Source organism: Hadarchaeum sp. (SeqCode) (assembly GCF_038871235.1).
Taxonomy (GTDB): domain Archaea; phylum Hadarchaeota; class Hadarchaeia; order Hadarchaeales; family Hadarchaeaceae; genus Hadarchaeum.
Window position 1 is genome coordinate 1 of sequence record NZ_JAVZIN010000006.1, and the last position, 57,191, is coordinate 57,191.

At 51.2% G+C, this 57,191-nt stretch carries 53 protein-coding genes, 3 tRNA genes and 2 pseudogenes (1 of these 58 running past the window's edge); 21 read left to right on the top strand and 37 right to left on the bottom strand.

Translation table 11 applies throughout. From position 1 onward, the window contains the following. The 3 genes from QXT02_RS03585 to QXT02_RS03595 form a co-directional block, all read right to left on the bottom strand. On the bottom strand, positions 1–1,011 hold a 1,011-nt coding region (locus QXT02_RS03585), incomplete at its 3' end, for an MEDS domain-containing protein (protein ID WP_342811983.1). 15 nt (positions 1,012–1,026) lie between these two features. After that, positions 1,027–1,173 carry a hypothetical protein gene (locus QXT02_RS03590; protein ID WP_342811984.1) on the bottom strand — a complete coding sequence of 49 codons (147 nt, stop codon included), beginning with the start codon at positions 1,171–1,173 and terminating at the stop codon, positions 1,027–1,029. A 296-nt stretch (positions 1,174–1,469) separates the two neighbouring features. Next, positions 1,470–1,559, bottom strand: a tRNA-Cys gene (locus QXT02_RS03595). Between the two features lie 45 nt (positions 1,560–1,604). Between QXT02_RS03595 and QXT02_RS03600 the strand changes: the two genes are divergently transcribed. Further along, entirely contained in the window at positions 1,605–2,270 is a 666-nt protein-coding gene (locus QXT02_RS03600) for a hypothetical protein (protein WP_342811985.1), read from the top strand. 99 nt (positions 2,271–2,369) lie between these two features. On the opposite strand, the gene QXT02_RS03605 is transcribed toward QXT02_RS03600, so the two are convergent. Genes QXT02_RS03605 through larE form a run of 3 tightly spaced genes read right to left on the bottom strand, consistent with a single transcriptional unit; the run spans position 2,370 to position 4,779 of the window. Then, the gene (locus tag QXT02_RS03605; RefSeq protein WP_342811986.1) at positions 2,370–3,194 is read right to left on the bottom strand and encodes a DUF6775 family putative metallopeptidase; all 825 of its coding nucleotides are present in this window, start codon (positions 3,192–3,194) and stop codon (positions 2,370–2,372) included. Further along, positions 3,169–3,957 carry a sulfide-dependent adenosine diphosphate thiazole synthase gene (locus QXT02_RS03610; RefSeq protein WP_342811987.1) on the bottom strand — a complete coding sequence of 263 codons (789 nt, stop codon included), beginning with the start codon at positions 3,955–3,957 and terminating at the stop codon, positions 3,169–3,171. Before QXT02_RS03610 ends, QXT02_RS03605 begins: the two co-directional genes overlap by 26 nt. Positions 3,958–3,987: 30 nt before the next feature. Then, entirely contained in the window at positions 3,988–4,779 is a 792-nt protein-coding gene (gene larE / locus QXT02_RS03615) for an ATP-dependent sacrificial sulfur transferase LarE (RefSeq protein ID WP_342811988.1), read from the bottom strand. A 28-nt stretch (positions 4,780–4,807) separates the two neighbouring features. Between larE and QXT02_RS03620 the strand changes: the two genes are divergently transcribed. From QXT02_RS03620 to QXT02_RS03630, 3 genes and pseudogenes are all read left to right on the top strand, one after another. Next, positions 4,808–6,262, top strand: a complete 1,455-nt coding sequence (locus QXT02_RS03620; RefSeq protein WP_342811989.1) for a methyltransferase MtaB domain-containing protein — start codon at positions 4,808–4,810, stop codon at positions 6,260–6,262. A gap of 9 nt (positions 6,263–6,271) precedes the next feature. Beyond that, entirely contained in the window at positions 6,272–8,029 is a 1,758-nt protein-coding gene (locus QXT02_RS03625; protein ID WP_342811990.1) for an MtaA/CmuA family methyltransferase, read from the top strand. A gap of 318 nt (positions 8,030–8,347) precedes the next feature. Continuing rightward, positions 8,348–8,686: pseudogene (locus QXT02_RS03630) on the top strand (ATP-binding cassette domain-containing protein); the annotation flags it as partial. Between the two features lie 219 nt (positions 8,687–8,905). Here the strand turns inward: QXT02_RS03630 and QXT02_RS03635 are convergent. From QXT02_RS03635 to QXT02_RS03685, 11 genes are all read right to left on the bottom strand, one after another. After that, a complete protein-coding gene (locus QXT02_RS03635) occupies positions 8,906–9,607 on the bottom strand; it encodes an ABC transporter ATP-binding protein (RefSeq protein WP_342811991.1) in 702 nt (233 codons plus the stop codon). Next, the gene (locus QXT02_RS03640; protein ID WP_342811992.1) at positions 9,608–10,309 is read right to left on the bottom strand and encodes an ABC transporter ATP-binding protein; all 702 of its coding nucleotides are present in this window, start codon (positions 10,307–10,309) and stop codon (positions 9,608–9,610) included. Next, a complete protein-coding gene (locus tag QXT02_RS03645; protein ID WP_342812092.1) occupies positions 10,306–11,250 on the bottom strand; it encodes a branched-chain amino acid ABC transporter permease in 945 nt (314 codons plus the stop codon). The genes QXT02_RS03640 and QXT02_RS03645 overlap by 4 nt, the downstream gene beginning before the upstream one ends. Continuing rightward, positions 11,243–12,133, bottom strand: coding sequence for a branched-chain amino acid ABC transporter permease (locus QXT02_RS03650; RefSeq protein WP_342811993.1), 891 nt, complete (start codon positions 12,131–12,133; stop codon positions 11,243–11,245). Before QXT02_RS03650 ends, QXT02_RS03645 begins: the two co-directional genes overlap by 8 nt. Beyond that, positions 12,130–13,392, bottom strand: coding sequence for an ABC transporter substrate-binding protein (locus QXT02_RS03655; RefSeq protein ID WP_342812093.1), 1,263 nt, complete (start codon positions 13,390–13,392; stop codon positions 12,130–12,132). Before QXT02_RS03655 ends, QXT02_RS03650 begins: the two co-directional genes overlap by 4 nt. A 152-nt stretch (positions 13,393–13,544) precedes the next feature. Beyond that, positions 13,545–14,804 carry an ArgE/DapE family deacylase gene (locus QXT02_RS03660; protein WP_342811994.1) on the bottom strand — a complete coding sequence of 420 codons (1,260 nt, stop codon included), beginning with the start codon at positions 14,802–14,804 and terminating at the stop codon, positions 13,545–13,547. 15 nt (positions 14,805–14,819) lie between these two features. Further along, positions 14,820–15,971 carry a 4Fe-4S binding protein gene (locus QXT02_RS03665; protein WP_342811996.1) on the bottom strand — a complete coding sequence of 384 codons (1,152 nt, stop codon included), beginning with the start codon at positions 15,969–15,971 and terminating at the stop codon, positions 14,820–14,822. A gap of 5 nt (positions 15,972–15,976) precedes the next feature. Beyond that, positions 15,977–16,261, bottom strand: coding sequence for a MoaD family protein (locus tag QXT02_RS03670; RefSeq protein WP_342811997.1), 285 nt, complete (start codon positions 16,259–16,261; stop codon positions 15,977–15,979). Between the two features lie 9 nt (positions 16,262–16,270). After that, a complete protein-coding gene (locus QXT02_RS03675; RefSeq protein ID WP_342811998.1) occupies positions 16,271–16,576 on the bottom strand; it encodes a MoaD/ThiS family protein in 306 nt (101 codons plus the stop codon). Positions 16,577–16,586: 10 nt separating this feature from the next. Further along, the gene (locus QXT02_RS03680; protein ID WP_342811999.1) at positions 16,587–18,482 is read right to left on the bottom strand and encodes an aldehyde ferredoxin oxidoreductase family protein; all 1,896 of its coding nucleotides are present in this window, start codon (positions 18,480–18,482) and stop codon (positions 16,587–16,589) included. Beyond that, positions 18,479–18,976 carry a 4Fe-4S dicluster domain-containing protein gene (locus QXT02_RS03685; protein WP_342812000.1) on the bottom strand — a complete coding sequence of 166 codons (498 nt, stop codon included), beginning with the start codon at positions 18,974–18,976 and terminating at the stop codon, positions 18,479–18,481. The genes QXT02_RS03680 and QXT02_RS03685 overlap by 4 nt, the downstream gene beginning before the upstream one ends. 74 nt (positions 18,977–19,050) lie before the next feature. On the opposite strand from QXT02_RS03685, the gene QXT02_RS03690 reads away from it, so the two are divergent. Further along, positions 19,051–19,737, top strand: coding sequence for a helix-turn-helix domain-containing protein (locus QXT02_RS03690; RefSeq protein WP_342812001.1), 687 nt, complete (start codon positions 19,051–19,053; stop codon positions 19,735–19,737). Positions 19,738–19,959: 222 nt separating this feature from the next. On the opposite strand, the gene QXT02_RS03695 is transcribed toward QXT02_RS03690, so the two are convergent. Continuing rightward, positions 19,960–20,037, bottom strand: a tRNA-Ile gene (locus QXT02_RS03695). A gap of 235 nt (positions 20,038–20,272) precedes the next feature. On the opposite strand from QXT02_RS03695, the gene QXT02_RS03700 reads away from it, so the two are divergent. Further along, on the top strand, positions 20,273–21,802 hold the full coding sequence (locus QXT02_RS03700) for a carboxypeptidase regulatory-like domain-containing protein (RefSeq protein ID WP_342812002.1): 1,530 nt from the start codon (positions 20,273–20,275) through the stop codon (positions 21,800–21,802). An 18-nt stretch (positions 21,803–21,820) separates the two neighbouring features. Here the strand turns inward: QXT02_RS03700 and QXT02_RS03705 are convergent, their stop codons facing one another. Continuing rightward, complete coding sequence (locus QXT02_RS03705) at positions 21,821–22,666, bottom strand: hypothetical protein (RefSeq protein WP_342812003.1); 846 nt, start codon at positions 22,664–22,666, stop codon at positions 21,821–21,823. 116 nt (positions 22,667–22,782) lie between these two features. Between QXT02_RS03705 and QXT02_RS03710 the strand changes: the two genes are divergently transcribed. Beyond that, on the top strand, positions 22,783–23,352 hold the full coding sequence (locus QXT02_RS03710; RefSeq protein WP_342812004.1) for an RNA 2'-phosphotransferase: 570 nt from the start codon (positions 22,783–22,785) through the stop codon (positions 23,350–23,352). 59 nt (positions 23,353–23,411) lie between these two features. On the opposite strand, the gene QXT02_RS03715 is transcribed toward QXT02_RS03710, so the two are convergent. Both QXT02_RS03715 and QXT02_RS03720 read right to left on the bottom strand, forming a co-directional pair. Continuing rightward, positions 23,412–24,527 carry a DNA methyltransferase gene (locus tag QXT02_RS03715; protein ID WP_342812005.1) on the bottom strand — a complete coding sequence of 372 codons (1,116 nt, stop codon included), beginning with the start codon at positions 24,525–24,527 and terminating at the stop codon, positions 23,412–23,414. Beyond that, the gene (locus QXT02_RS03720; RefSeq protein ID WP_342812006.1) at positions 24,524–26,203 is read right to left on the bottom strand and encodes a helicase C-terminal domain-containing protein; all 1,680 of its coding nucleotides are present in this window, start codon (positions 26,201–26,203) and stop codon (positions 24,524–24,526) included. The genes QXT02_RS03715 and QXT02_RS03720 overlap by 4 nt, the downstream gene beginning before the upstream one ends. Positions 26,204–26,400: 197 nt before the next feature. Between QXT02_RS03720 and QXT02_RS03725 the strand changes: the two genes are divergently transcribed. Next, positions 26,401–28,359 carry a zinc ribbon domain-containing protein gene (locus QXT02_RS03725; RefSeq protein ID WP_342812007.1) on the top strand — a complete coding sequence of 653 codons (1,959 nt, stop codon included), beginning with the start codon at positions 26,401–26,403 and terminating at the stop codon, positions 28,357–28,359. 67 nt (positions 28,360–28,426) lie between these two features. Next, positions 28,427–29,251, top strand: coding sequence for a bifunctional DNA-formamidopyrimidine glycosylase/DNA-(apurinic or apyrimidinic site) lyase (gene mutM / locus QXT02_RS03730; protein ID WP_342812008.1), 825 nt, complete (start codon positions 28,427–28,429; stop codon positions 29,249–29,251). Here mutM and QXT02_RS03735 read toward each other — a convergent pair. Further along, a complete protein-coding gene (locus QXT02_RS03735) occupies positions 29,244–30,458 on the bottom strand; it encodes a replication factor C large subunit (protein WP_342812009.1) in 1,215 nt (404 codons plus the stop codon). The genes mutM and QXT02_RS03735 overlap by 8 nt on opposite strands. 385 nt (positions 30,459–30,843) lie before the next feature. Here QXT02_RS03735 and QXT02_RS03740 point away from each other — a divergent pair, with 385 nt between their 5' ends. Together QXT02_RS03740 and QXT02_RS03745 are read left to right on the top strand one after the other, a co-directional pair. Further along, positions 30,844–32,151 (top strand): DNA repair exonuclease, encoded by a 1,308-nt coding sequence (locus tag QXT02_RS03740; protein WP_342812010.1) that lies wholly within the window; start codon positions 30,844–30,846, stop codon positions 32,149–32,151. Then, positions 32,129–34,528, top strand: coding sequence for an SMC family ATPase (locus QXT02_RS03745; protein ID WP_342812011.1), 2,400 nt, complete (start codon positions 32,129–32,131; stop codon positions 34,526–34,528). Before QXT02_RS03740 ends, QXT02_RS03745 begins: the two co-directional genes overlap by 23 nt. Here QXT02_RS03745 and purB read toward each other — a convergent pair. The 7 genes from purB to QXT02_RS03780 all read right to left on the bottom strand — a co-directional run bounded on the left by purB (position 34,519) and on the right by QXT02_RS03780 (position 40,516). Then, positions 34,519–35,874 carry an adenylosuccinate lyase gene (purB, locus tag QXT02_RS03750; protein ID WP_342812012.1) on the bottom strand — a complete coding sequence of 452 codons (1,356 nt, stop codon included), beginning with the start codon at positions 35,872–35,874 and terminating at the stop codon, positions 34,519–34,521. The two genes, QXT02_RS03745 and purB, sit on opposite strands and share 10 nt — an antisense overlap. Positions 35,875–35,933: 59 nt before the next feature. Beyond that, positions 35,934–36,641 (bottom strand): HAD-IIIA family hydrolase, encoded by a 708-nt coding sequence (locus QXT02_RS03755; protein ID WP_342812013.1) that lies wholly within the window; start codon positions 36,639–36,641, stop codon positions 35,934–35,936. Continuing rightward, positions 36,642–37,304 (bottom strand): B3/4 domain-containing protein, encoded by a 663-nt coding sequence (locus QXT02_RS03760; RefSeq protein WP_342812014.1) that lies wholly within the window; start codon positions 37,302–37,304, stop codon positions 36,642–36,644. It lies immediately after the preceding gene. Positions 37,305–37,312: 8 nt separating this feature from the next. Beyond that, positions 37,313–38,068, bottom strand: coding sequence for an ABC transporter permease (locus QXT02_RS03765; protein WP_342812015.1), 756 nt, complete (start codon positions 38,066–38,068; stop codon positions 37,313–37,315). A 1-nt stretch (position 38,069) separates the two neighbouring features. Then, on the bottom strand, positions 38,070–39,062 hold the full coding sequence (locus QXT02_RS03770) for an ATP-binding cassette domain-containing protein (protein ID WP_342812016.1): 993 nt from the start codon (positions 39,060–39,062) through the stop codon (positions 38,070–38,072). After that, a complete protein-coding gene (locus tag QXT02_RS03775) occupies positions 39,063–39,452 on the bottom strand; it encodes a PadR family transcriptional regulator (protein ID WP_342812017.1) in 390 nt (129 codons plus the stop codon). It lies immediately after the preceding gene. Between the two features lie 65 nt (positions 39,453–39,517). Beyond that, positions 39,518–40,516 (bottom strand): cysteine synthase family protein, encoded by a 999-nt coding sequence (locus QXT02_RS03780; protein WP_342812019.1) that lies wholly within the window; start codon positions 40,514–40,516, stop codon positions 39,518–39,520. A 100-nt stretch (positions 40,517–40,616) separates the two neighbouring features. Here QXT02_RS03780 and QXT02_RS03785 point away from each other — a divergent pair, with 100 nt between their 5' ends. Beyond that, complete coding sequence (locus QXT02_RS03785; RefSeq protein ID WP_342812020.1) at positions 40,617–41,393, top strand: sugar phosphate isomerase/epimerase; 777 nt, start codon at positions 40,617–40,619, stop codon at positions 41,391–41,393. Here QXT02_RS03785 and QXT02_RS03790 read toward each other — a convergent pair. Both QXT02_RS03790 and QXT02_RS03795 read right to left on the bottom strand, forming a co-directional pair. Then, the gene (locus tag QXT02_RS03790) at positions 41,374–42,399 is read right to left on the bottom strand and encodes a zinc-dependent dehydrogenase (protein ID WP_342812021.1); all 1,026 of its coding nucleotides are present in this window, start codon (positions 42,397–42,399) and stop codon (positions 41,374–41,376) included. The genes QXT02_RS03785 and QXT02_RS03790 overlap by 20 nt on opposite strands. 49 nt (positions 42,400–42,448) lie before the next feature. Continuing rightward, positions 42,449–43,345 (bottom strand): rhomboid family intramembrane serine protease, encoded by an 897-nt coding sequence (locus QXT02_RS03795; protein WP_342812022.1) that lies wholly within the window; start codon positions 43,343–43,345, stop codon positions 42,449–42,451. Positions 43,346–43,457: 112 nt separating this feature from the next. On the opposite strand from QXT02_RS03795, the gene QXT02_RS03800 reads away from it, so the two are divergent. After that, complete coding sequence (locus QXT02_RS03800) at positions 43,458–44,339, top strand: cation diffusion facilitator family transporter (protein ID WP_342812023.1); 882 nt, start codon at positions 43,458–43,460, stop codon at positions 44,337–44,339. A 70-nt stretch (positions 44,340–44,409) separates the two neighbouring features. On the opposite strand, the pseudogene lsrF reads toward QXT02_RS03800, so the two are convergent. After that, positions 44,410–45,216: pseudogene (gene lsrF, locus QXT02_RS03805) on the bottom strand (3-hydroxy-5-phosphonooxypentane-2,4-dione thiolase); the annotation flags it as partial. A 248-nt stretch (positions 45,217–45,464) separates the two neighbouring features. On the opposite strand from lsrF, the gene QXT02_RS03810 reads away from it, so the two are divergent. Further along, positions 45,465–45,561: transfer RNA gene (locus QXT02_RS03810), tRNA-Gly, on the top strand. Positions 45,562–45,721: 160 nt separating this feature from the next. Here the strand turns inward: QXT02_RS03810 and QXT02_RS03815 are convergent. Both QXT02_RS03815 and QXT02_RS03820 read right to left on the bottom strand, forming a co-directional pair. Then, complete coding sequence (locus tag QXT02_RS03815) at positions 45,722–45,946, bottom strand: DUF1858 domain-containing protein (RefSeq protein WP_342812025.1); 225 nt, start codon at positions 45,944–45,946, stop codon at positions 45,722–45,724. Beyond that, positions 45,933–47,156, bottom strand: a complete 1,224-nt coding sequence (locus QXT02_RS03820; RefSeq protein ID WP_342812026.1) for a DUF438 domain-containing protein — start codon at positions 47,154–47,156, stop codon at positions 45,933–45,935. Before QXT02_RS03820 ends, QXT02_RS03815 begins: the two co-directional genes overlap by 14 nt. Before the next feature lie 393 nt (positions 47,157–47,549). Here QXT02_RS03820 and QXT02_RS03825 point away from each other — a divergent pair, with 393 nt between their 5' ends. The 5 genes from QXT02_RS03825 (at position 47,550) to QXT02_RS03845 (ending at position 52,821) form a co-directional block, all read left to right on the top strand. Next, positions 47,550–49,112, top strand: a complete 1,563-nt coding sequence (locus QXT02_RS03825; RefSeq protein ID WP_342812027.1) for a PINc/VapC family ATPase — start codon at positions 47,550–47,552, stop codon at positions 49,110–49,112. 93 nt (positions 49,113–49,205) lie between these two features. After that, on the top strand, positions 49,206–50,594 hold the full coding sequence (locus QXT02_RS03830) for an amidohydrolase (protein ID WP_342812028.1): 1,389 nt from the start codon (positions 49,206–49,208) through the stop codon (positions 50,592–50,594). 112 nt (positions 50,595–50,706) lie between these two features. Next, positions 50,707–51,867, top strand: a complete 1,161-nt coding sequence (locus QXT02_RS03835; RefSeq protein ID WP_342812029.1) for a thiolase domain-containing protein — start codon at positions 50,707–50,709, stop codon at positions 51,865–51,867. After that, positions 51,867–52,211, top strand: coding sequence for a Zn-ribbon domain-containing OB-fold protein (locus QXT02_RS03840; RefSeq protein ID WP_342812030.1), 345 nt, complete (start codon positions 51,867–51,869; stop codon positions 52,209–52,211). Before QXT02_RS03835 ends, QXT02_RS03840 begins: the two co-directional genes overlap by 1 nt. Before the next feature lie 22 nt (positions 52,212–52,233). After that, a complete protein-coding gene (locus QXT02_RS03845; protein WP_342812031.1) occupies positions 52,234–52,821 on the top strand; it encodes a hypothetical protein in 588 nt (195 codons plus the stop codon). Positions 52,822–52,929: 108 nt separating this feature from the next. On the opposite strand, the gene QXT02_RS03850 is transcribed toward QXT02_RS03845, so the two are convergent. Beyond that, complete coding sequence (locus QXT02_RS03850) at positions 52,930–53,529, bottom strand: molybdenum cofactor guanylyltransferase (RefSeq protein ID WP_342812032.1); 600 nt, start codon at positions 53,527–53,529, stop codon at positions 52,930–52,932. 161 nt (positions 53,530–53,690) lie between these two features. On the opposite strand from QXT02_RS03850, the gene QXT02_RS03855 reads away from it, so the two are divergent. Both QXT02_RS03855 and QXT02_RS03860 read left to right on the top strand, forming a co-directional pair. After that, positions 53,691–54,959: a DUF1116 domain-containing protein gene (locus QXT02_RS03855; protein WP_342812034.1), complete on the top strand. Its 1,269-nt coding sequence runs from the start codon at positions 53,691–53,693 to the stop codon at positions 54,957–54,959. Between the two features lie 77 nt (positions 54,960–55,036). Then, the gene (locus tag QXT02_RS03860) at positions 55,037–55,801 is read left to right on the top strand and encodes a cyclase family protein (RefSeq protein ID WP_342812035.1); all 765 of its coding nucleotides are present in this window, start codon (positions 55,037–55,039) and stop codon (positions 55,799–55,801) included. A gap of 44 nt (positions 55,802–55,845) precedes the next feature. On the opposite strand, the gene QXT02_RS03865 is transcribed toward QXT02_RS03860, so the two are convergent. After that, positions 55,846–56,226 (bottom strand): RidA family protein, encoded by a 381-nt coding sequence (locus tag QXT02_RS03865; protein ID WP_342812036.1) that lies wholly within the window; start codon positions 56,224–56,226, stop codon positions 55,846–55,848. A 36-nt stretch (positions 56,227–56,262) separates the two neighbouring features. Continuing rightward, positions 56,263–57,191, bottom strand: the 3' portion of a protein-coding gene (locus tag QXT02_RS03870) for an amidohydrolase family protein (protein ID WP_342812037.1). Its footprint extends 550 nt past the window's final position; only the last 929 of its 1,479 coding nucleotides appear in the window; its start codon lies off the right edge, out of view — the gene reads right to left on this strand; the stop codon is at positions 56,263–56,265.

Here is a 57,191-nt window from a genome sequence, read left to right on the forward strand (position 1 = left end):
TCTGAGCCTCACGAGCTCGTAAACGCACCTCTCCCCCCTCAGCGCCTTTTTGAAGTTTTCTTCAAAGATCTTTCTATTTTCATCGTCGAGAAAGTCGGTCACGCGCCGGCCAATTACCTCCTCCCTTGAAACACCCATCATCTCACAGTACTTCTGGTTGACATACTGGATGACGCCGTTTTCGTCCACGTAAGCCAACCCATCGTTCATCGTCTCGACCAGCGTCCGGTAGCGCTCTTCGCTTCTTTTTAGTTCCAGTTCTGCCAATTCGCGCTTTCTTCTCTGCTCTGCCATCCTGATTATGTTCATCTTGACGTTTTCGACAAGTTCCCTAGTGATGTTGCCGCTCCTCATCGGCAGAAAATCAGCTGGAGGTATATAAATGTGATTTTCATAAATGGAGCCCTGCATGATAATCTTGGGATGTGTGTAAATAATCTCGAGCAATGTTTTTTGGTCGAATTTTTTCTCATTATATAGACAGATCGCCGAGACCTTGCTTTTTGGAAAGTAGTAGTTCAGCTTCGCCTCATACTCAACGAGCCTTTCGGCACCGGTAGGCTTTTTCAGGGCCCAAGTCATTTCCCCGGAAATCCTCAGCCCATGATAGCCTTCTTTGATGGCTTTGTTTTCGTTCTGTTTTAGCAGCTCTACCATTCGGTCAGGATCAAAATAACCCCCATGAAGATAGGTTTCCTCGCTCGAGAGCAATTCGAATTGTTTTGACCTGAGGTGCTTCTTGAGGTCGACGCCCGCTTTGTTGAATGCTTGAATGACTTCCTCCTTGCTGCTTTCATCTAGGATATAGATACATTTCTCGTGGTTTTGAAGGCCGGCGCGGAAGAATTGGGTGAGGATGGAGAATTTTTCGTCAGCGTCTTGATAAAATCCGCATAAGTGTTCACCGGGCTCGATTCTATCAAACCCACTCCCGGCAACCCGTTCAGGAATAACCTTGGGTTCTGTCTTTATTTTTCTCCTTTTTTGTTCCTTGTTTTTCAGCTTCGGCACAAAAGTACTCTTTCTTCAGCAATTTAAAATTTTCTTTTTTTGAACCCAAGGGGACTCGTTTTTTGCTCTTGAAACGTGTGGCTTGAGCAGTATCATTATCAGAATAGTTACTGCTCCCATTTCCAAAATTGCGATCATCATTCCGGCAGTCTCCTCACCCAAGGCCTCAACCGGTGGAAAAGTTTTCGATACGTGGTCTCCGAGCAAAATTCTCTTTTCTGTAGTTGTGCCCACCACTACAAAATCTCCCCAAGTTGTTGATACAGTGGAGGACGTAAACCTCTTCGATATTGTGTATCCTTAGCCACTTCGCTAACCAAAATGAAAATTAAGCGCAGGATTAAATTCTGGGAATACTGAGGGATAGAGGATGTGATTTACTTTACGCGTGTTGAAAACCTGAGGTTTGAAAGATTTTCGGCCGTTAACTAGTTTGTCGGATTATCTTTCTCATTTGGTGGAGCCGGGGGCCGGATTTGAACCGACGAATAGCGGGTTTCAGCGGATTTCACTGCAGCCCACCGCCTTAACCGCTTGGCTACCCCGGCACGCAAGATAATATAACGATGTTTATTTAATAAGTTTCGAGGTCCATGCCTAGGGAAAAAGTGGTCTGTCTGGTCTCCGGTGGCATCGACTCGCCGGTGGCGATGGCGCTGGCCGCGAGGAGGTATGAAGTCCTGCCGCTTCATTTCTGCCTTTATCCCTATACCTGCGAGGACACATTCATGGTCGCGATGAGGGTGCTTGAGGATCTGAAGAGAAAGGTCGATTTTGAGAAGCTCATCGTCTATCCTTGGGCGAAGATCCTGCGAAGGATAATGGGCGGTCAGGAGAGGAGCTACGCTTGCCTAGAGTGTCGGCGCGGCATGTTTCGGGTGGCCGAGATGGTTTGCCAGAAGGAGGGTGCCTCGGGAATTGTCACGGGGGAGGTGCTGGGTCAGAAGGCCTCGCAGACGCTGTCCAACCTCTGGGCCACCACGGCTGGGCTGAAGTTCCCGGTGCTACGCCCGCTGCTCGGCATGGACAAGGTCGAGATTGAACAGATCTCGAAGAGGCTCGGTATCTGGCACGAGGTCCACGCCGGCTGCTGCTATGCGACTCCAAAGCACCCGCGTACCCAAGCACAGCCCGCGAAGGTGGACTCCCTGTGGAAAATCCTGAAATTGGAGGAACTCATCAGGGAGCAGATGAACAACGTGTTAGAGGTGAGAACCTTCCAAGAGGACTTTAGGGCGTATTTGGAAAAGCTGGTTTAGTCGACGAGACTGTCAACTCCCCGATTGACAGCGGATCCTTTGGAAGCTTGAAAAAGACAATTCCCCACTCGACATTATTTGTGTATCCGATAGAAAAAATCAAACCGATCTCAATTCCCTCAGCATTTTAGAGTGGGTTTCGCAGAACTCGCTTTCCTTTGGCCCCAGCTGCGCCAAGATGACCTCCTCCTGCCAATGGGCGTTGTAGAGGCGGCAGGTCTTGATCTCGCAGAAGGGGTTGGAGGTCAGGTGGTAGAACAGCGCCTGCATAACGTAGCCCTTCATCACCTCGGTGAGCCTCTCATCATCGTAGTCGATGAAGCGGCCGCGGAACCTCTCCTTCAGCTCCTCGTAGGCGATGGCTCCCAGAGCTAGGTAATGTTGCCTCAGCGCGTAGAATTCCCTAGGCTTGGCCGGCGCCTCCACGATTCCGGTCGTCGATATCAGGCAGGGAAAGCTGTAGAGGCTCACCCGGGCGTGGTATCTCGCGTCGGCATCTTCCCAAGTTCCGAAGAGCCGGTTGGTGAAGATGAGGTGCAGGTGGTTTTGGGTCCTCTCCTCCTCGGGGATCAGCCTCAGAGCTAGGCTCTTGAGGGCAACACCGTCGTAGAGGAGCCCGAGGAGTCGCTGCTCCGGGTTCTGCAACAGCTTCAGCTCCAGGTTGATTTCTCCGGGAAGTGGTTCAAGGAAAGATTCTTTTTTCATCGGGTCGCGAATTCTTGCCCGCGCCATGGCTCGAGCTAGCTCTCTGAGGGCAACACCATCGCGTTGGAAAAAGAGCGGTTCCCTTATATCCACCGAGACATGACCCAACTTCTCGGCCAAGTACTCAGAGATCTCCCCAAGATTGAGGGTTTTCGAAGACCTGTCCTCATAGAGATGGATTCTGGGCAGAATTTTAGCCGCTTTCTCTGAGCTTCTCATAGGCGACATCGGCGGCCCGCTTTCCGCTCATCAGCATCGCACCGAAAGTTGGTCCCATTCTGGGCAGCCCGTAGGCGGTCGATACTGCCATCCCAGTGACAATCAGCCCCGGATAAACCTCGCCCGTGTGCTCGACAACAAGGTCCTCGGAGCGTTCGACCCACATGGCCCCGTAGCCCGGGACCTTGAGCAGCCCGCGCTTCTCCAGCATCCTCACCACAGCCGCGTCGTGACCAGTGGCGTCGATGACCAGCTTGCTCTCCAGCCCCACGGGATCGACGCAGGTTATCTCCCGGGGCAGCGCCGAGACTGGGGTCCAGTTGACGACCACACCACCGACGCGTCCCTTCTCCTTCAGGATGACGTCATCGATCAGCGTCATGTTCAGAATTTTGACCCCGGCGTCACAGGCGGCAGCGATGAGTCTGGAGCAGGCGTGGGGGCCGTCAGCCACATAGAGTCCCTTGGAAGATTCAGTGAAGGGCACTCCCAGCTCCTCGAGGATTTTCTGGGCCGGTGCCCGCACGGTGACCTTGTTCATCAAATAACCGCCAATCCAGAAACCGCCGCCGAGGTAGTTGTTGCGCTCAATCACCAACGTGGCCACACCGCGCCGCGCCAGTTCTCTGGCCGCCATGAGCCCGCTCGGTCCTCCGCCTACCACAATAATATCGCTCTCGGCATAGCGATGGAAGTCCCTCATGAAGCCCTCAACTATGGCTCGGGTGACTTCCTTTTCCCCAGATGGTTCAAAGGTCGGCATTTTCTCCCACCAAATAACGTCGTTCCTTACTTAAAGGTTTGCTCCACCCATTCTATAGCCGCCTCTGTCGATGGCAACGGTTGGATAGCCCATTGCCTTCAGAGCGGAGATTATCCTCTCCTCAAGCTCTTTGGCACGGTCCAGCTCCTCCTTACCCACCTCCACCCTCGCCCAGTTTCCGTGATCCCTGACCCTGACCACGCGGAAGCCCAGCGAGCGGAGGAACTCCTCGCCACGGGCTATTCGTTTAAGTTTTTCCGCGGTGATTTCTTGGCCGAAAGGTATTCTGGAGGCTAAGCAGGGGCTGGCTGGCTTTTCCGCGTTGGGCAGCCCATATCTCAAGGCCAGCTTTCGGACCTCATTTTTCGTTAGCCCGGCTTCCGCGAGCGGGCTGATCACTCCGAATTCCCTTAACGCACGTAATCCCGGTCGATAATCTCGGTGGTCATCGCGGTTGGTGCCGTCGAAGATATGTTTGAAACCGAGCTTCTTCCTGATTTTCTCCAGCCTTTCGAGGAGCTCCCGCTTGCAGTGGTAACAACGCTCGGGGGGGTTCCTGCAGAATTCAGGATTTTTCAGTTCATTTGTCTTGATCACCAGCAGCCTGATACCGATCCACTTCGCCACGGATCTGGCGCTCTCCAGCTCCCCAGGAGGATAGGTGGGTGAAATGGCCGTGATAGCCACTGCTCGGTCCCCCAAGACCTCGTGTGAAACCGCGCACACCAGAGAAGAGTCAACTCCTCCGGAGAAGGCGATGACCGCGCTCTCGCAGGCTTTGATGCATGACTTTAGCCGTTGTTCTTTATTTTCTATTGACATCGGTGCCGCCCCATTAACCATTGTTCGCATGCAGGTTAAACTGGTTTGTGCGGGCACCTGCTGCGAAAGACATATAAATGACTTTTATAACACTGTTATGGGTGTTCACATAAAAACCTTTACCCGAATGGAGCTGGGGTCTCCGCAGGAGCTCGTCTTCGGCCGGGCTAAGTATCCTTTGAGATATGGCTTGGGGTTGGAGGTGGGCAGTGGTTCAGTGATCCCAGAGCTGAAGTATTCTCCGCGACCAGGCAAAGAACAGAGCCTAACTTCGCTGAAAAAAGAGTACGAAACGATAACTAAGGATATCCTCGACCGGGCCATTGACGTCGGGCTACCTGCCGTGCAACTTGAGACGGAGCATGTGGTTCAGATGACGAGCAATCCGAAATGGGGCGCTGAGATAACCGCACTGCAGAAGGAACTGTTGGAGAAATATCATGAGGAGCACGGCATAAGGTGCGCACTGAGGCAGACCATTGCCGACATTAGGAAGACGGAGCTCGATATGAGGGAAGGAGCGGAGTTCAATAAGGTTATTGAGTCCTTCGAGCTTTGTGCCGAGTCAGGAGCAGATGTTCTGGCAATTGAATCGCTGGGCGGGAAGGAGGTTTTCGATTATGCGATAGCGAGACAAGATGTGAGGGGCATCCTTTTCTCGCTGGGGGTTCTCGCTTGCCAGGATATGCAGTTCCTCTGGGAAAATATTGTCGGCATAGCCAGAAAGAACAACGTCATACCCGGCGGCGACACCGACTGCGCGCGCTCCAACACGGCCATGTTCTTAGCCGGGGGCTACAGGAGCAATGAGTTACCCCACACCATCGCCGCGATCGTTAGGGCTGCCGGGGCATCTAGGTCGTTAGTGGCCTTCGAGTCGGGCGCAACCGGACCGGATAAGGATTGCGGTTATGAGGGAGTGATAATAAAAGCTGTTACCGGCCGGCCGATTTCCCAAGAAGGAAAGAGCTCGGCCTGCGCGCATTCGAGCCTCTTGGGCAACATCGCCGCTGTGGCTTGCGACCTTTGGTCCAACGAGGCCGTCCAATATGGTGATATGTTCGGCGGAAGCACACCCCAAGTCTTCACGGAGATACTGGGTTATGATGTTGCCCTCTTTAACGCCGCGTTGGCCACCGGCAACGAGTTGAAGCTCAGAGATCTGCTTGCCCTTTCGGACAGGTACCGTGATCCGCAGGCGCTCATTTTGGCCCCGGAAAATGCCTACCGCATAGGCAAAACCATCGTGGAAAATTCTAAGGACAGTTATCTGAGGACAAAGTCAGCCATGTTGGAGGCGACGAGAATAATCGAGGAAAATAAGGAGAAGCTCCAGCTTTCTGATCTGGAGCGCAGGTCTCTGGAAAAAGCAATTGTGGCGCTTTCCGAGTTTCCCGATGATGGGGATAAGTTTACCTCCGCTTGTCTTGATATTTACCGTAAACTGGTTCCGGGCTTCAATCCGAAGAATTATGGTCTTTGAGGTGATGTTATGAGCTTTACACCAAAGAAGCGGGTAATTTCGGCACTTCTGGGCGGAAGGGTTGACAGAATTCCGGCCACGGCGGTCTGTCAGACGGCCACGCACGACCAGATGCAGGCGATAGGTGTGGGCTGGCCGGAGGCCCACCTAGACGCGGATAAAATGGCGAAGCTCGCCAGCGCGGCATACACACTGACGGGTCTGGAGACGGCAAGGGTCCCGTTTGATCAAGCTGTTGAAGCCGAGGCCCTTGGCGGGAGGATGGAGATCAAGGCGGAGATCCCAGCCATCGTGGGGCACTTGAATGATTTCTCGGAGTTGAAGATACCTGAAAATTTCCTAGAACTGGGACGAGTGCCGGTGGTACTCGGAGCTGTCGAAAAGCTCTCTGAAAAATTTGGCGATGTCCTGCCGGTGATGGCAGGGATAATCGGTCCGTTTTCAATTGCGACACAGATCTTCGACCCCAGCGACATGTTGAAGTGGACCATCACCCGGCAGAGAGAGAGTTCGGAAGTCCTGTCGGCGCTGGTTGATCCGCTGGTCGAGTACGCGAACGAATTGACAAAGAGAGGGGCTGATATCATAATCATCGAGGACATGTTTTCCTCCCAGCTTGGCAGCAAGGCGTTCCGCGCCGTAGCCATGGAGCCGCTTAAAAAACTGGTGGAGAGGATCAAAAACATCGTGGTCATTCACATGTGCGGGAATATAACCAAAATGGTTTCCGATGTGGTCGAGGTCGGTGCCGATGGTCTGAGCATAGCTAAGGAGACGGATCTCGCTACTGCCATCCGCAGCGCCCGCGGTAAAACAGCAATCATTGGCAACATTGACCCTGTCAGCGATCTGATGTTAAAAGGAAGTTCGGCGGTGGAGGCGGCGGTGAGGGCAGCGATCGATGGCGGCGTGGATTTGGTTGCTCCCGGATGCAGTTTGGCGCCGGCAACGCCGATGGAAAATATAAAGCAGATGGTTCTTCAGGTGCAGCGCTACGGTGGAAGGGTGGAAGCAGTGGCGCCAAGGGAAGTTGATTTGGGAAAGATCTTCACTAAGTACGGGGTAGTGAGAGCAGGCCCACCGATATATGAGTCCTTGTTGCCAGTAGTTGCTGAGCTGGCCGATGTTGCCAAAGCGGTAGTTAGGGGCGATTCCGCAGCGGTTGAAGCCGCGGTCCGTGCTGCCTTGGAAAAGCTGGAGCCGCTGAGGGTCATTTCCGATGGATTGACCGCGGGGATGACCATCGTGAGCAAGATGTGGGAGGATGGTGTTTACTTCCTTCCTGAGGTGGTAAATGCCGCTGATGCCATGCAGGCAGGTATCTCGCTGTGCGAGAAAAAGATGGGACGGGCCGCGACTAGGAAGGCCAAGATCATCACCCACGTGGCGGAGGGTGATATCCATGACATCGGTAAGAATATTGTTTCGGCTCTTCTGAACGCGAACGGGTTTGAGGTCATTGACTTGGGGAGGGATGTCCCGGTGGAAAGGGTTGTCGAGGAGACCAAGAAAAATAAACCGCTTTTGGTGATGGGAACGGCTTTGATGACCACTACGATGACGGCCTTCCCGAAGCTGGTGGAAAGATTGAAGCAGGAAGGATTGAGCACAACGCTCGCCTGCGGCGGTGGAGCAGTTAACCAAGAATATGTGGAGACCTTTGAAAACAGCGTCTTCGGCGACAAAGCAGTAGACGCGGTGAAAATAGCCGAGCTGGCGCTAAAAGGGCTTTCTTGGCGCGAGATAAGGGGGAGAGTGCATAAGTAGGAATTGCTCCTCAGTTTTTGTGGCTTAAAATTCTTTTGATTTTAAAAACATAAGGTTCGAATTTCGGACTATCAAGTTATAAGCCGAATGCGCTTACTATTTTTACCCTATGGTAGTTAATTTTTGAAAAAGCCCGGATATTTTCTATCGAATTCCTAATTTTTTGGTTCGTTAACTAAAATATTTAAAAGAAAGTGGACGAGAATTTAAGCGAGGGTCGTTAGCTTGGCTAAGAAAAAGAAAACCAAGATTTTTGGTAAAAAGACCCCAGCAAGAAGACAGACACGTTCGGAGAGAAAGAATGAGATTGTCGTAGAGATGAAGGACATCGTGAAGAAATTTCCTGGCGTGGTTGCTAACGATCATGTGAATTTTGAGGTCAGGGCTGGAGAAATTCACGCCTTGCTAGGGGAAAATGGCGCTGGGAAAACGACATTGATGAATGTTTTATATGGTCTATATCAGCCAGATGAAGGGGAAATATACGTTCGTGGGAAAAAAGTGAACGTAACGTCTCCGAAGGACGCGATCGATTTAGGAATAGGGATGGTTCACCAGCACTTTATGCTCGTGCCTCCCATGAGCGTTGCTGAAAACATAATTTTGTGTTTGAAATCCTCGAAGGAACCATTTTTGGACCTAGAAACTGCGGAGAAAAAATAACCGAGCTGTACCGGTTCTGGCGGCAGGATCAAGAATTATATTCAATTAGGATTTTGTAACTTTTTGTCTCCCAATAGGCTTTAGCTATTTCCATAGCCTTATGGTTTATCTCACCACACGCCTTGTTTTCATCAAGACATTCAATAGCAAAAGCAACTTTAAGATCATACTCCTCCTTTGGAGTTGCGCAAATTCTTATTCCTTTTTTTGGCGTCAACCAAAGAATAAGGAGGCCAACTTGTCTGGTCTGTTTAAAATACTGTTATCGCCTCGATATTTTATCTCGCCTGCTGAAAGCACATAAACTCGATCACTTAACTTTGCTATGTCTCCTAAAACTTGCTCAACTGCAAGAAAACTATAGCCCTTTTTTTTCAACTGCTTTAATTCCTCTGCTATTAGACTTCGTTTACCTATATCCAGACCTAAGGAAGGTTCATCTAGTAAAATCAATTTAGCACCGGAAACAACAGCTCTGGCTATGTTCAGCATTTGTCTTTCTCCTCCGCTTAGAAAACCAGCTTTTTGTTTTTCTCTATCTTTTAATATTGGGAAAATTTCGTGAACTTTTTGAATATTCTGTTTAAATTCGGCTTTATTTTTCAAATAACGCCCAGCAATTTCCAAATTTTCCCTTACAGTCATGTCAGGAAATACCATAGCGCCTTGGGGGACGTAGAAAATTCCTGATTTTATTATATTACTCGGACTTAGCTTTTTTAAACTTTTTCCTTCAAAAATTATTTCACCTTCGTAAGGTTTTAATATGTTCATGATAGTTCTGAGAAGGGTAGTCTTACCCGCGCCGTTAGGGCCAATTACAAGCGTAAATTTGCCTCTTTCTGCTTTTAGGTTTATTCCATGAAGAACCTCGGAGCCTCCGTATCCGCTTCTGATGTTAGTAACTTCGAGCACCTAAAACCCCCTAAAGTAAACATCATGCAAAATTTTACTTGATTTTATCTCTCTTGGAGTTCCTTCTTCTACTTTCTTCCCTCCGTGAAGCACATACACATAGTCCGCTATAGAGAAGAGCTGATCTAGGTTATGTTCCACTACCAAAATAACTTTTCCGTACTGTTCATTAATATCCTTTATACAATTTAGCATCTTTTCTATACTTTTTGAATCCAAACCGCCCAAAGGCTCATCTAACAAAAGTATCCAAGCATCCGTTGCCATGGCTCTCGCTAATTCCAACATTTTCTTTTGCCCATAACCTAAATCTGAAGCTAATCTGTTCTTCACTGCCATTAGGTCGAACATTTGCAACAATTCGTTAAGTTTCTTAGTGTTTTCTAGCGAAGGATTGCTAACTAAGATATTGCTTTCTACAGATAATTTAGAAAACACTCTTGGAAACTGGAAAGTCCTGCCAACTCCCATCCGCGCGATCTCATGCGGTTTTAGCCCAATCGTGTTTTTACCTTTTATTTTGACTTGGCCTTCCTCTGGTTTAAGGAAACCGTTTATAACATTTAATAAGGTAGTTTTGCCAGACCCGTTCGGCCCTATTAAGCCAAATATTTTATTTTCTTTTATATCAATAGAAACTTTCGAAAGCGCGGTCACCCCAATGAATTTCTTTGTCACTGACTCTACATTTATAATACTCATCCCCCCATTCGTTGTTTACCTAATGCTTTCTTAATGGCCCCGAGCATGCCAGCAGGATAAATTTTTAAAACCAATATTACTAGAACCCCGTAAATAATGTATGTCCAAGGCAAACCAATCTTTATTGGCAAATACCTCATCAAAATACTTATTATGACCGAGCCAAGGATGCACCCAGCCAATTCATTGCTCCCCCCAACGACAACCATTGCTATCGGCAGGAATGAATTAGGAATTGAAAATATTGTGTAGTCTGCATGAGAGGTATAGAGCGCAAAACAAGTTCCTCCCAATCCTGCAAAAAATGAACTCACAAAGAAAATTAACACTTTAAAGTAAGTAACGTTTATCCCAAGCGATTCTGAAGCTAACCCGTCTTCTTTAATTGCCTTCAGTTTTATACCAATTCTGGAATTCTCCACGAAGAATATTGTCAACGTGCAAATCAAAAATATTACAAACACGATTGCATAAACCTGACCTACAGCTAAAATCTGTGTGCCGATGGAGATGCCTTCTTCACCGACTTGTAACAACGATATCCAAAAAGCAACTTGAGAGGCAATCAAAATAGCAATCCCTTGATATGCCGGCCTCAATCTGATAGTTGTTAAGCCAACTGTTCCGCCTATCACGGCCGCTAATATGGGAGCTAAAATTAATGCAACTATAGGAGGAAAATTGAACTTGGATAAAAAGATCATAAGACTAAAGGCACCTATTCCGAAAGGCAGGGCATGGCCCAAACTCAATTGCCCCGAATAGGTGTATAGGATGTACCAGCTTACACTAAGCACCAAGTAGGAAATTAAATACATAAAGGTATAACACAAATAGCTAAAACCTGTGAAAAAAGAGAATACAAAGATTATAGCCAACCCAAGAATTACGGATAAACTTAATTTCCCCTTATTTACATATGGTTTTAGCTTTTCAAACACGTTCAACCAGACCACCAAGTAATCCAGTAGGTTTGATTAGCAAAATACAATACATCACTAATAACACTATCACAATTGCATATGCTTGAATAAAAAACAATCCAACAGAGTAAACGAGTCCAAATATTAGCCCTCCGATTAGACTCCCAAATATATTTCCTATACCTCCCAAGGTAACTATCACAAAAGCTAACGGAAGCACGCTCCAACCGGCAGCCGAATTTACGCTGAAAACAGAAGCTAACAGTGCTCCACTAGCTGATGCAAGTGTGCAACCTATACCGAAAGTTATGCAAGCCAATAATCCGCCGCTAAGACCCAACGCCTCAGCTAGCTCCTGATTCTGAGCGAATGCATAAATTCCCTTTCCAAGCTTTGTGTATTTAAGAAATAGATAAAGTAAAAGGTAAATGAACAACGATACGATGGACACGAGAAGTAATTGATTAATTATAAATACGCCTGGGATCACTTCTAGCGAACCTAGTACTATGCTTGGAACTGCTACGGAGCTACCCCCAAATACAAAGAGCAGTAAATATTCTGTTATCGTCGCAAGAGCTAAAAAAGTTATCATTACCGTGTTTTGTCCATCTGGGTCTGTGGTCACCCTCAAATTAGTGGGGAGAACGTAATAAACTACCCCCGCCGCTATTGCAAAGGTCACTATGACCGTAAGCAATATAGAAATGAATAAGGGAAGATTAAAAAAATAAATAAAAGAAAAACAAAAAAAGCCACCTAGAATGTAGAATGCGCCGTGAGAAGTGTTTACTATTTTCATCACACCATAGATCAGAGAAAGCCCTGCCGCGATTAGACTTAATGTTAATCCGTAAGCTATGCCTGCAAGCAGAGACGAAATTAGTTCTGCAGAAATCATTTTGCAAACACCGTCTCAGTGGCTGGATTAATTGGGCTAGTTTCAGCAATTGCTGGTGGCCAAACCACTTTATATTTAATAGCTCCTCCCTCAACAAACACTTGGTAAATCGTGCCGCAGATATACTCTAATCCAACTTTTGGATTGTGATTGGATTCAAAAGCTCTTCTTCCTCCTACTCCAGACCAATCAGTTTTCATTAACGCAGCAGCTACAGCGTCTGGGTCCAGCGATCCAGCACTTTTTATGGCCTGAGCTAGCACCATCACTCCATCATATGCATCAGCAGAATAGTGGTTGTAGTCTATCCCATACTTGCTCTTTAATTTATCCCCAAATGATCTCACAGCCGCCCTGTTAGTCATTGTTGACGTCACGCCCACGAAAACATAATTCATGCCTCCAGGCATTGCGGCCTCAACTGAGGATGCTTGCCTCGAATCAATCAGCAACGTTTCAAAGTGAAGAACAGGAATTTTTGAAGCTTCCTTATTCATCGAATACTGTTTCTGAAAGTCTATTCCATTGACACCCTCCATTATGACAACAGTTGCATCAGGTTTAACGGCCACTACTTGATTGATAGGGACTGTATAATCTGTAGCGGTGCCAGGATAGTAACCCTCGAACACGCATTGAATGCCTGTTTGGGATGCAAATTCTTTAGCGAAATTCCCCACCTCATGAGCATATTTATAATCTTCTGCTAAGTACGAGTATGTTTTGGCACCTATTAGTTTTAACCATTCCACTATAGCTCTCGCGTAACCGCTGTCAGGTAGAGTTACTCTGAATAGATACGCGTTCTGCGGTGATACCATCAGCGCATCCATACTGGAAACTGTCAATATTTGGATAATCTTATTAGCACTTGTCAAAGGAAGTACAGCTGCAACGTCACCGCTCCAATAAGGCCCTATCAAAAATTTAACTTCTTCCTGTTGTACAAGCATTTGGGTAGCAGAAATAGCCGTATCTGTACTTTGTCCTTCATCTTGGACTATTAGGCGTAATTGTTTTCCTAACACCCCGCCGCTCGCATTTAACTCTTCCACAGCTAATTGGGCACCATTGACAGCCCATTTGCCAGCTTCGGCAAATGTCCCACTAATAGGGGCAACCATCCCAATAGGAATCTCACCTCTACTGGTAGTAATGAAGTAAAATCCGATTGAAATCAGTGCAACGACAATGATAACTACTGTAATAACAACTTTGGTTTTCCCTTTCGTTTTTAACCACCTCCAGATTTGTTTTATTAAGAATAACTTAAAATAGTAGAGGTAAACATATTAAGGTCTTGCAACAACCCCTTAATAGTTAATATCTGTGGCACTTTTGGTCTACGAAACGATAAAAAAGAAAGAAATAGGAAATTTAAATATAAACTGCCAGCTCATGGTATTTTTGCTTAACAACACCAATCCGCCATTGTTAAAGCAATAGTTTTAACCGCGGTGATGACGTCTTCTATGCTAACCCATTCGTCGGTCGCGTGCATTTGCGCGGTTTTGCCCGGGCCGAAGATCACGGTCGGCGTCATCCCGTATTTGATGAGAAAGCGCGTGTCTGCAGCCCCCTCTCTCCCGCTCACCATCGCCTCTTTGCCGGTTACGTCTTTAAACGCGGTAGCCAAGGTTCTGCAGATGGGATGATCGGCCGGAATTTCAGCCGGCTCAGCAAAATATCCCTTAAACCTCACCTCAGGGGGATTATTTCTTAGCCAGGGGTCTGTTTTAGCCATATTTTGAACCTGTTCGACAAGCTGCTTTTTCGCCTCCTCAGAGTCTTCACCAGGCAGGGTTGCCATGCTTCCCCTGAGCACGCACCTATCGGCCAAAGAGCTGGGAAATTCACCCGCGTCAAAGACCCCAACCGAGCATGGTAGCGCCCCGCGATTGTCGGGATATAAAGGATGTTTCAGCTCGTTTATTCTTATTTTTTCAAGGTCAAGTATCGCCTGAGTAACTTTGTAGCCTTTTTCAATGGCATCTACTCCCTCCCATCTCCTAGCTATTCCTGCCGGCTTACCCTTAACTATGATTTCAAACCAAATCCTGCCAATACATGCCGGCTGAATATTTAAATCACTACTCTCGCAGCAGATGCCGGCGTCGGCCCTATAGCCCTTCAGTACACATGCCAAAGTGCCGTGCCCGCTCCTCTCCTCGTCAACCACGTACTCCAGAATGATGTCGCCTTTAGGTCTTATCCCCGCTTTAAGCAGGCAATCTAAGGCCATTGTCATCGCAGCCAGACCGCTTTTCATGTCGGAGGCCCCCCTGCCGTAAAGCCTGTCTCCCACTATCTCGCCACGCCACGGGTCGTGCTTCCATGCGCTTGGATTAGCAGGGATGACGTCGACATGTCCGTTCAAAAGGAGAGATCTGCCACCGCGCCCTTTCAATACACCAACAACGTTAGGTCTGCCTTCATAACCTTGATCGACCTGCACGTAACCGGGATGTTTTTTCAGCTGCTCCCAATCAGGTTCCCAGACATCTATCTCTAGTCCCATTTCGCTGAGTCTACTCGCGATGAACTCCTGTATCCACTTTTCTTCACCAGTGACGCTTGGGAAAGAGATTAATTCCTGCAGAAAGGCAACTATTTCTTCCCTTCCCTGATCTATGGTGTCAAGGATTGCTTTTTTCATTTCTTCCTTAACCAAACAATACACCAAGATCTAAATAAGATCGATTGCCTCCACCGGACACCAAGCTTTGCAGAGGCCGCAGCCATCGCATAGCTCTTGGTTCGCTTTGGCGTTTCCTTCTACTACCTTAATTGCGTCATAGGAACAGACCCTCTCGCAGACACCACACCCAGTACACAGATCCTCATTCACGCTTGCATGCACGGGTTTTCTTTGCGCCAACTCTTCTACTGTAGTTAAATCTTTAAGCGCTATCCCTCTGAAGTCTTCAATTCTTTCGTAGCCCTTCCTCTCCATGAAAGATTTAAGACCGTCAGCGAGTTCCTTAAAAACTCCCAGCCCTCTCCACATAACAGCGGTACAAACTTGCACAGTCGTGGCCCCAACCATGATGTATTCTACAACATCCCTCCAGCTTGAGATGCCACCTATACCGCAAACCGGTATCTTGGTAGCCCTAGCCGCTTGGGCAACACATCTAAGCGTTATGGGTCGAATAGCTGGTCCCGAGTATCCACCGAACGCGGGTAAAACAAGTTTTCCTGTTTCAACGTCAACGCCGTAGAGTCCTTGAACGGAGTTCGTGGCAGTTATTGCGTCAGCACCCGCTTGTTCCGCCGCTTTGGCTAGTTCAGGTATGTAAGCGAAGTTTGGCGAAAGTTTGATGCTCACTGGCAAACTTATAGCTTCTTTGACTGCTTTTATCTGCTCGGCTACAAGTTTTGGATCTCTGCCAATGTGCATCCCGACCTTTTCAACCGGCATCGGGCATGAAACGTTCACCTCTATCATCGATGCATAGCCGGTGTCGACAACTTGTTTAGCAACCTTTGCTGTATTTGCGGGCTCAGGATCCGCCACTACACTCGCAATTATCGGAGCCCCGCCCTCAGCAGCTATCCTCAGCTCTTTTTCGATCCATTGCTCCAATGGTAGGGTTGAAAACAGCTCAAGGTTTATCATGCCTATCACTGTTTTGCCTACTTTTACAAGGGCCATCCTTCCCGTGCGGGGATGTTGCAGCCACCTCGCTGGCGGACCTATGGACTTTGGCACTAATCCACCTGCACCTGCCTTTGCGCACCTTTTAAGGTGCTCTCCATCCCATCCTGGCCCGCCCGAAGCCAGAATTATCGGGTTCGCAAGTTTCACCCCGGCAAAATCCACGCTTATGTCTGCCATGCAGTTCACTTACCTTTTCCTCCTGATGGTGGAAAGAGTATATAAACCACGTCATTTTCCTCAAGTTTTGCTTTGGGACCGGCTTCTTTTTCGTTTACAAGTATCTTTAGGTACGGGCTCAGTTGTTCTTTTTCATCGAGAATTGAGCGTTCAAATTTTTTTCCGTATTTTTTAATTAAGAGCTTTAAAAGCTCGTCTACGGTTCCCTCGCCATCTAGAACTATTTCCTCTTCCATCTTGCCTGTGATGTCTTTGAATGTTAGAAAATATTTTACCCTGACCTTCGGCATGTTCACCATCTACCCGAATAATTGGACGATGTCTCCGTCCTTTAGCTCCGTGTCCAAGCCCTTGAGCCACCAGCTCATCCTTCCGTTGACCAGAATTCTGACCGCCTTTTTACCCTCTGCCAGATCAGGTTCGTACCTTACATCGCCTGTCTTTGGATCTATGAGGGCGTCTATTATCTTTTGCCCGTATCGCTTTCTCAGTTCCTCGATGAAGTCCCTAACGGTTGGCCTTTCTTTTTCTATCTCAATTATCTCCTTCCACTTGTTGGTGTACCTGTAGAACATAAGCAGATATCTCGCTTCTATTTTCACCATATTTATCCCCTCACTCCGCAAGTTTACCCATTTTTTTCAGTTCTCCAGCGACATCGGACAATCCCAGTTCCTCAAGTTTTCCTCTCGTGGGGAAGCCCGTTTCTAAATCCCAGCCCCTCAATCTGTAGTAGTCGTCAAGCATTGGCTTCAAATTCACCACATGGCCGGCCGAGGGCCCGCTTTTGAATGGCTCTTTGAGGAACCTTTCTGGCTGCGTGTCATCTTTCCTCGTGAGCCCTTCTCTGACGTTAAATGCCCTTTCCAAGTTGACTATCCTCTCACCGATCTTCAAGACACCAGCTCTGTCAATTCCCCAGCCCGTGAGCACGTTTATGAGCTTGGCCATAATCTCCGGAAGAAGCAGCGCAGTTCTGGTGATGTACTTACAAATGTCCAAGGAATCAACAATTGCTCTCATCTCCTCGTGGAACTTTACCACTGGGGCCGCATACTTAATGGAAAACCTGTCCGCAGCTTCCTCACTGCCGAACAGCTCCTTCGCCTTGCCCGGTAAAGAGTAACCAAGTGCTGCAAGTGCCCTTAAGTGGTCTCCTCCTCTGCTCGCAACGGCATATCCCAGACCACCGTAGGTCATCATGCCTCTTGGATCCACTGCAGGGGTATCAAGACCTTTTATATGAATGGCGAACTTCTCTGATCCAGGGATTTTCTCCGACATTCTTTTTGTGCCTTCGGCGAGCAAATTTCCGAATTTCCCCTTTCTATAAGCCATTCGCCACAATGCTTCGATTATTGCATCTGCGTTCCCCCACTCGAGGATTAGCCCCTCGGTGCTTTTTTCATCCAGAAGTCCCTTCTCCCAGCACTCCATAGCAAAACCAATCGTCGCACCAGATGAAATGGTGTCCATCCCTAGCTTATCGGCAAGTGTGGAAGCATAAACAACTGACTCCAAGTTGTAATTGCCGCACCTTGAGCCATAGGCTGTAAGATTTTCATACTCGCAGCTTTCGCCCACGCATTTGTACGGACCGGAACCCACAGAATAAATCGCGCTGCAATGCAATGGACATGAAAAGCATGCGGAAACGTGTTTGACAACCTTTTCTAGGTAGACCTCTCCGTAAAGGGTGTTTTCAGTTTTTTGCACGTAGCCTTCTTTGCTGTTGTAGTGTGTCTGCGCCCCGAACTCATTGTAAATGGTCATTAGCCCAGGTGTTCCGTATTTTGCGTAGAGTTCGTAGAAAAGATCAGTTGAAATCAGGGCGTTCGCTTCTTTCCTAAATTCGAAGAGCCCCTCGGGATCCGCCACCTTGACGCCTTTGGTGCCTCTCACGGCTATCGCTTTTAGGTTTTTCGAGCCCATCACCGCACCCATACCAGTCCTGCCCGCCGCTCTAGTTTTTTCATTCATCACGCAGGCGCATCTGACTAGGTTCTCACCAGCTGGACCGATGCAGGCGACTTTTATTTCAGGATCACCAAGATCCTCAATTATCATGTCCTCGGTTTCCCAGGTGTCTTTCCCCCACAGCCGAGTCGCATCCCTAAATTCGACATCGTCATCGTCTATCCAGAGATAAACTGGCTTTTCCGCCCTGCCGTAGAAAACGAGGTTGCCGTAACCAGCGTACCTCAGATCAGCGGCCCAGTGACCGCCTGAGTTCGCGTCCCCGAAAAATCCGGTCAGTGGAGATTTCGCCGAGACATTGTACCTACCGGAGGCAGGCGCCAAGGTACCGTTTGCTGGGCCAATGCCAAAGACGAGTATATTTTCCGGGCTGAGCGGATCCACCCCGGCTTTTAGTTCGTCCCATAAGATTTTGGCATTTGCCCCTCTTCCTCCCAAGTAATTTCTGGCGAGTTCATCAGGCAAGTGTTGCTTAACAACCTTCTTTCTTGTTAGGTCGACTCTTAGAATGTTTTCCGGGACAGCATACCTCAAATAATCCCCTCCACCTCTTTTTCCTTCAGATAAGAGCATGCTACCTTTTCCGCGTGGGCAAGTCTCTTATGTCCCTCAACCTTTTCAAATGGCAATAACTGAATCGCCTTGTCTATGCAGTACTCAACGCACTTTGGATTGCCTCCGCACAGATCGCATTTTATAACCTGCTTTGTATCAGGGTCGCGCGTTATGGCCCCAAACGGGCACGCTCGGGCACATTCGCCGCATCCGATGCATTTTTCGTAATCTATGAGCACCGCCCAGGTCTTCTCGTCCCTGTAAATAGCATCAACAGGACATACCTTTGCGCAGGGCATGTTGGTACACTGCAAGCAGTGGACCGGAACAAAAACCCCCTCCATCTTCCTCCTTACTACCTTTATTCTGGATTTGAGGGGGTTGAACTCACCCGCGTGAGCAAGGGAGCACGCCATCTCACAAGTTCTGCATCCGCTACATTTGTCAAGGTCGACTCGTAGTAGTCCTTTCATTTTATCAATATGTAGTGCTTCAGATAATACAAAAAACTTTAAATTAACATGTTAACATAATAAAAGCGAAAAAAATGATAAAAGTGGCCATCCTTAGAATAAGGCACCGCGGCTGTCCCTTTTCAGATGTAACTGAGAAGTTTCCAAAAATAGAAGCATACACATTTTCCCAGTTAAGATTTCCCGATGAAAAAAACAAGTTTCTTTGTAAGATCGTTGGGGATGAAAAAGAAAGAAATAAGTATTTTCATGCTTTTAAAAGCCATCCCTTAACTCGCAAGTTAGAGATGATATCTAAAACCAAGGACACTACGGTCATGTCTGCGGTCGTCAACTATTCGAGAAAACTTAAGAGCGTGAAATCGATTATTGAGAATTTAGGTTGTCATCACGCAGATATAGTGCTCTTTAAAGAGGGATATGAGGAGTGGGTGGTATACAATAAGGAGGAAGCGGTGATCAAAGCTGTTATCGATAGACTGAACAATGAGGGATATGAAGTTAAGCTATTGAAGACCTATCCAGTTGAATCGTGGGAAGATAGTATCATGCAAATCAGTCTTAAAGAGGCAATAAACTCGCTGAGCGCGAAACAAAAGTATATTTTCAAGATCGCGTATTCGATGGGTTACTATGATGCAAAAAGGAAAGTTTCACTTGACCACATTGCGGATCAGTTAAATATAAGCAAACCTGCAGTCTGGAGACATCTCCACAGATTAGAAGAAAAAATAATGAAAGCTGTTTCAGAATTAATTTGATGGTGATTGGGCAAACCGTGTGGTAAATTACGCCTTCTTTTAACAGTATGTTAACCTTCCAATTTAAAAAAGTCCCGATTTCTAGTTACATACCCGGCACATTTCCGAATCTCGACGGAAATTGGGCTGACATCAAAAGATGATTTTTATCCGCTCAGGCAAAATATCGGCAGGCCTTTTACATCTTAATGGACATTTGTCTGTGAATCAGCAAATCAAATATGGTGGGCCCGGAGGGATTCGAACCCTCGACCTTCCGGTTATCAGCCGAACGCGCTAGCCATGCTGCGCCACGGGCCCCTTTTCACCTCTCGGAAATCCACTATTTTAGTCTGCCGTATAACGCTTGCTGTCTGGCCTCTGTTGTTCGATTTTTCCATTATATAAGCAACCGCGCCACAAAATCTCAGCGGGAAACACACGTTTTCGCTATCTCAAACTTTGAAACTTCGAGTTCTTAAATCGTGGCGAGCAGATAAAAAAGGAGGCTGATCGCCTGAGGGATCCGAGCGGGCTTCGGATCTTTTTAGCTACCATGATTTGTTTAGCTTTCACGCTGACGCTGATAGCTCCGGCAGCCGCTGAAGGCCTGAATCGCCGGGAGATTCAGTTCACCATCGAGAGAAATTTGACGGTCATTTGGGGCGAGGTTGTCGATGCCGACACAGGACGGCCGGTGGTGGGAGCTATTGTCGCCGCTGAGATGGACACTGGCTCAAAGTACCAAGCTAGAACCGATGCCAACGGTCAATTTATGATCATGGTGGCTGAGGACGGCGATCATAATTATACGTTAAATATAGCCGCTACCGGTTATGATCCGAAGGCCGTCAGCGGTTCTGTAAAATTTGGGGAGAACAAGCACCTGACCATTGAGCTAAAATACAACCCCTTTGACCTACAGCTTTCGGAAAGTTACGGAAGCCTGACCCGAGGCTACATGGCTTACAGTTACGCCGGCAGGCGATCGGTACCTTTTCTCGCCCAGCGCACCGTTCCGGTCTTGGACGAGAAGGGAAATCCAGTTTATGACGTAATCGAGGAAAGGACCGTCACCGGTTACACGTGGGAGGAGAGAATTACAGTTTACCGGACGGAGACCTATACGGTGCGGGTTTCGTATCCCGTCCCGATGTATAGAACTGAGACGTACGTTTCCGGATGGACGTGGGCTAAGTTTGGCTGGCTGTATCTGCCTGTTCCAGTGTATTCGACGCGACAGGTTTTCGTTGGTTACTCGGTGAGGTACACCACCCAGACTTTAACCAGACGTGTGCCCTATGAGACATGGGTGGTCAGATCTTCTTCAACCAAGCCTGATTTTCTTAATGATCCAGCCAAACTCCGGGAGGGAAATATAAGAAACGTGAAGGAGATCTACACAGTTACCCTGAGGCAGGTTCCCAGAACACGCGTCGAGACATATACTGCTTATAGAATATACAATTATGGGGGCACCTATTACACGTTTCTTCCTTGGGGAAGCAAACAGACCACGGTGATCGTCACTCCTAGGAACGGTTACACCGGAAGCGTCTTGCTTATCACCGAATCCAGCGGGCTGGAGGCTTTGTTGGGTACTACTGAGTTGGGTTTCTCTTCTGTGGCGACAACGACATTGACCTTGACCCCAAGATATGCCGCTACCCATGTGCTTAATTTAATGGCCCTTGATTCCGGCGGGCGCTTGGTCAGAACTTGCAGCTACAGGCTTGATGCTATGGAGACGCTGCCAAGCCCGGAGAGCTGGGAGCGATATGTCTGGACAGCTAGGGAGCCTGATTATATGCCTGCGACAATAGTTAACACTAGAATATACACCGAGGAAATAAACACGCAAATAAAAAGTGAGTCTGTAGAATTTGAAATATTGTTATCAAAGGGAGAGAAGTTTTTCAGCAAACTTGGTCCGATATATGATGGTGGCTCGGTTGGTGGACCTATGACCCAATTCTGGACGGTGAATATTCAACAACCAGTCAGACCCGACGGGACGCTAAATTATATCAATCAAAAAGCCTGGGAAATGGTGTACGGTATATTGCAGTTTGCGAATGATCAATAATTCAAGATTGTACCACGTTTAATAAGGGAACAGTCTCACGAATGAATCCCACACATTATCCAAGTGGCGACTGAATGTTTCAATTGGTTCGTAATTGTTACCATTGATTCTTCTTGATAATTGTGCCCAGAATGAAAGGTCAATTGCTGCTTTTCCATATTCACCTGATGGAAAGGTGCCTTTGTACCCTGCAATACTTCTCTTTTGGTTGTCACCGTAAACAATGAGTGATACTTTGCTGGCGTCCTTTATGGGTACATATACAAAAGCAGAAATCCAAAAAACTTCGCGTGGATATAGTCGGTCGATGTTTAAAAAATACATTGGACTAATATATGTAAGATCAATTCCATGGTTAATAACTCCTACAATTGTTTTTCTCATTCCCTTGAAATTATAGACTTGGGATTCGTCTGCTTGAAGGGTGAGAGAGTTATCATCCTCTAGATAATAAAGTATCCAAGAACCATAGGTTGTTAATGCCGCATTCTCCAAGTTTGGGCACGGAAATCCTATCAATACATTTTCAATGGGGAGATTATTTTCGCTCCCCCAATAGGTGAAACTAGCCTCCATCTTGAAGGTCACCATCTCTTCAGAGCGTAGATCCCATGGAACACCTGCGCTAACAGTAGTCGCGATTAATCCGATAGCCAACAACGTCGGAACCGCAACGCTCCATTTGTTTCCGGAGATTTTTCCCGCCAACCCCGCCGCAAAGAACCAAGCCACCCCAACCGTTATTACAAGAGTAAGTGGTGAGATCGGCCACCCTGTCACAAGATTAAAGGCGATAATGATTAGCGTGAAAACGATAATTGAGGCGGCAACGCTGACGAGAAACCTCGCCGGAAATTTTCTCATACTATCCACGTTTGTTTAATGTTTTGCCCTTAACACTTTTTCCTTTCAGAGCGAGAACTATAAAACTGATGAATGTGGTAAGATAGATACACCGAGCGCCGCCCGGGGTGGTTCTCTTGGATCAGGAGTTCACGTTTCTGGATGAGAAACAGCGCGAAAGGCTGAGCCGGCTCATGGCCTTTCACCTGCGCCACGACGCCACCATTGAAAGGACTCCGGAGGGATTTGTGAGCGTCCAGAAGCTCGCCGAGATCATTCGCAGGAAGATAAACTGGGTCAAGCCGCAGCACATCCGAGAGGTGGCCATCTTTGACACCAAAGGCAGATACGAACTTGACGGGCAACTGATCCGGGCCCGCTACGGGCACTCGGTGGATGTGAAGCTGGACTACCCTGAGGCGGACGTTGACTTTCTTTATTATGCCGTGGCTCCGGATGCGGTGCCCCAAGCCACCACCGAAGGTCTGAAGCCGCTGGCCAGAAAGATGGTTCACCTCTCCCCCACCGTGGACAAGGCTCTGGAAGCGGGAAAGATTCGCGCCGATAACCCCGTGGTGTTGGTCGTGGACGTGAGGCGGGCCAAGGAGATGGGCATCAAGATTTTAAAGGCTTCGGACAGGGTTTATCTGGCTCCGGAGGTCCCGCCACAGTGCATCAAACCGTTGGAAGGTAAGAGCCATTATTGATGGTTCATACCGCGGGTGTGTGAGATCCACCAGCTTTGAAAAACAAGTCTTTTTAGAAATTACTTGGTCCAGATGAGCAGCCCTTCCTTGGTAATGCCGAGCTTTTTCCTCGACGGCGTGGTGCAGTACCTTTTGTTCACGATGACGAGGCTCTTGGCCCTAAGCCCGGCCTTCTCCGCCAGCCCGCTTAAGGTCTGGCAAACGTCGACGGGTCCGCCGGGGAGGCATCCATCAGAAACCACTAGGCAGATGTTGGCTCCCTTCTTACAGACCCTTTGGATCTCCTTGATCACTTCGAACAGGTCCTTGAAGTAACCCCAGGTTTCCCTCGGCTTATTTCCAACCAAGTCCACCAATTGGGAGAAATCGCCACCCTCGCTGCCCCCGATCAAATCGCTTGGGTTCGGTCCCTCGATCCCCGCGACCCACTGTTCAATTCTGTAGGCGGAGAGGTACTCTTTTTTTCCGAGATATGGGGGGGAGGTGATCACGGCATCAACACTACCATCGGTGAGATTCATCTTTCTCGCGTCACAGAACTCGACCTTGACCTTGGACCCTTTCATCCTGAGTTTCTTGATGTCACTGCACATCCTCCGCAGCTGTCTGCCCAGCTCTTGAAGAAGCGGCGGTATCGGCCTCTTCACCACCTTGATCGCTGCCCCATCCTTGTGTGCCCAGCTGCATCTCATGGCCGCAATCGCCAGCCCTAGCAACATGAACTCACGAATCGCCTCATCTTCTAACTCTAGGATTTTTCGCCGGATTGAGGCGATCTCCTCTATGACCGCGCTGGGGAAGACCCTGGCGATAAATCCCGGGGCCTCAACCTTCTGTCCTTCAAATCTGTTTTTCAAAAAGGCCTCTATATTCTCCTTTAATTTGCCGGCGTCATAGTCGCGCAATTTGACCCTCGCCGCAAGTAGAAGAATTGGGTGAACGTCATAGCCGATGCAATCAAGCTCAAGCTCCCGGCAGGCGAGAGGTGTGGTGCCTGTTCCGCAAAAGGGATCAAGAACCAAATCACCTTCATCGAGCCCCCAAGTTTCCGCGAGCAGCAGCACCAGTTCCCGGGAAAAGGACTCCTTCATCGTAAACCAGTTGTAAACAGGGCGATGACGATCGGGCAGAGGCGTGGTGAGCTTTCCCAGCCACAGCTTTTCGGTTATTTTCAAGAATACCCCTCCACGATTTTTCCCTTCCAGAGCTGGCGGAGCTGTGAATGGCACATCCCATCCGGACTCCAGAACTCGGCCTCGTCCTCATCCGATCGCAGAACCCTTCCGATCTGCTGGACGAATTCCCTCGCCGAAATGTCGTGATAATAGTTGCGGAAGGCCTCAGGACCAAGCCGGCGCTCCATGCCTTTGAGCAGCGGGTCGGAGCGGTCGGGAAAGGGGAACTTAAGCAGGATAATGCTTTTGATCCCCTTGAGGTCCGCCCCTCGGTCCATTTTAGTCGTGAACATGATATCATCGAAGGTGTAGGAATCACCGCCCTGGCTTACCTTCTCCCTGAGCCCGGGCGGCAGATAGGTGTGGGCGTGGACGGGCACGAAGCTCGGCCGTTTCGCCCGCTTCATTATCCTCTCGAGCATTCCCCAATATTTTCTCCTGAACTTCTCATCGGCCCACTTCCGGTAGTTGATGACCTCCTCAGTGCCGAGCCTCCTCCTGATCAACCTTCCCGGGAATCTGGTTTCGCCTTCAATAAAGGTGGGCTCGATGCCGAAGACGTCCTTTAAAACTGTTTTATCTTGAACAGTGGCGGACATCAGCAGCCACTTGCCGCCGACCTTGTAGCGAATGCTCTCGAGAACTATCTTGGGATCGGGGACGAAATAGGTGATTCCCTTCTCCCAAATCTCCCACTCTGCGTGGCTCCGGTGCTCCAGCACCGATTCAAGCTTCCAAAGCAGATCCCCGGAGGTCTCGTCGGTCTCGTTTAATAGGTCGACCAGAGCCCGCACGAGCCTGAGCGGATTGCCCCCGCCCGCCAGGCACCGGGACCACTCGTCGCGCAGCTCCTCCATCATCTCCTTAAGCCCGGTTTCATCCTCCTCGGCAAACTCGAGGCTCCTCTTAACGACTTCCTGTAGCCAGCTGATGATGCGTTCGGTAACTGAAACCTTCACCGCCAGTGAGTCGAGCCAGTAGTCCGCCTCGTCAACAACGGTGAGTGGTACCTCAGGCAGCCTGCCAGCGTTGACCTCGGCCGCCCACTTGGCTGAATTCATGACGATGGCATCGGCGTCGACGTAAGCCTGAAATTGCTTCCAGTAGGGGCAGTCTCCCTTCATGCACCAGATCCAGCTGCCCCTTATCCCCGCGTAAGAGACCTTTTTTACCTCCTTTAATGATCTGGCCAGTTCAGGGCGGAAGATGAACCCCCAATGAGGACACTCTTGGATGGCATCGATCCGGCGTTCACCGCTCCTCCAGTCAACGGGCCTCTTGCAGGGAAGTGAGCTGCTGTCGCAGGAGACGCTGCGACCCTTGTCAGCCTGGAACTTGCAGCGGAAGTTCCTGCGCCCCTTGAGGATTCCTATCTTCAGCCGGGTGCCGTCTTCCTTGAGGAAGTACTTCTCCCCCTCGTAGGCGGCAGCGTACTGATCTGAGAGAACCTTGGTCGGGACCGAGACGATGCCGCGGCCGAACTCCATTATCGTCCTGAGCCCCACGGCCGACTTGCCGCTGCCCACGGTGGCCCGGAGGAAGACGATATCGTTGTCCTCGAAGGCCAAGATTATTTCCTTGATCAGGTCGGCCTGCGTCTTTCCTGAGGAGTAGCGGCGGGGCTCCAGCTGGCCCTCCCTCCCGTAGAGGCTGAACTTGATTTTCTCCGCAGGCATCGGTTTTCGCCCCGGAGATAACTTACGGGCACCGCGTCTATTTATCTCACGCAACCATCGCCAAAAATCTAAAAAGACTCCCGCCATCGCTTTGCGTATCGGTTCTATAAATGTGATTAGCGAATTCTCAGGATTTGGCAAGCAGCGTCTTAAGCACCTTTATATAGTTTCCCTGTGATATCACTCGGAGCCATCAGTTGTCCTATTGTCATGAGTGCGGTGCCGAAATCGGCGGCGGGGCGAAGTTCTGTCAAAACTGTGGCGCGCAGGTTTTTTCCAGATCGTCCTTGAGAGAGCTGAACCCTTCGGAAAAGTCCCAGGAAAATCTAAGGGAAACAGGAGCCGTCAGCAGGACAGAGAATTTACAAGTTTCATCGAAGCGGGCCATATCTGAGGGACGGCCTAAGCCTAGGAAAGGCAACGTGAGAGCCCGCAGAGTTTTAGTAGGCGTGATAGCGCTGGTCTTCGTCGCATTTTTAATTTATATGATTCCGACAATGGATGGAACCGAGCTAACAACAACCCAGGCAACGACCCAGTTCAGTTCCACCTCAACCTCATCCACGATTCAATCTACCACCCAGCCAGTGGTGCTGGGAGTGCTGGAAAGGGCCACAAATTACGTGGGCACCTATCCTGCGGCGGCGAATGTCAATTACATCGACTCCAGCGGCCGAGAGATGAGCGTGTTAGCATATCCCGGACAAATTCAGGTTTTCTTCGATCCGGCGACAACCTATGAAGATGCTGGGAAGATCATCAAATCAAATGGCGGCGTCATTATTGGGGCGATTCCTCAGGTCGGTTATTCTCTGGTTCAGATCAGCGTCGGCTTGGAATCCTCTTTCATTTCATCAATTCTGACCCACTCGCAGGTCATCGATGCCATGCCCAACTTGGCGCTGGAGCAGGAGGAGGATGGGATCTTTATCAGCGAGGAGTACCTCACCACCTCTAAGCCGGTGCCGCTGAACGTCCATGGTCCGGTTGCCGTCGACAGCGGACAGCACGGAAGGGATGTTGTCGGTACGGCGGCAGCCAATGGAGGCGAGATCACCGACATCGTTAACATAACCGGACTTGATGGTAGGACTCCAGGTGATAAGTGGATCTTGGCGCTGAACGCCATCGCCCAGGGGAACGCCATTTTTAACCCCGGGACAACTACCTACATTAACATCTCCCAAGGCGCCGGCTATCGTGACGATGCCCGGAGCGGCGACACCAATGGTAACGGCGAGCTGGGCGACTGGTCGGACTGGTCCAACCTTCCTCCGGAACTACAGCAGGAGGCCATTAACAATCGCATTGCCTTCATGAGCAACGTGCTCCGCGGGATTGAGTCGCTGCCCTATGATCTTTACAACGATACCTTCATCACCATGTCGGGAGGAAACAATGGCATGCCCCTAGAACCAGTGTTGGCCGCCCTGAGGTCGAATGCTGGGTGGGAGGCACTGCTCCGTGACACCATTGCCATCACTACCTGTTCGACTAGCCTCTACGGTCAGGCAAACCAGGGCCAGCCCGGTGACCCCAGCGTGGTGGTGATGTCCAATCCTCAAGCGGCCCACGGCACTTCGTTTGCCGCTCCGGCCGCTAATGCCATTATCCAGCATCTCACCAGAGGTGAGATCGTTAAGATCATGAATGACACTGGAGCTTCCTTTGCCCAGGTCGTGCAAGCAGCCGGGATGGCGAGAGACGCCAACGCCAGTGGCAGGGTGGTGGCGAGCGAGGTCCAAGCGATGGTCGGCATGGTGATGAATTCGGTGGGAAATCTGGAGGGAAGTTGGTCTGGGTCCTACAGCGCCAGTCACACCGAGTCGACAGATAGCTGGGTTCGACAGTCCGGGGGTGCAATGAGTTGGGAGATCTCCGGGAGCAACGGCACTTTTCAGGGCAGTCTATTTCTTGACGGGATCCAAGTTCTTGATGTGGACACAGGTGCGGTAATGTGGTACGCTTCCTGCACGGGAACTGTTTCCGGCACCTTTTCTTCCAGCGGGCTTCAGGGGTCCATAGACTTTACGGTTCCTAATACTCTTTCCCCGCCGAGAAGCTGGCCCTTCACGGCGACGTTGAGCGGTGACACCATTGAAGGCGGGGCGAACACCGGAAGGGTCTCTTGGTCCTTCACTCTGGCGCGCCAGTAAAGTCGTTGCGAGTTTCTCATGAAGCACAATGGTTAATTTGGCGGCGGCAGCTGTTAGATGGGTTGAAATGCCCGAGCTTCCCGAAGTTGAGACGATAAGAAGAGAGCTCTCTGCCAAGTTGCTGGGCAGGAGATTTTGTGATGTTGAGATACACGACGAAAAGCCACTCCGGGGTATTTCGCCGCGGGATTTCCGTCGGCGGTTGATTGGCCAGAGAATTGGGTCTATCAGCCGTTCCGGAAAGTATCTCCTCTTTCACCTCTCCAGCGGTGAAACGCTGATCATTCATCTTCGCATGACCGGAGTACTCTTGCTGAACCCAGCGGACCAAGAAAGGTTCATCCGAATCGTCTTCAAGTTTGATGATGACACACAACTCGTCTTCACGGATGTGCGGCGCTTTGGGGCCGTTTATCTAGTCAAGAACAAATCGGATGTGGTTGGAGCGCTCGGCGTGGAGCCACTTTCTGAGGAGTTCACTCCGGAAACGCTGGCTAGGCTGCTGGCGAAACGCAGGGCCCCGATAAAGGCGGTGCTCCTTGACCAGACCGTCATCGCCGGCATCGGCAACATGTATGCTGATGAGTCGCTGTTTTCTGCCAGAATTCATCCGCTGACTCCCGCTGGGAAGCTGAACCCAGACCAAATAAAGGCGCTACACAGGGCAATACAGAGGATTTTGCTTCGGGCGATTGGTAAAGGTGGGGCCAGCGTCAGCACTTACAGAAGACCCGGCGGTGAAATCGGCACGGCCCACTTTGATTTCAAAGTCGCCCATTGCGGTGGAAAAAAATGCCCTAGGTGCAGGGCCGAAATTCAAAGGGTCAAGGTTAGAAACCGCAGCAGCTACTACTGTCCCCGATGCCAACTAGTTGCATCCGTAGCTACCTGAGAAAACTCAGCTCGGGCTCGGTCAGCTCCAGTGCGGCGGCTATCGCCTCAGCGGTTTTTCTGTCGTTCTTGAACACGATCCTTAGGTAGGGGATGATTTCCCGTCTGGCAATTTTCGACGAGGTGTGGCAGTGCACCGCAATCTTCTTCGCCAGCGAGTCCCTCACGGCTCTGTCGGCACGCGTTCGGGAATAGCGCCTGATGTGGCTGGGGAGCTTTGGCTTGGCCGGCTTGAGAGCCCCACTCCGGCTCAGGCTGACCCCGGCGCTCATGAGGTCGCCGGCGTAGCTCCACATTCCATAGGCTTGCCCCCTCTTCGCCCGCCCGAGGTAGATGTCGGCCTTGGATATCGCGTCGTAGATCTTGGCCCTCGCCCCAGCCTCGCTGACCACCAGGGGGACGTTTTCGCTTATCCACGCCAGCACATCGTCCGGAGGCATGTCAAGCGACCAGAGCAGCTTTCTCGCCTCATCGGCGCTAGTCGCCTCCAGCAGCTTGGCCAAAAACTCCTCGATTTTGATTTCTTGGTCCCGGTGGTAGAGAACCACATCCTTGATGGTCAGCCGTTTTTTCCCGGTTGCCAGCGTCTGGAGGTCGGTTATGGCCGAGCGAAGGTCGCCCCGGGCGGTTTCCGCAATCACCTTGAGAACAATTTCATCGAACTCTATTTTTTCCAGACGAAGTATCCTCCCAAGTTCCCTGATGATGACTTCCTCGCTGATTTTCTCGAAGCCAACCATCAGACAGGCCGCCTTGATCTCCCAAGGGATGGCATCCTTGTCATTGGCGATGAGGACGATCGGGTTGCGCGTCTCGGCGATAATCTCCTTTATCGCGCTGTAGCCGCCCCGATCAGCGGTGCCATAGATGTTGTCGGCCTCATCGAGCACAATTAGCCTTTTTGCCGCCGTTCCGCCGAATAGGGTCCCCGTTGAAGCCGCCGTACCCGCGACGCGCTTCACCTCAGCCAAGGTGCGCTGGTCGCTGGCATTCATCTCGATCAGGTCCCAGCCGAAATCGCCGGCCAGTGCCGCGGCAGCAGCGCTCTTACCCGTTCCGGCCGGGCCGTAGAACAGGGCGGTGGTCTTTGCCGGCCTACCCCGTTCCCATGATTGAGCCCAGCGGGCGATGTCCGAAATCGCCTTGGGCTGCCCCACGATGTCCTTGAGCCTCTTCGGCCGGTACTTCTCGACCCAGGGGAGATTCATGATACCGATGAACTTTTCAGCAGATTTCGATTTAAGCCTGACCGATTTTTAGAACCGCTAAACCCAAGATGATTCGAGTTTCATGAAGTGACCACGAATAGCCCACATTGTAACTCCCCGGTTGACAGCTATCAATAGCGACCTTTGAATTCGATTCGGAAAGAGACGATTTTGGTGACCAGCGCTGGTGTCAACCCTCAGTTTACATTCCGCGCAGTTTTTATCCGAGCCAAGGTGAACTCCCCAGTTAACATTTTTCAGCCAGTTCATCTTGGTGGGAGAATTCAATTGATATGAAAAATTTGATGCCTCTTTTCTCCGTGGTTGGGTCTTCGTCTGAAAATCCACTTAAACAAGAAATGTGAAGAGAGATTGAGTGATCGGTTTGAAGCTGGCGGTGATCTCCGACCCCCACCTCGGCACCAAGTGGGGAAGTCCGCGGGAGCAGGATTCTTTCGATCAATTCCGCGAGGCGATTGAAAGGGCGATGGGGTACGGCGCCCAGCTGATTCTCATCTTAGGCGACATCTTTGACACCAGAATCCCAAGGCAGGAGATCTGGGCCCAGGCGCTGAGGATACTCTCGCTACCACTGGCCCACGGCAGGAACAGCGTCAGGTTGGTCAGGACTATCGATAAGGACACGAAGGAGATCTCCCCCGTGGCCCTGCGCGGGATTCCAGTGGTGGCCCTTCATGGCAACCACGAGCGGAGGACCAAAGGATTGACCAACCCCGTCGAGGCGCTTGAGGCCGCGGGGCTGGTGATCCACCTACACCACAACTCGCTCGTCTTTGAGGGGGGCGGCCGGTTAATAGCCATCCACGGCATGAGCAACGTCCCGGAACAGTATGCCTCCAAAGTGCTCAAGATGTGGAACCCGAAGCCCGTAGAGGGTGCCTTCAACGTCCTCGCCCTGCACCAATCCATCGGCCAATACGTGTATTCAGGAGAGGAAACGCCGACGCTCGACGTTTCCGACCTACCACCAGGCTTCGACCTTTATCTCTGCGGCCACATCCACTACCGCAACGAGGCCTCGGCCCACGGCAGGCCGCTCATCTTCCCCGGTAGCACCGAACGAACGCAGCTGATCAAGGTGGAGGCGGAGGTCCCCAAGGGCTTTTACATGCTGGAAATCGGCGAGGGATTGAGGCTTGAGTTCATCGAGCTGAAGAAGCAGCGCGACTTCTATTACGAGGAGATGAGGTTCGACGGCGCCACGATTTTCGAAATCGACAACGCGGTCAGAGTCAAGCTGAACGAGATTCTGCAGCGGCCCCGGAAGAATCCCAACAAGCTGCCGATGATCAGGCTGAGGTTGATGGGGACGCTGGCCAAGGAGGCTTCCCGGAGCGAGTTCGACGACAGGCTGATTTCGGAGGACTTCGCCGATCGAGCCATCGTCGTCATCGGTAAGGCCGACCTGCAGGCACCTGAGATCGGAGAAAAGGTGCAGATGCTGCGCGAACTCAGGGAACAGAGGCTGTCGATGGATGAAACCGCCATGCGCCTTCTCGAGGATAGCCTGCGTGATGCCGCTCAAGTGAGCATGTTCGATGTGAGATCTCTTTACAACCTGCTAGTCGCGGATAGGGTTGATGAGGCTCTTCAGAACGTGTACCGTGTTGTGGAGAGCCTAGTGAAAGCAGATGTGAAGGAGAAAAAGGATGATAACGTTTGTCAAACTTAAGAACTGGAAATCGCACCGCGAAACTGAACTTGTCTTCGGTGATGGTACCAATGTCTTAGTCGGCATCATGGGTTCAGGGAAGTCCTCGGTGATGGAAGGGATCACCTACGCTCTCTTTGGAACCCTGCCTGCGGTTCAGTCCCGCCGCATCAAGCTTGAGGATCTGATCACCAGCCGGCCCAAGCCACTTGACCGGGCCGAGGTTGAAGTTCACTTCTTGAGTCCTGAGGGTGAGGAGTACTCGGTCAGACGGGTTGTAGAGAGGGGCTCTGGGACGACGCTGGCTGAGCTAAGGAAGGTCAGCGGGGAGCTGATCGAGGGCCCGAACTCCTCCCGCGTTACCGAGGCCATCGGGTCAATTCTTGATTTGGATTACGACCTTTTTGAACGCGCGATCTATTCCGAGCAGAATCGCCTTGACTACTTTCTGACCCTGCCTCGCGGCAAAAGAATGGAGAGCATCGACGAGCTGCTGGGCATAAACAAGCTGGAGAAGGCGAGGAAGAGTCTGGGTTCGATGATTACACGAATCACCGAGCGAGCGGAGGAGCGGGAGATAGCGGCGCGGAACCTAGGACAGGACCCGGCGATACCGGCTCTGCCGGTTTACCTCCAGGAAATTGCCCAGCTTGAGTCTTCGCGGCAGGAGATCCAAGTCCAGCTAGGGCAACTGCGGACAGAGCTGGAATCGATCCGGGCCCAAGATCAGCGTTTCCGCGCCCTAGAGCAGCAGCTCAGGAGCCTGGAGCAATCGAAGCGGGCGCTGGAGAGCGCTGCGGAGATGTTGGGCAGGAGTATTGATGAGTTGCGGCAGAGGCTCGGAGCCCACGCAAGTTTACCGGTGGAAAGAATCAAGGCTGAGTCAGACGAGGTTGAGTCCTCACTCGCCGCTAAAACATCAAGGCTTAACTCGCTACTTTCCAGCCTCACCGAGGTCAGCTCGCAGCTGCAGGGGCTGGAGGCGAGGAAGGCCATGACCCGAGATGCCGCTGAGAAACTAAGGATCGAGATCGAGCATAAGCGTGCGGCGCGGGCCAAGCTTGAGGCGCTAAAACCTCTGCAGGCCGCCAATCCCGTCGATAAGATCCAGGAGGAGCTCAGGCGGGCAGACGATGCTCTGGCGGGCTATCGCGCCAGAATAAAAGATTTGGTCACTGCCTTGGACGAGCTGGAGGAAGCCGAGGCGATTTGTCCGGTCTGCGAGACTCCGCTCACCAAAATGAGAAAGGAGGAACTACTGGAGCAGCGTCGGAGGGAGCTGAGGGAGCTGGAAGGAAAAAGCCGTGAGGCTGAGTCCCTCTCCTCGGAACTGAAGGAAAAGCTACGCCGTGCTCGTGAGCTGCAACAGAGCATCCTGCTGCTGGAGAAGGAGGTGGAGCCGCTCCCCAGTTTAGAGAGGGAGCATTCGGAGACGCTGAGGCGGCTTTCCGAGCTTGAGGCCGCCGCTCCTGAGCTGCTGAAAAAAAGAGAAGCGCTGGTCGAAGAAGTCGAGCGAACCAGAAACGAAGTGGACGAGCTGAACAAGAAGCTCTCCACCTTGAGGCAGGTCCTTCAGAACAGAGCAGATTTAGACTCCCGGGTTCGTGAACATCAATTTAGACTGGTTGAGATTTCCCAAGTGGAGAAGAAGCTGGAGCAGCTCAGGATGGTCTATGATGAGGCTAAGGCTGAGAGCGTCCGCCGGCAGGCCGAACAGCTTGTGGGGTCCTTGGAGAGGCTTCGAGCAGAGCTGCAGGGCAAGGAGCAGCTCATGGCGGAGAAGAGACGGCTGGTAGAAACAGTGAAGGAGAAGCTGAGGTTGGTAAAGTGGTATGAGGCTGAGGCTAGGCGACTCCGGGAAGCGGCCATGGCCATGAGCACAATTCAGACAGCCCTAGCGAGAACCCAGACTACAATGAGGAAGATGTTCATCGAAGGGGTCAACATGGTCATGAACGACCTCTGGGAGAGTATCTACCCCTATGGCGACTTCGTGGGCATCAGGCTCGGCGTGGAGAACGGAGACCGGGGCGACTACGTCCTCCAGCTGCGGGACCGGTCGGGAAACTGGATTCCGGTTGATGGGATTGCCAGCGGTGGCGAGAGGACGGATGCCGCCTTGGCGCTCAGGATTTCCTTCTCCATGGTGCTGGCGCCGAAGCTGAACTGGATAGTCTTCGACGAGCCCACCCACAACCTAGACGCCGAGGGAATCCAAGAGCTGGCGAAGGTCCTGAGAGATCGCCTTCCCGATTTCGTCCGCCAGATCCTGCTGATAACCCATGAGGAAAGGCTGGAGAACGCGGTGAGCGGTTATCTCTACCGATTCACTAGAGACAAGCGGGAGGACGAGCCCACGAGAGTGGAGCAGGTGACGGCCCCGGAGCTTTACGATTGAGCCTTGGTATAGGGTTCGAGTTCCTTAACCACTTTATCCACTATCGCCGTGGCCCTGCCGAGATATCTACGGTAGTCGAGCAGTTCTCCGAGTTCTTCCTTCGGGATAAATTTAGTAATTGCCGGCTCGCGGGAGAGTATCTCAATCAGCGGCTGGTCGTTAGCAATGGCTCGAGCGCTGCATCGTCTCAGCAGGGAATGGGCCTCCTGCCGGTTCATCCCTCTCTGGGTCAGCTCGATCATCACCGCCTCGGCCATGTTCAGGCCCTTGGTCAGCTCTAGGTTCTTCTTCATCTGCTCGGGAAAAACGTTCAGCTTGCTGAGGACGAAAATCGCCGTATTGAGCATCTCATCCATCAGGAGAAAAGACTCCGGCAGCAAAACGCGTTCGCACGAGGAGTTGGTCAGGTCCCTTTCATGCTCCAGCACGATGTTTTCCATCGCGGCTTGGACATGGCCGCGGAGAATCCTCGCCAAGCCACAGATCTTCTCGCACCGGATCGGGTTGCGCTTGTGCGGCATGGTGCTGCTGCCTACCTGCTGCACGGCAAATGGCTCCGCGACCTCTCCTATCTCAGTGCGCTGGAGGTTCCTGATTTCCCGGGCCATCTTGTCCAGCGTTGAGGCCAGCAGGCCGAAGAACAAGATAAGCTCTGCTAAACGGTCACGCTGCAGGATCTGGTTGGTCGCCGTGGCTGGCGTTAACCTTAGTTCCTGCATGACCAAGCGCTGGACCTTCTCCGCGTGTTCTCCCCAAGCGGCTCCGGTTCCAACCGCCCCGCTCATCTTTCCGACGAAGACCCGCGGCTTGAGCTGCCCCAGCCTCTCCAGATGTCGACTGATTTCTGAGGCCCAGATGGCGAGCTTAAGACCCAGCGTCGTGGGCAGGGCGTGCTGGCCATGAGTTCGTCCCACCATGATGGTGTTTCTGTGCTCTAGGGCCCGGTGAAGCAATATCACCAGAAGATTGCGGAGTTGCCGTTCGATAATGTTCAGGCCGTCGCGGATCTGAAGCGCCATCGCCGTGTCTAGGATATCGTTGCTCGTCGCCCCGAGATGGACATAGCGTCCAGATTTGCCCGAGACCTCGGCGAGGGCCATGGCCACCGCCATCGTTTCGTGCTGGAACTCTTGCTCGAGTTTCCTTATTCTCTCGATCCTCACCTTCTTGATCGAGGCACAGCTGGCTATTTTTTTCGCGTCTTTCTTTGGCACCAGCCCGACGTTCGCCAAGGCTTTAGCTAGGGCGGCCTCGACGTCCAGCATCCTCTGCAGGCTCGATTCAACGTCAAAAATCGATCGCATCTCGTGGCTTCCGTATCTCCATTCGATAGGATGAACGGGCACCTTGACTCCCTAATCGAGGAGGGTCGGCAAAGGATAAAACGCTGTTGTTTTAGTGATTTTCAAAGCAGCCGGCGTAGCTCAGCCAGATTTCTAACGGTGAAATCTGCCCTCTCCACCACTTGCCAGTCCCTTCGCTTTACCAAGATCGTTTTCATGCCCGCGACTTTACCGCCCTCAATGTCAGTGAACGGCTTGTCGCCGACGAAGACGCACTCATCCGGCCTGACGCCAAGCCTCTCGGCGGCGATTAAAAAGGGTCCTGGGTCGGGTTTGGTTTTCGGCGTGTCCTCACCACTGATAATGATCACGTCAAACTTATCCATGAAATTAAACTGTTTGAGCCTCATCTCCTTGATGCCCTTGGTCCCGTCAGTGTCAGTGACCATTCCCAGCCGGTAACCCCTGCTTCTGAGGTACTCCAGCGTTGGCCCTGCGTCGGGATAAGGTCGGCTGTTCTCGGCAAAGGTCTTCCAGTAAGTCTGGGTCAGCTCCTCAAGGAGTTCCCGGGGCAGCTCGACTTTCAGCCCCATCTTTTCCAGCAGCATCGGCCACCAGTCGTTGCGGATGTACTTCCTCTCAAAATTCATCTTGTCATCCAGCTTGGTGATCTGCTGGAAGAGTTCCTCTTCGTCTGCCTCAACACCACGTTTCAGCAGAAAGTCTCTGAGCTTTTTTGCCACGGCGCGGTGGCACTTCTTCAGACCGGGAAGGTCATCGATGAGCGTTTCGTCCAAGTCGAAGAGCACCGCCTTGATTCCCACTATCATTCATCTCACCTCAGTACCACCGCAGAACCTGGTTATATACTCCACCGCGGTTTCCGCAGCCTCCACCAGCTTTTGCTCTTCCATTCCCGGAGCGCCGCAGATGAGGAGGCAGAGGTCCCTAGTTTCAAGCGTGACTTTTGTTTCTTCTGAGTCGCGGTGAGGATAAATTGCGATCAGCTTTTCCTCATCCGAGACCACCAGTTCCACGCCGTTCAGCACGATGGGTAGATCCATACCTATGCCCAGAAATTTCTCCCCCTTGTTAGCGAGTCTCAGTGTGAGGTCACCTCTGAGCTTTCCAGCGTCGAAGGCGCCAAGAGCCACCCCGGTCTGCATCGACGCCAGATTGTAGGAGTCAACCAAGGTGTTGATGGTGGGCAGTGGCTTTCCGGCGAGAATTCTCCTGATCAGGGCCTCTGCGGCCGGTCTGGTCTTAGTTGGGTCTATTCCGGCGCGCCAGAAGAAGTCGCGATAGGCCCTGAAGACTGGCTCGTCCTTCACCGTTTCCAGCCGGTATTTTCTTTTTATCTCCTCAGCGATTTTTTCCTTGAACAGCTGCAGCTGGTCGCTCTCTCTCTCCACCCTCAGGCCGGTGAGGCGGCGGAGCAGAACCTGCAGACCCGGAAAGCGCTGGAGAAGCAGCGGCTGGATGGTTATCTTCATGTTATTCCCTAGGCAGAAGTTTTCCTGAAGAGATAGCCACCGATGAGCACCATCGCTGTTGAGAAGCCCAACAGTACCCCGAAGTCCAACCAGAGCGACAGGTCGGAGATGCCGATTATTGCTCCTCTCAGCCCATCGACGCCATATCTCAGCGGGTTCACGTAGGCGATTGCCTTCATCCAGTCAGGAGCTGTGGCCAGCGGGAACAGCGCTCCCGAGAGGAAGAAGAGTGGCATGACGAGGAAGTTAGCCACCAGCGGGAAGGCGACCGGGTCGGACATCTTGGAGGCGAAGGCGAGACCGAGAGAGACGAAGGCAAGCGAGACGAAGAACATGAACACCAGCACCTGGGCGAAGGCGACCAGCGTGGGTGGCCAGACACCAACCAGCGACGCCGCCAGCAGGAGCAGCAGCCCCTGTAGCATCGAGGTGGTCACTCCTCCTAGGGCCTTCCCCAGCATGATGTGGGTTCGGGCAACCGGGGCCACCAGTATCTCCTTGAGAAAGCCGAACTGCTTGTCCCAGAGGACGGAAACGCCTGACATTATTGAGGAGAAGATCAGCGTCATCCCGATGATGCCAGGTGCCATGAACTCCAGGTAGCTCTGGCCACCGGGCAGCTTGAAGGCGGAGCTCATCCCGATCCCGATGATGGCCAGCCAGAGGAAGGGCTGCACCACCGACTGGACGATCCTTGTCTTGCCCCTGAGGAACCACTTCATCTCCCTCAACCAGAGGGTGTAAATGACCTGCGCGGCGCCCATCTCATCTCCTCCAGTGACCGGGCATCCTAAATCGGCTGGCTGCGTCGGGGCCCTCTTCCCTGATCGCCTTTCCAGTGAAGTTTATGAAGACATCCTCGAGTGACGGTCTCTTCAGGCTGACTTCGTGAACTTGGCCACCTTTCCTCCTCACCGTTTCGATTATCTTGGGGATGGTCTTGCTCCCGTTACTCACTTGGAGTTGCAGAGAGTCACTAGTGACTTTGACACCTTTCACCAGCCCGCTTCTTTGGAAGATTTGCAGGAACTTTTTCAAGTTATCGACCTTGAGGTAAACCACATCTCCCTCGAGCTTGTCCTTCAGCGCCTGCGGGGTATCAAGCGCCACAATTCTACCCATGTCGATGATGCCCACCCGATCGCAGAGGTAGTCGGCCTCCTCGATGTAGTGGGTGGTTAGAACGATGGTGATTTTCTCCGTTTGGTTCAGCTTTTCGATCTGTTCCCAGACCACGCGCCTGGTCTGTGCATCCAGCCCCAGCGTGGGCTCGTCCAAGAAGAGAATTTTGGGACGGTGCATCAGCCCTCGGGCTATTTCCAGCCGGCGTTTCATGCCGCCGGAGTAGGTCTTCACCAGAGAATTAGCACGGTTGGTTAGACCGACCAAGCTGAGCACCTCCTCGATTCTCGCTTTCCTCTCTTCACTGCTCATGCCGTACATTCTACCGTGGAAGTCTAGGTTTTCCCACCCGGTCAGGTTGCTGTCAAGCGATGGTTCTTGAAAGACAATTCCAATTGACGATCTGACTTCATCCGGCTCCTTGCAGACGTCATGGCCGACCACCTTGGCCGTCCCCGAGGTGGGGGGCAGGATGGTGCAGAGGATGTGCGTCAAAGTTGTCTTGCCCGCGCCATTGGGCCCGAGCAACCCGAAGATTTCACCGTACTTTATCCTCAGGCTGACGCTGTTTACTGCCACGATTTCTCCGAACTTTCTCGTCAGGCGTTCGGTTTCAATGGCGTAACCGTCGTGCATCTAATCGCCCTCCAGCAGCTCACGGACAAATTCCCTGAAACCGCTGATGTGTCGTTTCCACTCTAAAAGTATTTTCTCCTCGGCCTCCTTTCCCGCCGCCGTGATCCGGTAGTAGCGGCGGCTGGGCCCGGCGGTTCTGGAGCTCCACTCGCTTTTCACAAAACCCCTGCTCTCTAGCCGCCTCAGTACGGGATAGATGGTGCCCGCTTTGGGAATCCATTGCCCCTTGGTGGTCTTGGCGATGGTCTGGATGATCTCATACCCGTACATGGGCTCACCGTTCTTCCTGAGGATCCAAAGCAGCAGGACGCTTAACAATCCCCGTTTCATCTCCCTCCCGATGTTTTCCCGCCACCTTTGATCTTCGTTAAGCATCTGAATCTCATCCACCTATGCCATCCCCCCATATAAATATGTAGTGTGGCTACATATCTCTGGAACTCATTTTTCTCGTTTCAGGGGGAGATGATACCTTGCCCCGGCGGAATTTTGACGATGGGTGCCCCGTCAGCGTAGGAGCACCTGATGCCGTACTTCCTCACGCATTCGACGCAGAGGGCGGGATCGCAGAGCCTCGTGGAAAAATATTTTTCGCCGCCGTCGGGTGCCATAGCCACCATGACCCCCTTTTCGATCTCCACTGTTTTTTTTCTAGCGATGTGGAAGATGGCCCCCGAGCTGGGCCCGACAAAGAGCCCCTCCTGCAGGAAGAGCAGTCTGGTAGCCTCCTCCGCCTCTTGCGGGCTCACTGTGTATATCTCATCCACGTATTCTCTCCTCCAGATGGCCGGGACATACTGCGTCTGCAGGTTCTTCAGCCCGGGTATCATGGTGTTTGGCTCCGGCTGAACCGCGATTATTTTGATCTTTGGATTGTACTCCCGCAGTCTTTTGGATACCCCCATCAGGGTCCCGCTGGTCCCGATGCCGGCGATGAAGTGGGTGATCCTGCCGGCGGTGTCTCTCCAGATCTCCTCCGCGGTGGTCTCGTAGTGGGCCAGTACGTTGGCTGGGTTGGCGAACTGGTTGGGCATATAATATTTCTCCGGGTTTTTGCTGACGATTTCGCGCGCTAGGTCCTCAGCTCCATCCATTCCCTTTGCCTCGTCGCTCAACACGATCTTGGCCCCGAGGGAGACCAGCATCTGCCGCCTCTCCAAGGTCATGGTTTCAGGCATCACCAAGACTAAGTTGTAGCCCTTGGCCCGGCAGACCAGCGCCAGCCCAATGCCGGTGTTGCCGCTGGTGGCTTCGATGACCGTCTTGTCCTTGGTGAGCTGCCCGTTTTTCTCCGCCTGCTCGATCATGTATTTGGCGATTCGGTCCTTCACCGAGCCGCCAGGGTTGAACTTTTCCAGCTTGAGGTAGAGTTCAACGTTGGGGTTGGGGTTAAGCCGCTTCACCAGCACCAGCGGTGTGTTACCGATCAGATCGAGGACATCCTTTGCCAGCATCTCCTTCCCTCAATGCTATCATAACGCCCTTATATATTTCATGATGTCTGTCTTATCTATTAATTTTAATTGAGCCTAGGTCGATGATTGGTTGGATAACTTGTCACGGACATTGTCACTGGGCTGCGTGGAGTTCGCCGTGCCGGGCAGAACTCTTGAGGAGAAACTGGAAGTGCTAGAGTCCAGAGCGATGTGGCTGGAGCTAGTTAATGATGAGGCGCGCAGCCTTGAGTCAATACAGGCCGCGGTATCCAGCTTCAGCGTCCCGATTTTCTCGGTTCAGGCGAATAAGTTACATTATCTGAGTCTTCTAAGCGACGATTTAGGCGAGCGCAGAGCGGCCAGAGAGCACGTGGAGGAGACGATGAGCTGGGCGGCGGCGCTCGGGGCCGAGAATGTGGTAACCACGCTCGCCTTCGGGGATCCCGCTGCCAGAGAACCCTATTCGCTGGCACTGGAGACCTTCAGGGGATTCGGGACGCAGGCTGAGGAGCTGGGCATCACCGTGTCCATCGAGCCGCTGGGTAAGAACAGGACCTCGTTTCTGCCGGGCATGTCGGAAGTTCACGGCCTCATTAGCGAGCTGGGAATGGAGCACCTGCGACTGATGGCGGACACGATGCACATCCACGACAACGGTGACGATGTTGTTGAAGTAGTTGCAAGGTATGTTGATGAGATTTCCGAGCTGCAGCTCCGTGACACCGGGTCGAGGCCGCCGGGTCAGGGCGCCATCGATTTTTCATCACTGATGGACGTAGTGGTTAAAAAGTTCAAAGGGCTCCTCTGTCTGGAGTATAAGCCGGGGACCAACCTGAGAAAGGATTTTGATCACGCTTGTAAATTTGTTTTTGGCTTCATCGCTGCGGTTCGATAATTACCTTCAGTGAATCCTTAGCTTCGGCGACGAGCTTGAAGCCCAGTCCTGTTTGCTCCAGCGGCAGCCGATGAGTTATCATGTCCACAACGTTCAGCCTCTTCTTGGAGAGCAGGCCGAGCGCTTCTTCAAGATCTCTCGGTGCGCCGCCGTAAGAGGTCATGATGGTTACCTCGTTGCGCCAGAATTCAGCCAGAGGCATCGTGATCTCAACGCTCGGCTCGGGGACGGCGAAGAAGAGGATGGTTCCACCCCTATCCACGCACTTCAAAGCCTGCCTGCTGGCCGCGGTTGCCCCGGTGCACACGATCACTTTATCGGCCAGCCTCCCACCGTTGAGCTGGCGTAGCCTTTCAATCACATCGGAGTTGGCATTTATCGTGGCATCAGCGCCGAATTTCTTAGCCGCCCTCAGCCGGTAATCGCTGATGTCGGTGGTGAATATCCTCGCTGCCCCCTTCAGACGGGCCAGCTGCAGATGAAGCAGACCGGAGAGACCGCTACCCAAGATGAGGACAGTATCTCCATCACCGATTCCAGCCAGCCTCTGTGCCCGCACCACGCAGGCCACGGGCTCTATAAAGGTGCCCTCTTCAAAAGACATTCCTTGTGGTAGGGGGTAGATCCCTTTCTCCACGTTCAGCTTAGGGACTCGGATGAATTCAGCGAAGCCTCCCGGATCATAGTTGGTGGTGTGCAGAGTTTCGCAAGCGGTCTCGTGACCGCGGCTGCAGTAGTGGCAGGTTCCACAGGGGACATGATGGGAGATGAAGACCCTCTCCCCCATCTTGTATCGGCTGACGCCCTCTCCCACTTCAACTATTTCTCCAGTGGCTTCATGACCAAGCACCCGTGGGGCGGTTCTGATGCGATACCATTCAAGGACATCGCTGCCGCAGATCCCTGAAGCCATTACCTTCACCAGGATTTCACCGGGGCCGATTTCGGGCTTCGGCATCTCCTCAATCCTTATGTCGTTATTGCTGTAGTATCTTGCCACGCGCATGTGCTTCCCAAACAAACTATTGGATGTTAAGAAATACCTTTGCCGCACCCTAAGGCTCAAAGATTGGACCCAAAAATCTCCTGAAAAGCAAAGACTGTTTTTCCCTTTCCTCTCTTTTCAGCTTATACCCGTAGAGCAGCCCGGCGACGAGACCGACCAGATGGGCCACGTTGGCGACGGAACCGCCGACCTCAAAAACGACCAGAAGAATGGATAGGATTCCAAAGCCCAGCGTGGCCATCCAGAGCCTCAGCGGTATGATGAAAAAGAGCAGAACGGGCAAACGGGGGGCGAGCACGGTGAGCGCTCCCAGAACACCAAGGATGGCCCCACTGGCTCCCAGCAGGATGGCCTCGGGAGCCGTGAAGAGCAATTGTCCTGTGGCGGCCAGTATCCCTGAACAGAAAAATAAACCGAGGAACCTTTTGCCGCCTATTCTGATCTCCAAAACCGGACCAAACGAGAGCAGAACCAGACAATTGAACAGAAGATGCAGGAAGCCACCGTGAATGAAGATGGAAGTGATCAGCGTCCAGGGCCTTGAAACCACCGTGGCACCGGATGCGGCCAGATAATAGAGAAAGGTGCCGTGATCTCCGGGACGATAGTAGCCCGAGTTCAGAATAAACTGGGCCACGAGCTGAATTACGAAAACGGAGATGATTAATATCAGCAGGGTCAAGCTGGCGGCGGGATATGGAAGGCGTGGTCTCCTCCGCTTTTCAGGTGGCTTCAAAGTGTAGAAATCGTAGCGGAACTGAAATTGTGGCTGTTCCTGCCCTTTATCGGCTACAGGTTGTGTCGGGGTTTCAATCTTTTCTGTTTCCCTCTTTCCCTGGCAATCATGGTTTTCCGGGAGCCTGTGGTCGGTGCAGTAGTTTCCCCCGCAGTAGCTGCATCTGAAGGGCAGGGCCACTTCCCTTCCGCATTTGTCGCAGACGGCCATTTTTCCACCTATCGCTCAAAGAGCCGAGTGTCCGAGGCAATTTATCCTTTTCTGCTCCGCGACTTGGGAAGAATTTATTTTCTGAAAGAACTTTAATTGCAGGGGTAGGGAGATGGACGAGGCGGGCCTGATTTCCAAGGGCATAAGGGTCACCAAGATATCCATTCTTACTTTAGTTACCTTGGGATGTCTCATGATCATAGCCGGGTTTCTCTCCGGCAGCGTGGCCTTGAAGGGCAGCGGTGTGGACACCCTCGGTGATGCGTTAGGTTCCGTGATCGTGTTGATCGGGTTACGAATACTGAGCAGGCCACCCGACGAGAGGTTTCAATATGGATATTATAAGGTTGAGACTTTAGTTTCGATGATCGGAGCCATAATTTTATCCTTGATCGGGGTCTGGATTTTTTACGTTTCCGTCTTGGCCTTCTTCTCCCCGAAGGAGCTGGGATATCCCGCGGTGACGCTGGTTTTATCTGCCGTTTCCTCCGCGTCCTTCTTCCTGCTGGCGATTTACAAGGCAAGGACAGCTAGGGAGATCAACTCGCTGTCGCTGAAAACCGATGCGCTGGCCTCGGTGACCTCCGGGATGGCAGCCTCGATCGTCTTCGTCAGCTTGGCTCTTTCCTACCTAGGCATATATCACGCGGACGCGGTTGCGGGGATGATCATGGCTGCGTTGACCATGGTCCTGTCCTACACCGCGATCAAGGAATCTTCCCTGACGCTGTTGGACGTCTGTACCTGCACTGATGTTAGGGGTAGCATAAAGGAGATCGCCGCAAAAGTGTCCGGTGTTAAGGACGTTCGCGAGGTTTTGCTGCGGAAGTCAGGACCATTCATTATGGGTGAGATGTATCTCCGGGTGGATGGAAGGCTTTCAGTCGAGAGGGCGCATGAGATAGTTGAAGAGGTTGAAAAATCGGTGAGGAGACACGTACCAGCCTTGAAAAGGCTGACGATAAGAGTTGAGCCCGCTAAGAGGAGACGTTGACCAAGTTTTCGAGTTAATCGATTTTTTCCAGTTCAACATAGCGCAGCCAGAATCCTCCGCACATATGGTACTAAGTCTCGCTACTGCTCTTGACCGTGTTGAAAATTTCTTGGGCCTCTTTAGGTGTGGCGTTCTCATGGATGATTGCCCTTATCGCTCTGGCCATGGCAACGGGGTAATCGTGTTGCCAGATGTTCCTCCCTAGGTTGACACCCACGGCACCCTTCTGCAGCGCGTCGTAAACCCAGCTGAAGACCTCGAACTCGGAATCTACCTTGGGTCCGCCGGCGATGACGATTGGTACCGGACAGCCCTTCACGACCTTTTCAAAGCCCTCCTCACAGTAGTAGGTTTTGACCACGCGTGCGCCAAGCTCGGCGGCGATCCTGCAGGCCAGAGCAAGGTATCTGGCGTCGCGCTTGCCCAGCTCGGTGCCCACGGCGGTGACTGCCATCGTCGGTATCCCGTAATCCTCGCACTCGTTAACGAGATTAGCCAGGTTAAGCAAGGACTGGTGCTCGTGCTCGCTGCCCACGAAGATCGACATGGAGACGGCGCAGGCGTTGAGCCGTATCGCCTCTCTTACCGAGGTCGTGATGCCTTCTTGATCCAGTTCTTCCTTCCGGGCCATACTGGTGCCACCTGAGACCCTCAAAATGATCGGTTTCTGGATGGCGGGGTCGACGCAAGACCTCAGTATCCCACGGGTGAGCATGATGGCATCCACATAGGGCAGAAGCGGTGAAATGGTTTTGCCCGGTTCCTCGAGCCGGGTGGTCGGGCCTTGGAAGTAGCCGTGGTCGATGGGCAGAAACATGGCCCTGCCGTCGCGCTGGATGAGCTGGGAGAGCCTGTTTTTCATTCCCCAATCCACAAAATCACCGCCTTTATTTTCCGCCCGTTATTAAATAACCTTTTCCAAATGTCCCATTATTCGGATGGCGGAATGGGTTTATATAAACGGATTGATTTTATCTAATGAGGTTTGTGCATGAGCGACAGGATTAAAAGAATTCTTTCCCTGATAATCATCCTGCTCTTCCTGCTCTCGTCGGCGATAGCGGTGATCATCAGCCTGCTCAGCAAGTAGAAACTTAATTAAGCCGCAGTTAAATTTCATATGATGCGGCCGTGGTCCAGCCTGGTCTAAGCTTTTTAGCTGCCAAGAGGACTCAGGCCCTCCAAGCCTGTAGCCCGGGTTCAAATCCCGGCGGCCGCACCAACCCTTTTTCAGAAAAAGCGTTGGCGGAAAGAACTATTGTCGATTTGATTTCCCTTCAAGCTGGAGGATGGAAAATATAATCCGATTTGTGAATTTGATTAAAAATAAGGGATTAACTAAACGAAGCATAACTTAAAATTTTCTGCCATGCTTGTAAGGTTTATGAAATAATTTCGAAACCTTTCTCCTTTAGCTTGCTAATGACTTCGTTTAGATCTTTTCCCTGCCTTTTACAGCCTTGAGGTATCGTGGTTGCGCGACCAAGCGTTTTTCTAACGATTGGGTTTTTCACACCCAGAAATCCCAATTCATTTAAGATATCTATGAGTTCGGGGTATTCCTCTGTAAGCTCGTAAACGCTCTTGTTCAAATCAATTTTTTTCATCCATTAACCTTCTTTCCCCTTCTAATTTTTTGATTTCGGTTATATCCTGAACAACTTCCATTGTGCCCAAATAATTCCGGCTTTCATCCCTAACCGCAAAATATCTTATGTGGACAAATCTGCCTTTATAATTTATCCAGAATTCTGCGACGTTACGGCTTCCCTCCTTAAATGAGTTTAGGATGGCCTCAACTTTGTCTACACTTTGCGGCGGGTGGCACTGTTGCACTTTTCTCCCTAACACTGATTTCGTTCTGATGAAAATTTTAGACCCAGTGTTATTGAAGTATCTAACTTTATCATCCTTGTCTACAAAAGTCACGTCCACAGGCAAGGTATTCAACAGGCACATCAATTCTTTTAAAGTTAAATCACCGGTAGGAAAAGAAATAGTCCCCTTGTCCTTAACGAAGGGCTCCTCAACCAAGGCACTTTTCAATTCCTCTATTAAGGCAGAGGTCTCTTTGGGCTTTTCGATGTAAACATATCCCACCCCTTCGCTTTCCTTCAGTATCTCCACCCACTCCTCAGGCCTGAGCATTTCCACCGAAGAGGGGAAGAGTATGTTTTCCTCCTTAAAGATCATTCCCTCAACTTCACTGATCAAAGGGTTTAGAAATTTATCCACGTAATCCTCGCGCAGGCGCTCTTCCGTCGTTTCTATGCTAACGATCGCGTTTTTGAGCATATCTCTGATCTCGTTGTCCTTGCCCCACATCACCTTTGAGGGCCCGTAGAACCCATGGCGTTCAAGGTAAGGGAAAAGAACCTGTTCTTTTCTCTGGTAGTGCACATCCAAACCTTTAAGATCAGAAAGTTTTTCCCTGATTTTTTCCTTCCAATCCGAAAAGTTGTATTTTTGTCTATTTTTTATATACTCCTTTATCTCGGCGATGATCTTCTCCACCTCCCTGTTTTCCAATTTAAAGAGGTAAACCGGATGCGCTGGAGATTCCTCTTTAATCACCGCTTTCTTCAATGCCGACTCAAACAGCAAGGCATGGACGTTGCAGAATTTCTTTATTTCCTCCGGGGTTAATCCGTCATTTATCAGCGATTGCTCGATCTCTGCAATTTCCATAGAAGTTATACTTCCTATTTCTTTCTCAAACTTTTCCTTCGCTTCCTCCACAGATAGACCTCTGTGAAGATCTAGAATTATTTTTTTGATTATTTCCTTTTTCGCACTTTTTGACAAATTTTCGGTCATGTTTTTACCTAATTTATCTTTTTGCAGAGCTTATTAAGACCACTCTCACCTTTTTGTCGGATCTCTTAGATTGCGCACACGTGTGCATTATTGGGTGAGCCAAATCGTCGTGCTCGTACCATTTCAGCTCTGGGTTTTTGAAGTGTCAACAATTTTCTGATCGTGCAAGAACTCTTTTTGTCGAGGTAAACCAAACTACCAACTGGCACCAATTCTCCGAAGCTCCGCACGGATGTTTTTGAGCTACGTGTAGCTGGCATGCAAGAATAACTTCAATACCTCGCACAAGCCAAAAATATTCGGAAGTGGCAAAAGCATGCCCTAATGGCCGTTGGTCTGGAAAATGATAAAGGGGATATTTTTTAACTCTGGTAGCCAAGTTAACTTGATTTTATGAAAAGCTACGTCCCGGATACCAGCGCTCTCATGGACGCCCATCTCACCCGCTTGGTGAAGAGTGGCGAGCTTCAGGGTTGTCGAATCTTGGTGCCGAAAGTGGTAGTCGCACAGCTCGAACATGAGGCTAAGTTGGGGAAGGATTCTGGATTCAGTGGGCTCGCGGAACTAAGAAGGCTCAAGCAGTTTTCTGAGGAGGGCAAGATTGAACTGGAGCTGGTCGGTGACCGGCCAACAGCTGAGGTAATCGCCGCAACCGTTGGTGCCGGCGTTCGGGAGGTGGCCCGCGCTCAAGGAGCCGTGTTGATAACCAGCGACGAGGTTATGGCAGAGGTTGGACAGATTGAGGGCCTCGAAGTCTGGCTTATGCGCCCTGTGCTTGCTGAAAGGATGCCAAGGTTGCTAGGATATTTTCGGCCAGGCGTGATGTCAGTTCACCTCAAGGAAAAGGTGCGTCCAATGGCCAAGGTAGGTCGTCCGGATAATCTGAGGCTGGAGGTGCTGGATGAGAAACCACTGACTGAAACCCAACTCCGGGAGATGATCCATGAGATCATCGAGCGAGCCCGACAGGATCCAGAGGGCAGGGTTGAGATCGAGCGCTCTGGTGCCACGGTGGTGCAGTTCCACGAGTATCGCATAGCCATTGCCAGACCTCCGTTCAGTGATGGTCTGGAGATCACCGCCGTCAGGCCCATCGTCAAGGTAACTCTGGATGACTATCACCTTTCCGAGAAACTTAAGGAGCGATTGCGGAAGCGAGCTGAGGGGGTGTTGATCGCTGGACCGCCAGGGGCCGGTAAGACCACCTTTGCTCAGGCGCTCGCCGAGTTCTACCGCTCACAGGGAAAGATAGTCAAGACGATGGAATCGCCGCGGGATCTGCAGGTTAGCGACGAGATTACTCAGTACACAGCGCTGGAGGATGATATGGCGAAGACCGCGGACATCCTACTTATGGTGAGACCAGATTACACCATCTACGATGAGTTGCGCAAGACCTCTGATTTCCAGATATTCGCCGACATGCGGCTAGCTGGGGTTGGGATGGTGGGTGTGGTACATTCAACCAGAGCCATCGACGCGGTGCAAAGGTTGATCGGCCGGGTTGAGCTGGGAATGATCCCTATGATTGCCGACACGGTAATTTTCATAAAGGAGGGTCAGATAAAGGAGGTCTATTCCCTGAGCACGAGGGTTGGTGTCCCCCACGGCATGGTTGAGGCTGACCTTGCCCGCCCCATGGTTGAGGTCACCGACTTTGAAACCGGCGAGCCGGTTTACCAGATCTACTCCTTCGGCGAGGAAGTGGTGGTGATGCCCGTGAGGGGTGAACTATCTCGAAATGAAAAAAGGAAAGCTGAGATGATAAGGTCCGAGATCAGGCGCTTGGTCGGCGGCGATGTGGAGGTGAAGATGATTTCGGCGGACAGTGCGTTGGTGGTTGCCGACGAGGATGACATCTCCAGGATTATCGGACGTGGCGGTCGTACCGTTGAGAGGCTGGAGCGCAAGCTCGGCGTTCGCATCGAGGTCCGGAGCCGGGAGTCGGAGGAATGAGAGCTGTAAAATTTACTCGGTTAAGCTGATTCTAGGGTTCAAATCCTCAATTTAACGCAAATCTTTTTAACAACGGTTGTTCAGTTAGAGACAATGGCGAGCCTTCTCATCAAAGATGCCAAATATGTGGTGACGGTTGATTCCAAGCGCCGGGTTATTCGCGATGGAGCAGTAGTCATTGATGGAATGAAAATAGTCGATGTTGGCAAGTCCTCGGAGCTCAAGCGCAAATACCCGCGAGCCGAGACAATTGATGCCAGAAACAAGATCATTATGCCAGGACTGTTTGACTGTCATGCCCATTCCTATCAGAACATGATTCGCGGCATGGCCTTTGTGCTGCCGAGGCGACAGCGTGGAGCTTTTCTTCTGGGACCAACGCTGCGTTTGCAGGGCGTTTACACTCCGGAGGATGCCAAAGCCTCGATGGCACTGAACTGTCTGGAGTACATCAAGTCCGGGGTCATCGGTTTCTGTGATTGGGGAATAAACCTGAGGTACAAGATCGACGGTCTCGCCGAGGTAGTTCGTGATTCCGGGATAAGAGGTGTGCTGGGTAAATCAGTCATGGAATTTCCCGATTATGGTTCATGCAAAAACGTGATTGATAAGGGATTGATCGAGGATAAGGATGAGTGCATTAGGGACACGATAAGGGCGATAAAAAAGTGGCATGGTAAAGCCGATGGAAGAATTCAGATCTGGTTTGGACCTAGAAGCGTCGGTGCCCTATCAGTGGAAACATACAAGGAGATTGCCCTTTTGGTCAAAAAGTACAAGGTCGGCATCACCTACCATCTCGCTGAACTGGGTGAGCTCGACACGGGTTTTATCTGGAACACCTATGGCATGTCGCCGGTGGAATTTATGAAATCGGTTGGCTGGGTCGGTCCAAACGTGAGCTTCAACCACTGCCTTTACCTAACCGGGATTGACTACAAGATCCTGATGGAAACGGGTACCAACGTCGTTCATTGTCCGGGAACCGGATTTGACACCCGGGTGCAGGACATGCTCCAGATGGGTATCAATGTGGCCCTCGGCTGCGATGGCGGACATGAGACCAACGACATCTTTTTGGCCATGAAGCTGGAAAAGGTGCTTCAGAACAGAACCCCGCGTCGGGATCTGACCATCCTATATCCGGAGAAGCTGATTGAGATGGCCACGATCAACGGTGCCAGAGCTCTGATGTGGGATAAGGAAACGGGATCTATCGAGAAGGGCAAAAAGGCCGACTTGATCTTGGTGGATCTCAACAGGCCGTCGCTGACGCCGATACTGAATCCCGTTAATGACATCCCCTCCCGCGTCCTCGGTAGCGACGTTGATACCGTCATCGTCAACGGTGAGATTCTGATGGAGAACCGAATCGTGAAGAGCATGGATGAGGCCAAGGTTATCGAAGAGGCAAAGAAACGGGCTGAGGAAGTTAGAGAAAGAGCAGGATATGAAATCGAGTGGCACTGGCCCGAGATTTGAGTAAGAGCGATTGATATTTTTGGCAGACCAGCAGATTGGCTAAGTTGGTTGGTCCATAAATTATGGAATGTTTTAAAAGAGTTGGGCTCAAAGGGGTATGGAGCTGAAAAGTATGAGGGACGTAGCCATTATTGGAGCCGGCATGACTAAATTCGGCCGATCTCCCGGCGATCTGATGGAGATTATGGCCGAGGCCTCGTTGCGTGCAATAAAACATGCCAACGTGGAAAAAGAGGAATTTGACGCCCTGTATGTTTCGAACATGATGGCAGGAGAAACCTCACACCAGACGGCAGTAGCTAGCTCCTTGGCAGACAGGATTGCCTTAGTACCAGCCGCAGCCGACAGAGTCGAGAATGGGCCTGCGTCGGGAGGTTCCGCGATTAAAAACGCCTTTCTGGCAGTTGCTTCAGGTTACCACGATTTAGTTCTGGTCACCGGGGGAGAAAAGATGACCACGGCCGACACCGATGTCGTAACCGATCTGGTGGCGACAATGACACACCCCACGGCTGAATACATCCATGGGGTTACCCTTCCCGCGATGGGAGGAATGCTTACTCGGCTTTACATGGAAAGATACGGTTTAACAGAGAAGCACTTGGCGATGGTTGCCGTGAAAAATCACGCCAACGCTCTCAAGAATCCTTATGCCCACATCCAGCGGGCCTGCACTATTGAGGGGGCCATGAGCTCAGGAGTTATAGCCGATCCGCTGCGTCTTTACTATGTTTGCCCAATCAGCGACGGGGCAGCGTCATTGGTGCTATGTCCGCTGGAGAAGGCCAAGAAATATACCGACAAGCCGGTGAGGATTGCGGGATTTGGTCAGGCAACCGATGTTCAAGCCCTGCAGGAAAGAGACGATCCAACGGTGCTGAAATCCGTTAGGATAGCTGCCCAGAGAGCTTTCAAGATGGCCGGGGTTACACCTGATGACATCGACGTTGTTGAGTTGCACGATGCCTTTGAGATACTGGAGATAGCCGAGAGCGAGGACATCGGCTTTTTTGAGAAGGGCAAAGGTCATTTGGCCGTAGAGAAAGGCACCACCGCCCTGGATGGTGATTTGCCCATCAATCCTTCAGGAGGACTAAAGGCGCGGGGGCATGCGGTTGGTGCTACCGGGGTTGCCCAAGTGGTTGAGCTGGTCTGGCAGCTGCGCGGAGAGGCCGGTGAGCGGCAGGTCAAGGAGCCGAAGAGGGCCCTGTCTTGCAACTTCGGTGGCTTCGGAAACAACACCGTGATACACATCTTTGAGAGGGGGTGGTGATGGTGGAGCAAAAGTTTGTAGCTTACAAGTGCCGGTCGTGTGGCCGAGTGATGAACCCCAAGCATGATCGATGTCTCACCTGCAAAGGTATGGAGTTTGACGAGATTGAGCTGCCCAAGGTTGGGAAGCTCGTCACTTACACCAAGCTTTATGCATTGCCGCAGGGAATTGAGGCGCTGCCGCCTTTGACACTCGGCATAGTTGATTTCGATGGTGTCAGGGTGCTCGGACAGCTTACCACCGACGAGCCAGCTATAGGGATGTCGCTGAGGCCCGTCTGGGGAAAGATCAGGAAACTAAATGACAAAGATATTTATGGGTTTAAGTTTGAACCTGTAAGCTGAGAATAAAAAAGGAGGTAAGATAATGGATTACGACTGGAGCAAAGTGATGAAGCCTTATCCGCCGCGGAGAATAATCCTGCCCAACGGGGACGAGATGATAGTGAAGAGCATGGAGAAGAGCGAGATCGAGGAAGTCTGCGATGCATTGATTCCAAATCTGAAGATACACAAGGAATGGTTTGACCTAGTTACAGCAGAGATGATAACTGAGTTCTATCTCTGGCGTGAGAATAGACCCATGTGGGGTTTGCCAGCTGAGAGTCATTTCAACCTTGTTGGTAGAGTCGATGGTGAGGTGGTCGGCGTCACCAACGGTGCCCTGAGAGACCCCAAGACAGGTTGCAGCCTGCACACAACCACGCTGAAACGAGGTCTGCAGATCGGTGCTTATCTCTGGCCTTGCAAACTTGAGATGTATTTTGATGTCTTAGGCGTTGATGTGGTGGAGGCAAGTGCGGAGAGCTTGATCGGTGGTCGAAAGCTGTTTCAGGCCTATGGTTTCACCCCACACCCAGACAAAAAGAGCCACTTTGGTACAATGTTACAAACAATGACAAAACAACAGTGGGACAGGATAAAGGCCGGTAAACTTGTAGGCGAGAGGATCTAGGTCTCAGCACATCTTGAAACTGGGCGGGCTTCTCTCGGGCCCGCCGTTGTCCCTTTTCACCTCAACAGTTTTTATTCAGAAAAATTGTCCAGTTGTATTGGCCGGGTTTTATAGATCATTAGGGGAGTTAATGTTGTTGAACGATTTTAGACTAGGGTCAATTTTTTCCAGATCCTCAGGTGCGATATAGATGACGTCGTCTAGAAGATTGATAGCATCAATCATCCGGAATTTATTCTTTTTTCTTGCCTCAATTATTGCGCCGGTCAGTTTCTTTGTTCGGTAGACAGCCTGAAGGGGCTCTATGTAGCCATTGGGCCATCTAAGAATAGCTCCATCGTGTCCCCTAGCGCGGAAATACAAAAATTCAACTACCTCTGGCTTGATCCAAGGACAATCACAGGCGAGGACGGCAACATACTCTGAGCTAACAACGGGGAGCGATGAAAACAAGCCGATCATTGGACCCTCTTCAGAACTTTTATCTACCACAACTTTGGCTTCGGGAAATGTCCTCGCGAGATCTTCCTGATATAGTTTGCAGGAGATGATTATTTCACCTGAAAGTTTCTTTATTTTCTCGAAGACGTGTTTGATCAAGGGTTGTCCATTAACTTCGTAGAAAGCTTTAGGGCAGCCCATTCTTTTGCTGTCGCCACCAGCCAGGATTAAGACGGCAAATTTTTCCCTGAAACCATAATTGTTCATGCTAACCGATTGGATATTTGTAATGTCTGTTTATGAGTTTAACCGTAAGTTTTCTGATTTATGGCCGCTATGGGTCAAATGATACAGATCATGGAATTTCATCAAAACTCTTTTAAAGAATCCATCTTAGGATAATAGGAACAAAATCAGAGGGCGAAAATTTGGAGACCATTGAGAAAAAAATCGATGAGGCTAACAGACTGTGTGTGGAAAGAATTATGGAATCACATCCTGTTCTGGTAGACATTGATCACGCGATAAATGTGATCCCAGGGATGGAAGAACGAATGGTTCTGCACAGCGGCCCCCCGCTTTCCAGAGGCTGGGATGAAATGGTTGGCCCCATGAGGGGTGCCGTTATTGGAGCCATGATTTATGAGGGTTGGGCAAAATCGGAGGCTGAAGCAATCGAACTCATCAGAAAAGGTGAAATAAAGTTTGATTCTACCTCCAACCATAGTGCTGCGGCCCCGATGGCGGGAATAGTGACACCTTCCATGCCCGCTTTCGTGGTCAAGAACAAAACCTATGGCAACTTTGCCTATTGCAATGTCAACGAGGGACTTGGTAAGGCCCTGAGGTTCGGCGCCAACGACGAGCAGGTGATAGCACGGCTTCACTGGATAGAGAAGACACTGATGCCGGCCCTGAAAGTGGTGTTGAGGGAGGGCGAAATTGACCTCAAGGAGCTGATCGAAGCCTCACTGCACCGAGGTGATGAATGTCACAACAGAAACAAGACGGTTTCCCTGTTGTTTTTGAGCGAAATTTTGCCCCGACTCCTTCGTTCCGATTTGGATAGGAATCAGGTTGCTGAGGTGGTCGATTTCATCCGGGGCAACCCTCACTTTTTCCTAAACCTCTCCATCCCGTCGAGCAAGTCTTCTCTGGACGCGGCCAACAACATTGAGTACAGCACTGTGGTTACCGGATTCTGCACTAACGGCGTCAACTTCGGCATGAGGGTCAGCGGCATCGGCGACAGGTGGATTACGGCACCATCCATTCACGCCAAGGGAAAGTACTTCAAGGGCTTTAAGGAGGGCGATGACGCTCCGGTGCTGGGTGACTCATATTACTCCGAACCTGCGGGCATTGGCGGCTTTGCCATGGCGGCAGCTCCGGCGATAGTCAGTTTTATCGGCGGGGAGCCAGACTTGGGAATTAAGACCACACTGGAGATGTACCAGATAACGGTGACCGAACACAAGTACTTTAAGATCGCCAATTTAGGATATCGGGGTACTCCGCTAGGCATCGACATCAGAAAGGTGCTGAGAACTGGAATCTTGCCTGTGATCAACACTGGCATGGCGCATAAGGATCCGGGAATCGGCCAGGTGGGAGCAGGAATAATCAGGGTCCCGATGGAGCTCTTCAGAAAGGCGCAGATTGAATTCGAAAGAAGATATGGAATAAAAATTGTTTGAAACTTCATTTGGAAAATCTAGGAATTTTGAAAATGTATATAAGCACCTCAGGTAAGTTGTATTCAAAAAGTGATTCTATGAAAAAAATGAAAGTGATTGACCTTACTCAACCTTGGGGAATGAACACGCCGCCGTGGCCGGGAGGAAAAGCGCCAACGATAAGATATGTGAACATGATCTCCACTGATGGCTACAGTCAGCAAGAGATCACCTTTACCACCCACATTGGAACCCACCTCGATGGCCCGCTGCACTTTGACCCAAAGGGCAGGGACCTAGCCAGTTTACCTATGGACAAGCTGGTCGGTGAGGGAGTCGTGGTGGATGTCAGCGAGGTTGGCCCCTTCGGGATTTACACGCCGAAGCACGTGACGAGCAAGGTTGACGTTAAGAAGGGGGACATACTGATTATCCACACCGGTTTCCACAAATACTACGCCAACGCTGAGGAGCCAGATGAGGTCGCCTATTTCTACAAGCATCCCGGGCCGCACAGGGAGTTCAGGGACTGGGTGGCGGAGATGAAGTTCAAGTGGATCGGAGTTGACTGCGGTTCAGCCGATCATCCAATGAACACTGGCCTTCAGAAGCTCAACCCGCTCGTCGCCAAGGAAGCGGAGAAAAAGCTGGGGAAGCCATTGAGCGAGATCTTCCCTCCAGAGATGGATCACATGATGCACAACACCCTATTCAAGCAACCCCATGAAATAATTCACGTGGAGAACATTGGCGGGGACATCGATAAGGTGCTGAACAAAAGGATGATAATTGGGTGCTTCCCGCTCAAGACAATCGGCGGTGAATCCACACCCTGCCGGGTTGTGGCATTCCTTTTTGAGTAAAAGAAAAGAGGTGGCAGCCCGAAGCTGCCACTGTTTTTTATTTTTCAACGCAGAGCGGCGATGCCATCGATCTCGATCAGCAGATCCTCCATAATGAGGTTCTTGACCGCGATCAGGGTGCTGGCTGGGGGATCCTTCTTAAAGTACTCCGACCTTATCTGCCTGAATTTAGCCAAGTTTTTGATGTCGGTTAGGTAGATCCTTATCTGAACGAGGTCGTCGAGGGTTCCACCCTCAGCGGCTAGGATGGTCCGCAGATTCTCGAAAACCTGTCTCACCTGCTTTTCAAAGTCACCCTTGCCGACAATTTCCCCCTTGGCGTTTTCAGCGATTTGTCCTGAAATAAAGAGAAGGTTGCCCACCCTGATTGCTGGAGAATATCCCGTAGGTTTGGGCAGACCTTCCGGAACGACTATTTTTTTCACTTGCTCACCTCCTAAGTGGAACTGTTTTTGTCGGTCTTACTCGCGGACCCATTTCAGCTCCCAGACTTCTGGGTTCTTCAGCCATGGCGCCGTGGGGATAATTTTCTCGCCTATCTTCTGTACCTTGTCGATTACCTTCTCCTCGTTGACGGTCTTAACCACTCCCTTCTCCATGATTATCTTCCCGTTGACCATCACGGTGTCGCAGGAGTCGCCCTTGCCGTTGTAGACGAAACTGTTTATCACGTTCTCCTTGGTCACCGGAACCCAGTAGATCTTTCTGAGATTCCACATGACGATGTCCGCCGCCTTTCCGACCTCAAGTGAGCCAATTTCCTTGTCCCACTTCAGCGCCTTGGCACCGTTCACCGTCGCCATCTCCAGCGCCTTGGGGCTGGGATCGGCGGTTCTCAACATGAAAAGGTCTGGGTCTGGGAATATCATCGGATGCCAGGCTTCGGCGTGCCCGACCGATACCGTCCAGATATCCCGCACCAAGTCATGCGCCGTGCCGGTGCTGGATTCATCGTTGCCCAGCGCCACGTTGATTCCCATCTTAACCATTATTGGGAACTTGCCTCGCATGGAAACTGCAGAATAAACGCCGTGCATGCTTGAGCCAGGAACGTGTACGACGTTGGAGTTGGTTTCCTTCAGCATCAGCAGTTCACCACCGTCAACCCAGGCCATGTGGGCCGCCATGAAGTCGGGGCCCAGGACTCCCTGATCGTAGAGGTATTCAATGTCCCTTCGGCCAAATCGCTTGCGGGTCATCTCAACCATGTCGTGTGAGACTCCGGCATGCGTTAATATGCCCACGTCGTATTTGTTCGCCAGTTCTCTGGTGGCCTTGCACAGCTCAGGGGACACATTGCAGACCTGCTGCAGGTCCATCCAGGCTTTGAGCCGGCCGTTGGCAGCACCGTTGTACTTCTTGATAAATTCCTCGCTGCGCTTGATACACT

What these genes read in the sequence shown, in the direction of transcription:
- QXT02_RS03685 (WP_342812000.1), bottom strand. Translation starts at nt 18,976, where the DNA reads ATGAAAGGACTACTACGAGTCGACCTTGACAAATGTAGCGGATGCAGA.
- QXT02_RS03605 (WP_342811986.1), bottom strand. Translation starts at nt 3,194, where the DNA reads ATGAGAAGCTCAGAGAAAGCGGCTAAAATTCTGCCCAGAATCCATCTC.
- QXT02_RS03690 (WP_342812001.1), top strand. Translation starts at nt 19,051, where the DNA reads ATGATAAAAGTGGCCATCCTTAGAATAAGGCACCGCGGCTGTCCCTTT.
- QXT02_RS03860 (WP_342812035.1), top strand. Translation starts at nt 55,037, where the DNA reads ATGAAAAAAATGAAAGTGATTGACCTTACTCAACCTTGGGGAATGAAC.
- QXT02_RS03700 (WP_342812002.1), top strand. Translation starts at nt 20,273, where the DNA reads ATGATTTGTTTAGCTTTCACGCTGACGCTGATAGCTCCGGCAGCCGCT.
- QXT02_RS03850 (WP_342812032.1), bottom strand. Translation starts at nt 53,529, where the DNA reads ATGAACAATTATGGTTTCAGGGAAAAATTTGCCGTCTTAATCCTGGCT.
- larE (WP_342811988.1), bottom strand. Translation starts at nt 4,779, where the DNA reads ATGTCAATAGAAAATAAAGAACAACGGCTAAAGTCATGCATCAAAGCC.
- QXT02_RS03825 (WP_342812027.1), top strand. Translation starts at nt 47,550, where the DNA reads ATGAAAAGCTACGTCCCGGATACCAGCGCTCTCATGGACGCCCATCTC.
- QXT02_RS03705 (WP_342812003.1), bottom strand. Translation starts at nt 22,666, where the DNA reads ATGAGAAAATTTCCGGCGAGGTTTCTCGTCAGCGTTGCCGCCTCAATT.
- QXT02_RS03735 (WP_342812009.1), bottom strand. Translation starts at nt 30,458, where the DNA reads ATGAATCTCCCCTGGGTCGAGAAGTACCGGCCGAAGAGGCTCAAGGAC.
- QXT02_RS03795 (WP_342812022.1), bottom strand. Translation starts at nt 43,345, where the DNA reads ATGGCCGTCTGCGACAAATGCGGAAGGGAAGTGGCCCTGCCCTTCAGA.
- QXT02_RS03820 (WP_342812026.1), bottom strand. Translation starts at nt 47,156, where the DNA reads ATGACCGAAAATTTGTCAAAAAGTGCGAAAAAGGAAATAATCAAAAAA.
- QXT02_RS03815 (WP_342812025.1), bottom strand. Translation starts at nt 45,946, where the DNA reads ATGAAAAAAATTGATTTGAACAAGAGCGTTTACGAGCTTACAGAGGAA.
- QXT02_RS03675 (WP_342811998.1), bottom strand. Translation starts at nt 16,576, where the DNA reads ATGGTGAAAATAGAAGCGAGATATCTGCTTATGTTCTACAGGTACACC.
- QXT02_RS03670 (WP_342811997.1), bottom strand. Translation starts at nt 16,261, where the DNA reads ATGCCGAAGGTCAGGGTAAAATATTTTCTAACATTCAAAGACATCACA.
- QXT02_RS03640 (WP_342811992.1), bottom strand. Translation starts at nt 10,309, where the DNA reads ATGAGTATTATAAATGTAGAGTCAGTGACAAAGAAATTCATTGGGGTG.
- QXT02_RS03760 (WP_342812014.1), bottom strand. Translation starts at nt 37,304, where the DNA reads ATGAAGATAACCATCCAGCCGCTGCTTCTCCAGCGCTTTCCGGGTCTG.
- QXT02_RS03790 (WP_342812021.1), bottom strand. Translation starts at nt 42,399, where the DNA reads ATGCGCGTGGCAAGATACTACAGCAATAACGACATAAGGATTGAGGAG.
- QXT02_RS03840 (WP_342812030.1), top strand. Translation starts at nt 51,867, where the DNA reads ATGGTGGAGCAAAAGTTTGTAGCTTACAAGTGCCGGTCGTGTGGCCGA.
- QXT02_RS03610 (WP_342811987.1), bottom strand. Translation starts at nt 3,957, where the DNA reads ATGCCGACCTTTGAACCATCTGGGGAAAAGGAAGTCACCCGAGCCATA.
- QXT02_RS03765 (WP_342812015.1), bottom strand. Translation starts at nt 38,068, where the DNA reads ATGGGCGCCGCGCAGGTCATTTACACCCTCTGGTTGAGGGAGATGAAG.
- QXT02_RS03780 (WP_342812019.1), bottom strand. Translation starts at nt 40,516, where the DNA reads ATGCTGGCAAAGGATGTCCTCGATCTGATCGGTAACACACCGCTGGTG.
- QXT02_RS03830 (WP_342812028.1), top strand. Translation starts at nt 49,206, where the DNA reads ATGGCGAGCCTTCTCATCAAAGATGCCAAATATGTGGTGACGGTTGAT.
- QXT02_RS03620 (WP_342811989.1), top strand. Translation starts at nt 4,808, where the DNA reads ATGCAGGTTAAACTGGTTTGTGCGGGCACCTGCTGCGAAAGACATATA.
- QXT02_RS03800 (WP_342812023.1), top strand. Translation starts at nt 43,458, where the DNA reads ATGGACGAGGCGGGCCTGATTTCCAAGGGCATAAGGGTCACCAAGATA.
- QXT02_RS03845 (WP_342812031.1), top strand. Translation starts at nt 52,234, where the DNA reads ATGGATTACGACTGGAGCAAAGTGATGAAGCCTTATCCGCCGCGGAGA.
- QXT02_RS03745 (WP_342812011.1), top strand. Translation starts at nt 32,129, where the DNA reads ATGATAACGTTTGTCAAACTTAAGAACTGGAAATCGCACCGCGAAACT.
- QXT02_RS03650 (WP_342811993.1), bottom strand. Translation starts at nt 12,133, where the DNA reads ATGATTTCTGCAGAACTAATTTCGTCTCTGCTTGCAGGCATAGCTTAC.
- QXT02_RS03600 (WP_342811985.1), top strand. Translation starts at nt 1,605, where the DNA reads ATGCCTAGGGAAAAAGTGGTCTGTCTGGTCTCCGGTGGCATCGACTCG.
- mutM (WP_342812008.1), top strand. Translation starts at nt 28,427, where the DNA reads ATGCCCGAGCTTCCCGAAGTTGAGACGATAAGAAGAGAGCTCTCTGCC.
- QXT02_RS03770 (WP_342812016.1), bottom strand. Translation starts at nt 39,062, where the DNA reads ATGCACGACGGTTACGCCATTGAAACCGAACGCCTGACGAGAAAGTTC.
- QXT02_RS03665 (WP_342811996.1), bottom strand. Translation starts at nt 15,971, where the DNA reads ATGGCAGACATAAGCGTGGATTTTGCCGGGGTGAAACTTGCGAACCCG.
- QXT02_RS03755 (WP_342812013.1), bottom strand. Translation starts at nt 36,641, where the DNA reads ATGATAGTGGGAATCAAGGCGGTGCTCTTCGACTTGGACGAAACGCTC.
- QXT02_RS03720 (WP_342812006.1), bottom strand. Translation starts at nt 26,203, where the DNA reads ATGCCTGCGGAGAAAATCAAGTTCAGCCTCTACGGGAGGGAGGGCCAG.
- QXT02_RS03625 (WP_342811990.1), top strand. Translation starts at nt 6,272, where the DNA reads ATGAGCTTTACACCAAAGAAGCGGGTAATTTCGGCACTTCTGGGCGGA.
- QXT02_RS03835 (WP_342812029.1), top strand. Translation starts at nt 50,707, where the DNA reads ATGAGGGACGTAGCCATTATTGGAGCCGGCATGACTAAATTCGGCCGA.